Here is a 57,671-nt window from a genome sequence, read left to right as displayed (position 1 = left end):
AGAGATTCGCCGCCATGCGGAGTCTTTCGAGGAAACCCGCTTTATCCGGGAGCTGGAGCGGGTCGTTCAGGACGCCGCAGGCGACCATCACTAATCAAAAAGGAGGAAGCCGCAATGAAGCTGGTCCTGTTATCCGGCGGCTCGGGCAAACGCCTGTGGCCTTTATCCAACGACGCAAGGTCCAAGCAATTTTTGAAGGTGCTGCAAAATGATGAGGGCGGCATGGAGTCCATGGTCCAGCGGGTCTGGCGGCAAATGAGGCGTGCGGGGCTGGCCCGCCACGCTTCCATTGCCACGGGCAGAGGCCAGGTGGATATGATCCAGAGCCAAATCGGCCCGGAGGTGTCCGTCATTGTGGAGCCTGAGCGCCGGGATACCTTCCCGGCTATCGCCTTGGCGGCGGTGTATCTGTATTCCATTCAGGATGTGGCCCTAAATGAAGTGGTGGCCATCCTTCCGGTGGACCCCTATGTGGAGGATAGCTTTTTTGACAAAATCAAAGAGCTGGAGGGAGCTGTTGCGGCTACCGGCGCCGATCTGGCGTTGATGGGGGTGCAGCCTACCTACCCTTCGGAAAAATACGGCTATGTGGTCCCCGAGGCCGATTGCGCCGGTTCCTCCGAGGTGATGATGGTCAGCCGTTTCGCCGAAAAGCCCAGCCGCGAAAAGGCCGAAGCGCTGATCGCCGAGAAGGCGCTGTGGAACTGCGGCGTATTCGCCTTCAAGCTGAACTATATGATTAATTTGCTGGTAGAGCTTGGATTACCCATCCATTACGAGGAAATGCTGCGCCAGTACCACCGGCTGCCCAAAATCAGCTTCGACTACGCCGTAGTGGAAAAGGCGGAGCATATTGTGGTGCTTCCCTACGCAGGCGAGTGGAAGGACCTGGGCACTTGGAATACGCTGACGGAGGAAATCAAGGCTCCGCTTATCGGCAGCGGCACCATCTGCGGCGATTCGCAGAATGTGCACATGATCAATGAGCTGGATATTCCCATCGCGGTGCTGGGCGTGTCCAATCTGATCGTATCCGCCAGCCCCGACGGGATTCTGGTGGCGGACAAAAACGCCAGTCCCAAGGTGAAGGATCTGATCGGGCATTTGGAGCAGCGCCCCATGTACGAGGAGCGGCGGTGGGGCTCCTACCGGGTGTTGGATTTCAAGAAATTCCCCGAGGGCCGGGAGGTGCTGACCAAACGCATCTGCATCTCCGCCGGCAAAAACTTAAGCTACCAGACTCATGCCAAACGCAGCGAGGTATGGACGGTAATCGCCGGCAGCGGCCAATTTGTGCTGGAAGGCCGGATTGGCGCGCTGCAGGCGGGAGATGTGGTGAAGATTCCGGTGGGCGCCAAACACAGCATCCGGGCGTTGACGGAGCTGGAGATTATCGAGGTGCAAACCGGCAGCGAGCTGGTGGAGGATGATATCGAGCGTTTGACCATGTCCTGGGAAGAGATTGTGAGCCTATGCAAATAAAACATCCCTATTCCAACCCCTCCGGCCGCTCCTTGTCATCCGCCGAGAAGGAGCGGAAGTATCCGTTGAAATGGGCGATCTGCTACCGCGGCAAACCCTATATTTCCCTTTACGGCAAAAAGAAGGCCCATGACCTGCTGTACAAGCTCAACCAGACCATGCTTGGTCTGACGGTTGTTCCTTTGGAGCCGGGTGAAAGCAACAGCGGCGGCAAAACCCTGGGCGGTGTGATCCGCCAGGGCCGACAGTCGGTAAAACGTTACGAAAGGGTCGGACAAAAAGGTTAGACCTATGCTGGATGTTGCTCCTTTGATGTTACTTTTAATAAAGCCCTAGAATACCCATGAGGGTATTCTAGGGCTTTATTTGTTGCAACTATACCTCACTATATCTCGCACACTCATTGCCCCCTCGCTGTAACTTACTGCCTCATTGTAGCTCGTTGTAGCTCGCTGTATCCCCGCTGTAGCTCGCTATATTTCACTCTATCTCGCCGTATCTCACTGTATTTCACTGTATCTCACTGTATTTCACTGTATCTCGTTGTATCTAGCTGTAGCTCGCCTATCTCACCCTATCTCGTCTTATCTCACCGTATCTCACTCTAACTTGCTGTACCTCACTATGCCCCACTACAACTTACCGCGACTTACTATACTGAAAACCCTGCAACTTGCCACAACTTACTTTACTGCAACATACTGCAACCTCTACTGCGGAACTCAGCGACTCTTATTGCGGCAAAAACGCAGATTTGAATTTTTAGCGGAACTGAGAGCCCCTTACCAAGGCTTACGCGGTAAAAATGGGGGGGAGATGGGGCTGCGGCGGGAGATAAGCGCTCCTCAGTTCCGCTAAAACGGGAATCGGCGGCAAAAGCTGCTGTAAGAGTCGCTCAGTTCCGTTACGTTCTGTCCCTCCATAGTGCTCCTCTGAGGAGAGAGCAACGAGGTCGTCCAAAGCGTCGGGACAGGCAGAGTTTGCGGATGCAGAGATAGGCGGAACTACAGGCAAGTTTGTGAAGTGCGGAGATAGGCGGAACCATAGACTTCTTTGCGGGGGGCAGGGGTAGAGTGGAACTACGGATAAGGTTAGTGGCGGGGCTGCACACTTTTGTTCCGTTGTTTCACAGTTGGGAGCGGAGGCTGCTGTAGCGGAAGCAAGTTTCCGCTATACCCGCGGGAACCGGGCAAAAGAGAGCAATAGCGGAAAGCCACTTTCCGCTATTGCCCTGAGAACAGAGCCAAAAGGGGAATAGCGGCATCCCACTTTCCGCTATTCCCGCCAAAAGAGCCTCCCGGCAGCGGGTTGGCCCCCAATAGCGGAAAGTCCCCTTCCACTATAGGCCCGCTCCGCCGGCCCTCACCCCAATAGCGGACAATCTCTGTCCGCTATCCCGCGCGCCCCGCCCCTCCCCCAAATTGGCTCCCTCAATTTGGGACAAGCTTTTTTTATTTGAACCGGATATGTTACTATTAGGTCAAAATCCTATTCCGTCGTTCAAAAGAGGGGCTGCCTATGGCATCGATAAAAAGGCTCAAGCGGGCTTGGTCCGGCGTGCAAAGCATGAAGCTGAACCGGAAGTTTATGAGCAGCTATCTGCTGGTGTGCATTATTCCGCTGGTTATTGTAAGCGTTATAATCTATGATCAGGCGGCGGAGAGCCTGGAGGAGGCCGCCCAGGAATTCGCCGCTCTCTATACCTCCCAGATCGAATCCTCCATCAACGATTTCATGATGGATTACGACAGAGTGACCAAGTCCATTCTGATCGATGCGGATATTATCTCGCGGCTGGGTGATGACACGCTCTCCATGGGCGATATGATCGCCAACAAAAATACCATCAACCGGATTCTCATGCGGATTGCCGTTCTCAAGCCGGAGGTCAGCAGCCTGATGCTGGTTACCAAGGGAAACACCGTCTACCAATATGCCAATACCTCCAGCATCGTAAACGAAAGCGTTCTGCTCCGGCAGGATTGGTACAAGCACAGCCCCGACTCCCAGGACACCCTGTTTATTACCCCTTTGCACGATCGCTCCTATTACGAGGACAAAGGGGAGGGGGCGGTTCTGACCGTGGGCAGAGTGCTGCTGAATCCCAATGGCACCTACGCCGGAGTGCTGCTGATTGACCTGGACCCTACCCAGCTGCTGAAGCTCAACGAGCATTTTCTCGTGGCCCGGGATAAGTACGACATGCGGGTGATCATCAGCACCAAGGCGGGGGGAATCGTCTACCATTCCGATCTGACCAGCGGCAAAACCAACTGGAAGCAGCTCTACGAAAAAAACAGCGCCTCCGGCTCCGGCCAGGAGGACAAAGGGCTGATTGTGCTCACCGGCAGCACGGGCTCCGACAAGCTGCTGGTGCGGACGGAGATTCCCCGCGACAAGCTGCTGCTGGAAATCGCCAACATGAAGGTGTTCACCTTCATCATCATCGCGGTCAGTCTTCTGGTCATCATGATTATCTCCATTGCCATGAGCTCCTACATCACCCGCCCCATTCTGAATCTGCGCCGGAGCATGAAGCAGGCGGAGGCGGGGCAGTATCATCCCATCGAGCTGAAGATTCCCAACGATGAGATCGGCAGCCTGCTCCACAGCTACAACAAGATGATTGTCACCATCAAGACGCTCATTGAGGAGGTTTACCTGGCGGAAATCAAGCAGCGGCACGCCAAGTTTCTGTCCCTGCAGCACCAGATCAATCCCCATATGCTGTACAACACGCTGGAATCCATCCGGATGAAGGCGCTGGTGAAGGAGCAGGATGAGATTGCCGAGATGATCAAAATCCTCGCCCGTATGTTCCGCCTGTCCTTGGGGAAGGAAAATCATCTCTACACCGTCCGCCATGAGGTGGACTATACGGTCAACTACCTGAAGCTGCAGAATATCCGCTATGACAACCGGTTCAAGCTGCATGTCCGGATGAGCGAGGAGGTGCTGCAAAGCCGCATCCTCCCGCTGGTTTTCCAGCCCATCGTCGAAAACAGCATGAACCACGGCTTCCTGGATTACAACAGGGAGATGAATATCTGCCTGGAGGGAGCCATAACCCCGGAGAAGGACATTCTCTTCAAGATCACCGATGACGGGGAAGGAATGGACCCCCAAAAGGCGGAGCAGCTGAGCCGGAACCTGCTGGAGGCGGGAGCCGACAAGCTGAAGCTGGACGGCATCGCGGAGGCATCCGGGGGCAGCATCGGATTGAAGAATATCGCGGAGCGCATCAAGCTGCACTACGGCGACCGTTATTATGTGAAGGTGCATTCCGTACAAGGGCAGGGCACCGTTGTGGAATTTCTGATCCCGGCCGAGCGGGAAGAGGGGGAAGCGGAATGAAGCTGGTTATTGTAGACGACGAAAAAGGGATTATTGACGGTTTGTTGACCATTGTAAAACGGTATCTGCCCTTCTGCCGGGTGGTGGGCACCGCCCATAACGGCCTGGATGGCTTCCGGGTGGTTCAGGAGCTGAAGCCCGATATTGTCATCACCGACATTCGTATGCCCCAGTCGGATGGTCTGGATATGATCCGCAGGCTGACGGAAGCGGGCTGCGGGGCGAAATTTATTCTTCTGAGCGGCTATGCCGAATTTGAATATGCCCGCAAAGGAATGGAGCTGGGGGTTAAATTTTATATCAACAAGCCGGTGGAGGAGGAGGAGCTGCTGGAATGCGTGTCCAAGGTGGCGGCCGAGATCGAAGCCAAGAAGGTCCAGCAGCACCAATGGAAAGAGTTCCTGCTGCGGGATATGCTCGATACAGGGTATTCGCCGGAGGTTCACGCCTACCTGCAGCTGCCTGGGGCAGACCATTACTGCACCTGCGCCGTGCTGGAGCTGGGCAGCGGCAAGCCGAACGGGGAACAGGCGGAAGCGGTCTTGCAGGCTCTGGAGGCGTGGACGGAGGAGCTGCCCTACAGCCGCGCGGAGGCATTGCCGTATGAGAATGCCCAGTACGCCGTGCTTCTGGTGGACCGCCACAGGCCCGAAGAGACCGCGCTGGAGCGCGAACTCCGGCGCCTGCAGACCAACCTCCGGCAAGCCTGCTCCCTGCCGGCGGCTATTGGCGTCGGGCAGGCCTATCCCTCCCCGGACGGCATTACCGCCTCCTTCGGGGAGGCGCGGGAGGCGCTGCGCTATAAGGTGGTCAAGGGCCCCCATGCCCTGATCACCTACAAGGAAACCGGGCAGCTCAAGGGCACCATGAAGCTGGTTCCGGAGGAGGCGCTCACCCGTCTGGAGGCTTGCCTGGACGCTATGGACGCCCAGGGCTGCGCCGGGGTCATCGAGGGCATTTTCCAGGGGATTCAAGGGGAAGCGGGAATGAAGCTGGCGGATTTGCAGCATCAGATGCTGATTATTCTCCTGTCGTGCATGAGGCGGATGTCTCTGGAGCAGCTTCAGGTGGATGACTTGATGGGCCAATATATTTTGCCCCTGGAGGACTTCTCCCGCTTCACAAGCCTGGACGAGGCCCAAGCCTGGCTGATTGAGGCGGTCAGCCGGATGATCGAGCAGAGAAGGGCCAGAATCCAACCCAGGAAGAAGGATGTAATTGCCGAGATCAAGGAATATGTGGCCTCCCACTATGCCGGCAATGTCACCCTGGCGGATCTGTCCGCCCGTTTTTTCATCAACCCGTATTATCTTAGCCAGCTGTTTAAGGACAAAACCGGCGATACCTACCTAAGCTACCTGTTGGGCGTACGCATGGCCAAGGCCAAGGAGCTGCTTGGGCAAACCGATCTGAAGGTGTATGAAATCTGCCGGATGGTAGGGTATGCGGACACCAACCACTTCAGCAAGCTGTTTGAAAAAATGACGGGCTGCACCCCTACCGAGTACCGGAAGCAGCATCAAATCTGACATGAATAGTTTTCACACCCGCCATCCCAAGCTGTTCCGGGAGCGGGTGTTTTTGTCGAAAAGCTTAAAACTACCCTGGTGCAAACTTAAAAATGCCCCTTTGAGAGCAAAATGCAATTGGGGTATATTAAATATGAAAACGGATTCAACCAGCAACAGAAATAAAGTAAGGATAGGAGAGTAAAGCATGGAAAGCACATTAACCGTACAAAATAAGGAGACGGCGGGAAAGGGAAAGAGGCTCAATCCGGCAGCAAGGCTTTGGCATAACATGGTTCATTATTGGCCGCTCTATGTGATGGCGCTTCCCGGTGTTGTCTTTATGGTGATTTTCAAGTACATCCCGTTAAGCAATTCCTTGATTGCCTTTAAGGATTATTCCGTGTTCAAGGGTTTTATGGACAGTCCCTGGGTAGGTTTTAAGCATTTTAAGACCCTGCTGGAGTATCCGGATTTCCACAGAGTATTCTCCAATACCCTGATTCTGGGGTTTCTGAAGGTAGTCTTTGTCTTTCCGGTGCCGGTGATTCTCGCTTTGATGATTAACGAAGTGAGAAAGGCTTGGTTGAAAAAGGGAATCCAAACCGCGCTGTATATTCCGCACTTTCTCTCCTGGGTGATCGTGGCGGGCATCGCCTTCGACCTGTTTGCCGTCAGCGGCTTGTTCAATATCGTGATCGGCTGGTTTGGCTATGACCCGGTGCTGGTGATGCAGGAAAGCGGCTACTTCCGGCTCTTGTATGTGTTGACCGGCATATGGAGAGACGCAGGCTGGGGCACAGTGGTTTATATGGCGGCCATCAGCGCGATTGACCCTCAATTGTATGAGTCCGCCATGATTGACGGCGCTTCCAGATGGAAGCAGATCCGGTATGTCACCTTTCCGCTCCTGCTGCCCACCGTTGTGGTGCTGTTCCTGCTGGATATCGGGAACTTCATGGAACTGGGCTTCGACCATGTTTACAACCTGCTGACACCCATGACCTACAGCGTCGGCGATATTCTGGACACCTACGTGTTCCGCACAGGCATCCAGCAGGCCCAATACAGCTTTGCCACCGCAGTAGGCTTGTTCCAGTCGATCATTGGCTTCGCCTTGGTGTACATCTTTAACCGGTTGTCCAGAAAAGTGTCTGATGGGGGGCTTTGGTAAACCATGTTTATATCACGGAGAGAAAAAGCCTTCGAAGTCGTCATTATAATCATTCTGGCGCTGCTTTCCTTTATTGCTCTTATTCCGCTTTTGTCGGTTATTTCCGTCTCCTTCAGCTCCAGCCGGGCGGTGGACCTGAATCTGGTCAGCATCTGGCCCAGGGAGTTTACCCTGGATTCGTGGAGCTATCTGATTGGCCGGCCGGACCTGTGGCGCTCCTTCTTCCTGACCCTGTCCACAACCTTAATCGGAACCGTCACCGCCCTGCTGGTCACCGCCTTGCTGGCGTACCCATTATCCAAGCGGGAGTTCCTGCCTGCGGGAATTTTGATGATAGCTGTGGTGATAACCATGGTCTTCAAAGCGCCAATTGTTCCGTATTTCCTGACGGTCCGGAGCATCGGGCTTTACAATAACCCGCTGGTGCTGATTGTGCCTCACGTGCTCAGTCCCTTTAACCTGATTATTATGCGCACCTTCTTCAAGCAATTCCCCAAGGAGCTGGAGGAGGCGGCCCATATGGAGGGCTGCGGACATTTCCGCCTGTTGTTCCAATTTGTGCTGCCGCTGTCCAAGGCGGTGCTGGCCACATTGGCCCTGTTCTACGGAGTGCTGATCTGGAATCAGTTCCAGCATCCGCTGTTTTTCATCCAGAATCCGGAGTGGTTCCCGCTCCAACTGAAAATCCGGCAGTTCATCACCGATCCCAACGAAATGCCGTTTATCGAATCCATCATGGATATCAATTATAATGAAAGAACCTTGAAATCCGCCACTGTTGTATTTGCCATCGTGCCGATTATTCTGGTATATCCGTTCCTGCAAAAGTATTTTGTCAAGGGAGCCATGATCGGCTCTGTGAAAGGGTAATAGGATTTTCGTTTTAGAGATTCGGCTCCACACCGGGCCGACTTTAAAATAAATTTTATACACTGGGGGAATACTCGTATGTTATGGAAAAAAATCAGTGCCGTTGCTCTAACGGCCACACTGGCTGCCTCCGTTGCAGCCGGCTGCGGCAGTAAAGATGATGAGAAAGCGGCGGAGCCTCAGACAGCCAGTCCCGGCGCCGCCAGCGCCGCTCCGGAGGAAATTGTCGATCTGGAGGTCTGGTATACCAACCTGGGCTATAAGCCCATCGATAAAGGCAGCAAGCTGTATGAGTTTTACAAAGAAAAGCTGGGCGTTGGCATTATTCATCCGTATGTGGAATGGAACGGCGGCACCAATTATCTGAACCAACTGAATATGAAAATTGCGGCCAATGAAATGCCGGATATGTTTCTTCCCCAGCAAGGCATGGAGTCCAGCCTGGCAAAAAACGGCGCCATTGCCGATTTGACAGATTTGCTGCCCAAATATGCGCCCAATCTGTGGAACGCCATTCCCAAGGAAGTTTGGGATATTGTAAAGGCCAACGACCCTACCGGAAACGGCCGTATCTACTATGTTCCCGGAGTGCTGGATTATGGCAGAATGGGCGGTCTGATCCGCAAGGATTGGCTGGATAAGGTGGGCCTGCCCATGCCCAAGACCCAGGATGACTTTGTCAAGGTGCTGGAGGCGTTCCGGGACAAGGACCCCAACGGCAACGGGCAGAAGGACGAAATTCCCACCGGAGGCCGGGAGCAGGCGGCATGGATGGATCATTTGTTTGCCATGTATGGCGTTGCGATGATGGAAGGCAAGCCGGATTGGGATATCTATGACGGGAAGCTGACCTATTCCGCCGTTACCCCCAACATGAAAGCGGCTTTGGAATTCGCCGCCAAGCTGTATAAGGACGGCCTCCTGGACAAGGAAACCCTGTTGAACAACAAGGCCAAGTGGGACGGCAAGATTGACTCCGACAAGGTAGGCATTTATTACCACTGGGCAGAGGATGTAGGCACCCATATTGAGAAAATCTTCAAAAACACCGGCGTCAAGGGCGACTATTCCGTGTTGCCGATTCCGGAGGTGCCGGGCTACAAAGGCTTCTATACCATGAAGAAGATGGGGAACCCGATCTGGGTGGTCAAAAACAACAAGGATCAGAAAAAGCTGATGGCCACCATGAAGCTGCTGAACAATCTCTATGACAAGACCAAGTGGGAGGACCTGTTCTACGGCGCCGAGGGAATGCACCATGAGCTGAAGGACGGCAAGAAGGTATCCATCACGCCGGACAAGAGCACGCAGGAAAACAAGCTGTTTTCGCCGTTCAATGATCTGGATACGCTGGATTACAAGATGAATCTGCTCAAGACCGCTACCTCCGAGGAACGCGCCTGGGCCTTGGGCCAGAACCTCCGCAATATGCCGGAGAATCAGAAGTATGTGAAGACCATTGCCGGCGACGGCCTGCCCGCCAGCATCTATGACGGCTTTGCAGATATCAATAACCGCACTCTGTATGTGGAATATGCCACGAAGATTATTCTGGGCCAATTCCCCATCAGCAAGTTCGATGAGTTCGTAGAGAAGTGGAACAAGTCCGGCGGGGAAGAAGTAACCAAACGGGCGCGGGAATGGTACGCCAAGATAGGAAAATAAGCAGCTTCACCGCAAAGTGAATGTCAGGGGCAGTCCAAGCAGCTTTGGGCTGCCCCCCAATTTGGAAAGGAGCTTTTAATCATGTACGGTCAGTTTAACCAGAAAGGCTCGCAATATACCATTTTTACACCCAAAACACCGTCCCGGTGGTCCAATTATTTGTTCAACGATACCTACTATATGGAAGCTTCCCAGACCGGCCAAGGCAAAAGCATGGCCTTCCTGCCGAAGCACCGGGAATATAACCGGGAGGGGTATAAATATTTCTACATCCGCGACCGGGAAACCGGCGAGGTTTGGTGCCCGGCCTACCAGCCCTTAAAGAGCGAGCCTGACTCCTACACCTGTGTGCACGCCCTTGGCTGGACGGAAATCCGCTCCTCGAAGAACGGCATTGCGGCTTGTATCCGGGTGTTTGTGCCCCGGGAGGAAATGTGCGAAATCTGGAGCGTCTCCCTGACCAATGAGTCCGGGCGGCCCCGGAGCCTGTCCCTGTTCTCTGTTTTTGCCATGGAAAACGGCGGGGTGATGGGGAGCAAATGTGGCTTTGATGACCGGCATCAGATTCTGTCCAGCTTCTCGTTTCCCTATCATGTTTTTTATGAGGACAAGGAAAAATGCGAGGATCACTCCAACCGCATTTATTTGTTTTCCGACCGGCAGGCGGAATCCTTTGAATGCAGCGAACGGCGTTTTTTCGGCGGGGATGATGTGACGGATATGCCCCAGGCAGTATGCAAAGACGGGTGCTCCAATCTTATTGCGGAATCGGAAAATCCCATTGGCGCATTCCAGCATCTGTTCACCCTGGAGCCGGGGGCCAGTGACGGAGCCTCTATGGTGATGGGCTGCACCCGCACGGAGGAAGATATCATCCGGATCAAAGGAAAGCTGCTGGACCGGGGAATACCGGCATTGCTGCGGGAAGTGGAGGACTATTGGGAGGCGGTTTGCAATCGCTTCCATGTGGAGACGCCGGATGCCGATTTGAACCATTTCATGAACTATTGGCTGAAGAAGCAAATTGTCGTGCAGGCCCGCAACAACCGGATGACCAACTATTGTCCCATCCGCAATCAATTGCAGGATGCCCTGGGCTACGCCATGGTGGACCCGGAGGGCGCTCTTCGGCTGATGGAGTCGGTGCTTACCGGGCAGGAGAAAAGCGGATATATCAAACAATGGGTGATGACGGACGGCTCGGCGCCGCAGAAGCTTTGTTTGCTCACCCACAAGGATGGTCCCATCTGGGTAATTCTCTGCTTTACCGTGCTGATTCACCAGGCCGGCGAAGCTGCCATTCTGGACCGCCAGGTTGGATTTAAGGACAGCCCCGATACCGCCTCCATCTATGAGCATTTGCTGCTGGCTATCGATTATATGGCCGGGGACACGGGTGCTCACGGGCTTTGTCTCATGGGCCACGGGGATTGGAATGATCCCATCAACGGTCCCGGCAGATTGGGAAGAGGGGAGTCCGCCTGGAGCACCATGGCGCTGTTGTACTGCATCCGGTACTTGCTGCCCTTGTGCCGGTTGAGAGGAGACGAAGCAGTTGTTGCCAAGCTGGAAGCGGCAGCCTCGCGTCTGGATACGGCCATTAATGACACCTGCTGGGACGGCGCCTGGTATGTAGCAGGATTCGATGATGACGGCGTGGCTTTTGGAACAGACCGGGACGGGGAAGGCAAGCTGTTCCTGAACACCCAAAGCTGGGCGGTGATGAGCGGCTGCGCCCGTGGCGAACGGATGATGGCTTGTCTGGCGGCGATGGACCGTTTGGATACGGCCTGCGGCCCGCTGCTTCTGGAGCCTGCCTTTTCCGAATGGAATCCCAGATGGGGCCGGATCAGCATCAAGCTGGCGGGAACCACGGAGAATGGCTCCATCTACTGCCATGCCTCCATGTTCAAGGCCTTTGCCGATTGCCAGGCCGGACGGGGCGGCTATGCTTATGAGACCATCCGCAAGACGCTGCCCACCAATCCGGAGAATCCGCCGGAGCGGAATTTGCAGGTCCCGATTTTTGTGCCCAATTTTTATTTCGGCCTGAAGGATTCTCCCAACTTCGGCCAATCCAGCCTGCACAACACTACGGGAACGGTGGGCTGGATGCTCTGGACCACCCTGGAGTATCTGCTGGGTATCCGCTCCACAGTGGAGGGACTGGTTGTTGATCCGTGTATCCCCAAGGAATGGCCTGGCTTCTCTGTGGTGAAGGAGTTCCGGAAGGCCCGTTACCGGATTGAAGTAGAGAATCCGCAAGGAAGCTCAAGCGGCGTCGCCGCTATTACCGTCAATGGGGAGCCATGGAAGGAGCAGGTGCTGCCTTACGCGGAGGGAAGCCATTATGATGTCCGGGTTTTGCTCGGCGGCAAGCTTTCCTGATCTTATGAAGGAGGAATCGGAATGGGCAAAATGTCAGTAAGAATGCTGTCTTTATCTTTGGTTATAGCCCTTGTTGGGAATGTCTTCCTTGGTGTTGGCAGACCGTCAGTCGTTCAAGCAGCCTCTCAGGAATATACGGTTACGGCATCCAAGGATGGCTTCGTCAGGCGTACGGACCCGGCCAAACCGTCCCCGGATTACAGCAATATGCCTTATGGCGGGGAGTCTGCAAAAGGGAACTATTTGAACGTTAAGGCAACCGGTACAACCCCCAGGGAGGCGTATCTGCAGTTCGATTTGGACCGTTATCCCGAAACCATCACCTCCGCAGTTCTGTATCTGTACGGCAGAAATGATGAGACTGCCCCCAACACGGTAACCACCCAGGTATATGGGCTGGACTCGCCGGCTGCCGACAGCTGGGAGGAAAACACCTTAACATGGAACAATAAGCCGGGGCCCGGCGGCAACCTGCTGGGCACCATGACCTTTCCCGCCATGAACAGCGGGGCCGCCAACAAAGGAGCCCAGTGGATAAGCCTGGATGTGACCTCTTTTGTGCAGAGCCGGCTTGCCGGGGACAAGTTGGCCAGCTTTGCCCTGGCGGGCGGCGGCAATATGATTCGGGTGGAATCCCGGATTACCACCACCAACGATATGCCCGGCCACAGGGCCGCCCCCTATCTGGTCATTAACGGAACGCCCGCATTGAAATCCGTCGCTGTTGGTGCCGACAAAACCTCCATGGGTTTAGGGCAGACGGCTGCTCTTACTGTATCGGGACTGCTGGATACGGGAGAGGCGGCCGATTTGTCCGGAGCAACCGTTGTGTACAGCAGCGACAGCCCCTCCATTGTCATCGACAATCCGTCTTTGGGCCTTGTGCGGGCGGCAGCGGATGGAACGGCTGCAGTGACAGCGGCGGTGACGCTGGAGGGTGTCACCCGCTCCGCCGCCATTGTGCTGACTGCCGACGGCACGCCTCCGGCAGAGGTAACCCAGCTTGCCGGCGCGCTGGTGAACGGCGATTTTACCTTGACGTGGACCGATCCGGCGGACCCTGATTTCAGCGGGGTACAGATTTACCGGGGAGGCGAGCTGGCCGGTACGGCAGCCAAGGGAGTGGAAGCCTATCCTGTGCGGGGGCTGAATGACGGGGAAACCTACACCTTTACCGTGAGAACGGTGGATGAAGCGGGCAATGCCTCCCCCGGCGCCACCCACACCTTCGTCTACGTGGAGCCCAATGTGCTGGCGCAAGTGGCGGTAACAGCTTCCAGGGATACGGTGAAGCCGGGAGAAAGTCTGTCCTTTGCGGTCAGCGGAGTGATGAAGGACGGCTCGGCGGCTGAGCTTTCCCAGGCGTCGGTGGTATATCTCAGCAGCAGCGGAAGCCTTGTCTTCAGCGGCTCCAGCGCCGCAGTGGCGGAGGCCGTCTATGCAGGCTCCGCTCAGGTGAAGGCGGCGGTGACGCTGAACGGGGTGACCCGGGAATCGGCCCCGGTGCTGGTCCGCGTGTATCCGGCGGCCAAGGACGAATATGACGCACTGCGGATTAAATATGTGCAGAAGTTCACCGGTTATAACCCGGATGAGCCCTACAATCTTGCTGATCCGGACATTCAATATATTATCCGCACCCAGGACGCCGATGTGAAGAATCAATGGGATGCTCTGAACAAAACTGCCTATACCTGGCCGGATCTGACCTCGACCACCAAGTCGGTGGAGCTGAGCACAGCCTCCACCAGGCTGCGGGCCATGTCCAGAGCCTGGGCCACCTACGGCTCCGCCTATTACCAGGATGAGGCGCTTCTCCATGACATTCTGGCCGCCTGGAATCAATTTAATCTGCTCCGGTACAATGAGACCAAGAGCCAATACGACAACTGGTTCGACTGGCTGGTCACTGTTCCCAACAATATTAACGATTCCATGGCCGCACTGTATGAGGAGCTGCCCCACAGCGACTATCCGGACCTGGCGGTCAGGCTGAACCGCGCCATTGACAAATTCGTGCCCTCCATCTCCCGGACGGGAGCCAACCGGGTCTACATCAGCAAGGTGCTGATGCTCCGCGGAATTACCGGCAAGAACGGGGCCAAAATCCAAGAGGGCTCAAACGGACTGTCCGAGGTATTTCGGAACGTAACCTCCGGGGACGGCTTCTACGACGACGGCTCCTTTATCCAGCATGATTATTTTCCCTATGCAGGCGGTTACGGCAAGGCGCTTTTGCAGGATCTTTCCGAAACGCTGTGGCTGGTAAGCGGAAGCGCCTGGGACAATCAGGACCCGCAGAAGGGAAATCTGTATGAATGGTACTTCCAGGCCTTCGAGCCCAATTTGTACAAAGGCCAGCTCATCAATGCCGTGAACGGAAGAGAGATCGCCAGAGATTACACCTTCGGCGGCTTTGCCGTCATGAACGCTCTGCTGCTGCAGAGCGAAATGGAGAGCAATCCTTACCGGGAGCAGATGAAGAGCGCCATCAAATACCATATTGAGAATGCCAGCGCCAGCGCTTACCTGAGCACGGCCACCATCTGGAATCTGCAGAAGGCCAGGAAGCTGCTGGAGGATGCAGCGGTTGAGGCTTACCAGCCGCCGGAGGGCAATTTCCTCTTTTACAATCAGGATAATGTGGTGCAAAAGAACGGGGATTGGCTGTACAGCATCTCCATGCACTCCGACCGGATGGCCAACTATGAAACGGTCAACAACGAGAACCTGAAGGGCTGGTACGAGGCGGACGGCATGACCCAGCTGTACACCGACCCGCTGGACTATCTGTCCCTGTTCTGGATCACGGTGGACCCCCACCGTCTGCCTGGCATTACTGTGGACCGGGATGTGAACCGTCCTGTTGCCAATACCGCCAACCGCCCCTTCAAGGATATCAGCAAGTATCAAGGGGACGGGGAGCTGATGGCCAACAGCTGGACGGGAGGCGTGTCCCTGGACGGCCAATACGGCACGGCGGGCATGGACTTCAAGCAGCATCATTATGACGATATGGATGTGTCGGCCAAGAAATCCTGGTTTATGTTCGACGATGAGATTGTGGCCTTGGGAGCAGGCATCAACAGCACCTCCGGGCGGCCCATTGAGACGATTGTGGAGAACCGGACCCTGAACCCTCAAGGGGACAATGCGCTGACAGTGGACGGCGCAGCGGACTTGACTCCTGCCGGACAGGAGAAGGAGCTGGAGGGGACGGGCTGGATTCATCTGGACGGAACCGGCGGCTATGTGTTCCCCGGCGGCGCCGACGTGCAGATGCTGCGGGAGGAGCGGGCCGGCAAATCCAATGACATCAACGAGCGGTTCATTATTTCCGGCAACGACGAGTTCAACGGCGCCACCCGTGCATCCTACTGGGGCTGGATTCGGGAGGATGCCTCCCATACAGGGCTTGCGGACGGCAAGCTGCGGATTACCTCCCAGACCGGCACCCTGCGGGGGGCGGACAATTCAACGCTGAATCTGCTGCAGACAGCCGCGCCCAAGGAGGATTTCTACATCACCACCTCTGTGGATTTCGCTCCGGTGCAGCAAGGCCAGGAAGCGGGGCTTTTGATCCGCAAGGATGACGACAACTACGTCTCCCTGGCAAGGGGCGTTACCGCCCAAGGGCCGGGCGTCATTGCGGTGAATGAAACGGAAGGAACGGCGCAGGTGCTGGAATTTCCGCTGCCTGCGGCGGATGCCCGCTATTTGAAAATTGACAAAAGCGGCGACCGCTATGCGGTATATGCGGGAGCGGCGGAAGGCTCCTGGGGCGAGCCCCTGGCTGTATTCACCAATCCGATGGCCGGCACAGACCGGATCAATACCGGCTTGCGGATGGGACTGTTTGCCCAGAATGGTTCCGCTGCTGCGGCTCCCGAGCTTACGGCGGCCTTCGACTTCTTCCATTTGTGGCATACCCGCAATTATATGACCCTGTGGATGGAGCATGGGGTACAGCCGGAGAATGCCCAATACAGCTATATCCAGCTGCCGAAAAAGAATGCTGCGGAAGTGGCGGCCTACAGCTCGTCTCCGGATGTGATGATTCTGTCCAACACGCCGGAGGTGCAGGCAGCGGTTGATACGGAGTTGGGGATCACCGGCATGAATTTCTGGAAGAGCGGAATCCTGGGCCAGGTGAAGGCCAGCCATCCGTCTTCGCTGATGATGAGGGAGAACGGGGATGAATTGCGGCTGGCCGTATCCGACCCGACCCACAAGCAGGACACCGTCCGCTTCGAGATCAGGAAGACAGGCACGGACATCATCAGCAAGGATGACACCGTGAAGGTGCTCCAATTGGCCCCGACCATCATCATCGAGGTGGATACCACGGTGAAGCCGGGCCAAACCCACAGTGCAGCCTTCCGCTTCGATCCTTCTGCGGAGACCGCCGAATTTGCGGCTCCCCAATTGAAGACGGCGGAATACGCCTCGGCTTCGGTAACCGTTCCCCAAGGGGAATCCGCGACTGCCGTGCTGAAGGCCTGGATGGACGATGCCTCTGCCGTGGATATGGATGCGGCAACAGTGGTCTATTACAGCAGCAATGAAACGGTGGCGGCGGTTGATGCTGCGGGGGTCATTACAGGAGTGGCTCCGGGTACGGCGGCCATCTATGCCGATGTGACTCTTGGCGGGGTAACGCGGACTGCGGAGATACGGGTTCTGGTGCCTTCGGATACACCGTCTATTGTGAAGCTGAAGCCGGTGAAGGATACCTTTGTCCGCTCCGGGCTGTATCAAAGCGATTCCTACGGCTCGGATACGAAGCTGAATGTGAAGAACGCGGGCGGGGACGATTACCGTGAGGCCTACTTCGGATTTGACCTCAGCGGGGTCACCGGCGACATTGAATCCGTGAAGCTGTATGTAACCGGCAAGCTGGATGATACCGGCGGCACCTTTGTGGATACGGTGATCAGACCGGTTCTGGAGAGCTGGGAGGAGGGCTCGGTCAATTATATCGGCAAGCCGAAGCTGGGACGGCCTGTCAGTGAAGCGGGGCGGTTCACAAATACGGAAATTCCCGTGGGCTTCGATATTACGGATTATGCAAGAGAGCAGCTGAGGAATGGCACGGCGCTGAACCTGGCGCTGGTGCAGGATGTGCTGGTTGGCCGGAAGCTGTATGTCTATTCCAGGGAAAGCCAGCCCCAGCAGCAGCCTTATCTGGAGGTGGTGACCCACCCGGCATCCGGCGGAATCCATGATTCCGGGATACAGCCCTCCACCGCAAATTTCGACAAAAATCTTGAGGCCGAGGGATATCAGGACATCCCGGTGACCATGGCCTTTAACGGCAACAGGCTGGAGCGGATTTTGCAGGGAACGGCCGTTCTGACCCAGGGAACAGACTACACGGTGCAAGCGGATCGGGTCATCCTGAAAAAGGAGTATCTGGCCGGGCTTTCGGCCGGAACGGCGACGCTGACCTTCGAGTTTAGCGCCGGAGCCGCTGCTGCGCTAACGGTGGAGATTGTTGACAGCACATCCCATTCCGGCGAAGAGGGCGGCGAGCAGGGCAATGGCGGGGATGGAAGCAATGAGGGCGGCGATGAGAGCGGCGTTAACGGCGGGGACAGCCAGGTTATCCCCGGCGGCAATGAGCCTGCAGCCGGGAGCGAGAAGGGCGAGGGCGTTATCGTTCTGAAAGCGGCTGCCGCTTCGGATGCCTTGGCCGACGGAACCGGAATTGCCAAGCTTCAGATCAACGCTGAAGCGCTGAATCAAGCTCTGGCCCGTCTGAAGGATTACGCGGCGGGAAGCAAACCCGCCATCGTGATCCAATCGGAGGGGGACCAATTGCCGGACAGCGGCTGGAGGGTAGAGCTTCCGGCCGAATGGGTAAGCAAGGCCGCCGGTCTTGGCGCTCAAGCTTCCCTCTCCATCCGGCACGGCAAATACGGCATGGAGTTGCCGCTTCAGGCTCTTTCATTAAACGGCAAAGAGTTGAAGCTTGTGGTTACGGCGCTGCCTGTAACCGAGCAGGATAAACCGGCTTTGTACCGGACTGCCGCGGAAGAGGGGCTGGAGCTGCTGGGGATGCCTGTGGACTTTGCGGTCAGCCTGGAGGGAGACGGCGGAGCATCCCGGATTATACCTGACTTTGGGCATGGGTATGGGTATGCGGTGAAAACTGTTATTCTGGACGGTCCGGTAAACCCTGCGCAGACAACGGTGCTGCAGCTTCAACCGGGGACGAATGGGCTTAGGTTTGTACCGGCAACCTTTGCCGGGAAGGACGGGCAGACTGTGGCTGCTGTCCACGGCAACAGCAACGGGATCTACGCCGTTGCCGCGGGCAGCCGCTCCTTCTCCGATCTGGATGGGCATTGGGCGAGGAGGGATATTGAGCTGCTTGCCTCCAAACGGGTGGTTAACGGTATGGACGGCAGCGGCTTCCAGCCGGAGCGTAGCATCACACGCGCGGAATTTGTTGCTTTGCTGGTGAGGGGGCTGGGCCTGGCGGAGGAAGCGGGCGCTTCCGGCTTTGCGGATGTTAAGGAAGCGGACTGGTTCGCCGGCGCTGCCGCGGCAGCACTCCAAGCGGGCCTGATCGAGGGAGTGGAAGAGGGCCTGTTCCAGCCGGAGGCAACCCTTTCCCGGGAGCAAATGGCGGTGCTCATGATCAGAGCAGCCAAGCTTGCCGGCAGTCAAACGACGGAACAAACAGGGGCATCCCGGCAGTTTGCGGACCATGAGTCGATTTCCGGCTGGGCCGCCGCTTCTGTGGAGGAAGCCGTAGCGAGAGGCTTCATGACGGGAATGAGCGCCGATACCTTCCAGCCTGCGGCCCCTGCTACCCGGGCTCAAGCAACCGTCATCCTGAAGCGGATGCTCCAGAGCATGAATTTTATCGATTGATCCAATCGTAGCTACTTAGCTATCTATGACAGCCAGAGTCACTGAGTTCCGTATAGACTGCGCGTGATCCATATCCTACTAGGCCGTGTCTGAAAACCCGCTTGAGGGCATCTTTCATCGCCTTTTCGTCCCTTGCATCGTTACTTCCGCCTGACGTACCCCCGGTACGCCTTCACGAAAGTTCCTTGCCATGAACGAAAATTCGCCGAAATCTGCTCCCCTCGGAGTTATCAGACACGCCCTAATGCTACAATGCAAAAGTGCAGTTATTTTTAGCCGCGGACCCTCTTTTTCGCTCTGATAATGCAAAAGTGCATTTATTTTTGCTTGAAACCGCCCAAAAAGCTGAAAACCGCGTGATTTAACTGCACTTTTTGCATGATGACCCTCCGTTTCAGCGGCGGACCCATGAATGAAATGCACTTTTACATGATGGGTGTACCATATTCTTCCACCCACCCATCCATCTGTTCCCGAGGAGTTGTTGGCATCCAAACGGATACTCGTTTCCGCATAGCTGAGCAGTTACATCCAATCTGCCTCCATTAAAACAGGCCCATGTCCGGGTATGCCGGGCTGGGCCTGTTTTGTGCTGGTGGGCAAGCCGCGGCCCGGCCCGCTCCCGCGCGGGCTGCCTACGACAAATCCGCAAACTTGATGCAAACCGGCTTGGGCAGCGTCAGGCTGCGGCCGTTGGCGGACAGCCTGCCGGTTTCGCCGTCCCGGTTAAACACCACGATGTTGTTGCCGTCCCGGTTGGCGGCCAGCAGAAGCCGGTCATCCAGGGACAACGCAAAATTCCGGGGATGGCCACCCTGGGTGGGAATGTATTCCACCGGGGTCAGGGTTCCGTCCGCCAGGCTTACGGCAAACACGGCGATGCTGTCATGGCCCCGGTTGGAGCCGTACAGGAACCGCCCGTCCCCGGAAATGTGGATGTCGGCGGTGGCGCTTTCCCCGGTGAAATCCCCCGGCAGAGTGCTGACGGTTTGCACCGGCGTCAGAACGCCGCTTGTCCGGTCATAGCGGAATACGGTAATGGTGGAGCTTAGCTCATTGATGGAGTATCCCATAGCCAGCTTCGGATGGAAGGCAAAATGCCGCGGCCCCGAACCCGGCGGCAGCTCCACTGAGGCGGCCTCCGTCAGCGACGGCCCTTCGGGATCAATCCGGTAGCTGACAATCTTGTCCATCCCCAAGTCGCACACCACCGCAAACCGGTTGTCCGGGTCCACAAACACCGAATGGGCCCGGGCCTGGGTCTGGGCGGGAAGGATACTGGACCCGGTATGGGCGATTACCTGCGCGGAAGGGCCGATCCGCCCGTCCTCCAGCACGGCATTTACGCCCACCAGGCCGCCGTGATAGCTGGCTGTAAACAGACAGCGGCGGCTCTTGTCCAGCTGGATGTGGCAGATGGGGGAATCCACGGTGCGCTCCCGGTTCAGCCCGGTCAGCTTGCCCTTTTCCGGATCAATGGAAAAAGCGGCCGCCACTCCGCTGCGTCCCCCCGTTTGTCCCTCCGACAGCACATAGAGAATCCTTTTCTCCGGATCAACATCCAGAAAAGTGGGGTTTTTCAAACTTTGAATCCGGTCGGTAACTGTCAGCTCCCCATGCTCCGGGTGAAACAGGCATACATATACGCCATCCTCCTCCGCCTCCGCATAAGAGCCGATAAAAGCAAAAATCCGTTTGTTCGAGCTGTTCTCCAAATGAATCACCTCGCATATAATATCTCGCAACCATTATACATTCCCCGACAAGAACGGACAAAAAGATTTGACATGCTACGAAATGTTTCTTATTATGAAGAAAATAATGATCCGTAGTGTATCAAATCATATCACATTTTGTATCATGGTAGCTACATATCGGGAAAAAAGGGAGGGCTTCCTATGCACACGGAAGTATACTGCATTTGCTGCAAGCGGAAAGCGTCCGCCGAATTGGCGAAGCTGACCTTCAAAACGGGATTTTACCGCAACATTCCTTTGGGGATTTGCCAATCATGCGGTAAAATGGAATACAACGCATCATATACTTATGCGATGGTATGTATGCCGGCCCGGGCGTATTGAAGATTGGCCCTTCCCGGGTCCGTGACCAAGGGCGGATTTTTTCACGGGGAGGTGGTGCATTATGCTGGAATGGTTGATTCCGGGAGCGGCTGCCGCTCTGGCGGGCTACGGATTGCTGATTGTGCCCACCCAATGGCTGAAGCTGGAGCGAATCCGGCATTCCATCGGCCTGAACAAAAAAATTCTGCAGATCAGCGACATCCATGTGGAGAAGCTGCGGATCAGCCCCGGCAGGCTGGAACGGATGATCCGGGAGGAAGCGCCGGACTGGATTGCGCTGACAGGAGATTTTACCCGCAAAACCTGGTATCTTCCCCGGCTGGAGCCCTATCTGAAGGTTATATCCGCTTCGGGTTTGCCCGTTTATGCGGTTTTGGGCAACCATGACTACAAGATGAAAGGCGGCATGAACCGGCTTCTGGAGCTGCTCCGCCGCTATGGCATTACCCTGCTGCGCAATGAAGCCCTTCGTCTGCCCGATTGCACGCTGGTGGGCATTGACAATTTCGGCACCGGCCACAGCAAAATCGGCAAGGCCTTCCGCCAGACCCAACCAACCGACACCATCATCGTCCTCACCCACGATCCCAACGTGGTTCCCCATATCGGGAAGCGCTACGACTACCTCATGTCGGGACATTTGCACGGAAAGCAGCTGAACGTCCCCTTCTTCTTCCGCTTCAAGCCCAAGGGCGAGCTTCCGGCCAAGGGCATCTACAAAGGACTTCACCGCTCCCCCCAAGGCGCTTATTACATCTCCAAAGGGATCGGCCAGGCCGGGGTGAACGCCCGGTTTATGGTCCGCAGCGAGGTCACCGTCCATGAGCTGTAGAGACGCCCCGCCCCCGATGGGGGCAACCGGATGAAAATTGACAGAATGCTGGGCATGCTGATCTATTTGCTCAACCGGGACACCGTAAGCGCCCGGGAGCTGGCGGAACGCTTCGAGGTCTCCGTCCGCACGGTGCAGCGGGATATGGAGGGCCTGGGGATGGCGGGCATTCCCGTGGCCTCCGCGTTGGGGTCGGCCGGCGGGTACCGGATTATGGATACCTATAAGCTCAGCCGGCAGCTGTTCAGTACAGAGGACTATGTGCAGCTGATTATTGCGCTGCGCGGTCTCAGCTCTGCTTATGAAAGCAAAGAGGCAGGGGCAACTCTGGAAAAAATGCTGTCCATGGCTCCCGCCGCAACCGATTCGGAACCGCGGCTGCAGCTTGACCTGAGCGTATTGCGGGAGGGCTTTGAGGCTGTCGACCGCCTGGCAGCCTTGGATGCGGCCATCCGCAGCGGAAAGGCCGTCCATTTTGACTATACGGATGCGCAGCTGTCCACCACCCGGCGTCTGGTGGAGCCGGTGCAGCTCACCTACAAGTGGCATGCCTGGTATCTGCTGGGCTATTGCTGCGGCAAGCAGGCCTACAGGCTGTTCCGGCTGTCCCGCATCCGCAGTCTTGACACCGCCGGACAATCTGTCGGGCGGGATCATAGGCAGGCAGAGGCGCAATGGGCTGAAGCGGAAAAAGAGCGTCCATACGTGCGAATCAAGCTGGCGTTTGCGCCGGAGCTGCGAATTTGGATTGAAGAGGCGTTTCCTTACGCCTGCATCGGCGGGTCCAGGGAAGAAAACAGGCTGGTGGCCGAGCTTACCCTTCCGGAAAAGGAGCGGGGCTGGCTGGGAGTGCTGCTGGAGCTGGGCAGCCAGGTGACCGTCCTGGAGCCGGAAGCTGTAAGGCAGGAGCTTTTGCGCCGTGCCAAAGATATTCTGAACCTGTACGATTCTCTGAAATAGCGACATACTGTTGTCCGGATTCCCCTCCTATAATAGGCTCATCCCTAAGAAAAAGGAGCGGGGCAACATGGCGAACAATGTGAAAGGCATTGCAAGAAGCGATGTGAATGAGGAATTTGCCTTTTCGGGCATGGTTGAGGCAGGCGGTTTTGTATACTTAAGCTTTTGTGTCGGCAATGTGGGAGGTACCGTCGAACAGCAGGTGGAAGGTGCGCTGAATGATATGAGCGACAGGCTTGGGCTAGTAAATCTGACACTGCAGGATGTGGTCAAAATCGATGTGCTCCTGCGGGATGTCTGGGATATTCCCGTGATGGAGGCGGTGTTCAAGCGCAGATTCCAGGGTGTGTACCCGGCGCGGAAAACCATTTCCACAGAGTTTGCCCATCATGGGGGGCCAACCGGCCTGAAGGTGCAGATTGACGCTATCGCCTATGCAGGAATAAAAGCATAGCGGCTCCGCCCTGTCATACAAGCATTGCCCCAATCGCGGCAGTGCTTGTTTTGCTGTTTTTTGCAAAAGGTTTTGCCAAGCCGGAAAATCGGAGTAAAATGGAATCAATTCCTGCTTGAACGAAGCTATTCCAGCATGAGGTTGAAAGGGTGACAATCCCCTCGTGAAAATTACAGCTATGAGCTTTAACCTGCGGGTCCGCCGCTTATTGGATTTCCATCGGTCCTGGGTGTTTCGCAGAGAGAGCGCCGCCCTGGCGGTGGCCGCCCAGAAGCCTTGTCTGGTGGGCTTTCAGGAGCTGACCGGGCGGATGCTGGCGGAGCTGGCCCCGCTTTTGCCGGAGTACGGCCATGTGGGATCGGGCCGGAACAAGGACGGCAGCGGCGAGCACAACGCCATCTTCTATCACCGGAAGCGGCTTGCTCCCCTGGAGTGGGGCCAGATATGGCTGTCCGAGGCGCCCCAGGTTCCCGGCAGCATCGGCTGGGATGCGCGGTTTCCCCGGATCTGCACCTGGACCAGACTGAAGCTCCTGAAGGAGCCGGCGGTTTCCATCCTGATGTACAACACCCATCTGGACCATATCGGGCGGACGGCCAAACGCCAAGGCGCCCTGCTGGTCTGGCGGACCATCCGGGCGCATCAGGAGAGCTTCGGGCCGACGCCGGTGCTGTTGGCCGGAGACTTCAATGCCGGGCCGGAGCATCCGGTCATCCGTTTCCTCTCGGGAGAGGAGGAGCTGGAGGGGGAGCGCAGCCCCTTGGCCAATGCCTTCGCCGACCCCCAGCATGCGGGCAAAACCCATCATGGCTTCCTGGGCGGGAAACTGGGCAAACCCATCGATTATTTGTTCGGCGGCTTTGGGCTCCTGCCCCTGCACGGAGATGTGATCCGCTCCAGGTACAACGGCCGTTATCCGTCCGACCATTATCCCGTCAGCGCCGTTTTCCGGCTGCAGCGCTTTAAGCCGAGGACAATACAAATACCTTGACATTGCGCTTGACGCCAAAGGTGCGGGCTTCGCTTACATCATTCATGAACACGTCAATTTTCGAGCCTTTGATGGCGGACCCGGTATCCTCCGCCTTGCGGATGCCCACGCCTTCGATATAAACGGTGGAGCCAAGGGGAATAACCTTGGGATCGACGGCCACCGTCCGCCCTTCCTCCGCCCGGACACCGCTGAAGGTAATGCCGTATTCGGGATGGGACGGGGTTTTGCCGGTAGACTCTACCCCGGCGGTATAAGCAGTGAGAGTAGTGGAGAGAACCCGTTCAATAACCGGCTCCTTGCCCTCCAGCAGCGGCACGGGCACCTCCGGAATTTTGAGCTTTTGCCCAATCTGGATAAAGTTGGGATTGGCCAGCTCATTGTAGGCTTGCAGCGTAGCAACTGTAGTGCCGAAGCCGGCGGCAATTTTGGAGAGGGTATCCCCTGAGCTGACAACATAGACCAGACTTTCGGCTACCGGTGCGGGAGCTGCCGACGCAGCGGCAGTGGTCCAGGCCGGCGCGGGAATATCTGCCGCCGCGGCGGCTGTCGGAGCAATGTGGACATCCCATTCATCGTCGCTGAGCAAATAGCGGGCAGAGGCGCTTCCGCAGGGGGAGACAAGGCTCAGGAGAAGCACCAGCAAAAGAGCATTGCGCATGTGGCGTATCATCGCATTCATCATCCTCCATTAATAGGTTTCCGGCAGGTCGCCGCCGGTATGATCGAATCTATGAATCTGGCAAAGGGAAGCTGTATGATTACTAGCATGGCCGGATTTTGCGCTTCTATACCTTGTCTAGCAAAAAAAGATAGAGCCGCCCGGACAAGCAGCCATTAATAGGCTGAATGTCCGGACGGCTCTATTTGGTTTGCAAACATGTAATGCGGCATGGCCTAAAGGGAGGTGCCCTCCAGGAACAGCTCCACAATGGCTTCGGCCCACTCCCGTACGGAAGGGTATTCCTCCATCAGCACGGTGCGGTTGCCCAGCATCAGCAGAGAGGAGAAGGAATAGGCCAGGAAGGTGGGGGAAAGGGGCTTCAGCTCCCCGCGGCCGCAGGCGTCCCGGAAGGCTTCGGCCATAATCAGATGGATTCGCTCCTCCGCCTGGCGGATGTCCTCCACCTGGTCCCGGGAAAGCCGGGACTCCGCTTCCTTCAGCATCGTCATCAAATCCGGCCGGGTTTCGCTCAGATGGCCTTCCGCAATCCGGACCAGGCGCTCCTTCAGCGTTCCCGGTCCGGCCAGCAATTGGCCGGTTATATCCGCTGCATGACCCAGCAGGTGAACCACCGCTTGGGTAAACAGTACGGATTTATTGGAATAATAGTAATAGATAGTAGCTTTCGTAACCTGGCAGTCCGTGGCGATCTGCTCCAGAGAAATCTGCTCATAGCCCTTCTCCATGAACAAACGGGCTGCCGCCTCCAGCAGCTGCTCCTCAATTCCGGCTTGGGGCTCCGGATTTTTCGGAGGGCGTCCGGGGGGGCGTCTTCTTTTTGGCTCCAAACCCTTCACTTCCCCTTGAATAATTAACCCTTCGGTATATATAATGGGATTGCTGTATTTATTGTAAAGAAAAGCCGTTTTGAATGCTATCATCCGCTATTGACAAAGGAGCGTTTGCCATGTCCAAAAAGCAGCTTTGGGAGCAATACGGCCGCGCGGTGGCCGGCCCCCGCACCAAATGGATAACGATTCTGGTCTGGGTCCTGCTGGCAGGCGGATTAAGCATGCTGCTGCCTTCGGCCAAGAGCCAGGAAAACAACGCTGCCGCCAATCTTCCGGCGGACTCGCCCTCCGTTGTCGGCGAGGCGCTGGCCGCCCGCGAGTTCCCGGGGGACGCCGGAGTTCCCGCGCTGCTGGTATGGCACCGGTCCGGCGGGATGCAGGAGGCGGATCTGGCAGGAATCCAGAATATCACCCGCACCCTGGAAAAGGAGCCCCTGACCCATCAGCTTCTGGTGCCGCCCTTGCATAATATGCCTGCACAGTCGCTGCGCGGACAGCTTTCCCAAGACCAAAGCACATTGGTATTCCCGTTGATGTTCAAGAAAGGCTCGGACACAGACGGCCTCAAAACCGATCTGGAAACGCTGAAGGAAAAGACGGCTGCCCTGTTGGGCTCCGATCCTTTTGCCGCCAAAACGGATGGGGCGGAGCTGAGCGCCCGGGTATCCGGTCCTGTGGGCATCCAGGTGGATGCGGTGGGACTTTTCAAAAGCGCGGATGTGTCCTTGCTGATCGGTACGGTTCTCTTGGTATTGGTCATTCTGCTTCTGATTTACCGCTCGCCGATTCTGGCGCTGATTCCCATTGTGGGAGTGGGCTTTGCCTATGCGGCGGTGAACCCGCTTATCGGCTGGATTGCTTCCATGGGCTGGATTGAGGTGGATTCCCAGGCCATGTCCATTATGACCGTGCTCCTGTTCGGCGCCGGAACGGATTATTGCCTGTTTCTCATTGCCCGCTTCCGGCAGATGTTGAAGCAGGAGAAGGATAAGACCAAAGCGCTGCTCCGCGCCATTAGCGGCTCCTCCGGAGCCATCGCCATGAGCGGGTTTACAGTGGTGCTTTCCCTTTTGGCGCTGCTTCTGGCTAAATTCGGGGCCTATCACCGCTTTGCCGTGCCCTTCAGCCTGTCCATTCTTGTTATGGGCATCGCCAGCCTCACCCTGGTGCCCGCCCTCTTGGCGGTGCTTGGCCGGACCTCCTTTTATCCCTTTGTTCCGCGGACCCGGGAAATGCTGGAGGAGCGGGCTGTCCGCACCGGCAAAGCGCTGGCTCCTCCGCGTCCCGCCCATCCCTACAGCAGCATCTTCAGCGGCTGGATTGTCAGGAAGCCGTGGACGGTGGCCCTGACGGCGGCAATTCTGCTGGGGCTGCTGGCCTCCTTCGCCCCCCGGATCAGCTATACCTTCGATACCCTGTCCTCGTTTCCGGAGGATATGGAATCCCGCCAGGGCTTTGCGGTGATTGCCGAGCAATTCAGTCCCGGCGAGCTTGCTCCCGTCAAGGTGATGCTGGATACGGACGGCAAGCAGGTGGACGGCGCAGCCGCACTCAAGGCGCTGCCCTTCGTCAGCAAGGTATCCGAACCGGTCAAGGGCAAAACCGCTGCCACGCTGGTTGCTTATGAAGTGGAGCTGAAGATGAACCCGTATTCGGCGGAAGCCATGGATACGATTCCCCAGCTGCGCAGGGCTGCCGAAAAGGCGCTGGATGCGTCGGGGGTGGCGGATGGTTCAGGCAAGGTATGGATCTCGGGGCAAACCGCAGCCCAGTATGACACCAAAGAAACCGGCGACAGGGATGCGGCAGTCATTATACCGGTGGTCATTGCGCTGATTGCCCTGCTCTTGCTCGTTTATCTGCGGTCCATTGTTGCGGCGGCCTATTTGATCGCCACTGTGCTCCTGTCTTATTTCTCCGCACTGGGACTGGGCTGGCTTGTGATTCACTACATCCTGGGGGCGGATGCCATCCAAGGCTTCATTCCGCTCTACGCCTTCGTCTTCCTGGTGGCGCTGGGTGAAGACTACAACATTTTCATGATCTCCGGCATCTGGCAAAAAAGCCGCTCCATGCCCCTGTCCCGGGCCATCCGGGAGGGTGTGATGGAAAGCGGATCGGTAATCACCTCAGCAGGCCTGATTCTGGCCGGAACCTTTGCTGTATTGGGCACTCTGCCCATTCAGATTCTGGTCCATTTTGGGATCATAACGGCCATCGGCGTGCTGCTGGATACCTTTGTGGTGCGCCCGTTCCTGGTGCCCGCCTTGACCCGGCTTCTCGGCAAATGGTCCTTCTGGCCGGGCCGGTACACGCCGGTTCCGGAGGAGGAACCGGCGGTGCAGACCGGGCGGTAGTTGCGGGCCGGCACAGTTTTCCCTATATCCCGGCCTCCTGAAGAAACTCCCCGACGATGCGGTCGTATTCGTCGGGGTTTTTCATATACGCCTCGGCATGGTCCGCTTCCGGAGCCAGATACAGCCGCTTCGGCCCCTGCTTCAGCCGGAACAGCTCCTCCGTCATCCGCTTCTCGATGTAGCGGTCCTCCTGGCCGTGGATGAACAGCACCGGCGTCGACTGCAGGGGCAGGTGACGCAGGGATTCCGCCATGTCCAGCCGCGCCCCGGTCCGCAGCCGGCAGATCAGGGCCACCAGAGGAATGGTGGGAAACGCGGGAAAGCGGGGATACTCCACCCTCAGCCGGTAGATCAGCTGCCCGACAATATCGGAGTAGGGGCAGTCGGCGATGCAGAACCGCACCCGGTCATCCGAGGCTGCGTGCTGCAGCACCGTGGCGGCGCCCATGGACTCCCCGTGGGTGCCGACGACAGCGCCCGGCCCCATGCGCCGGAACACCCAATCCGTCCAAGCCCGCAGATCCTCCTTTTCATAGAAGCCGTAGGTAGTGGAGGAACCGCCGCTTTTGCCGTGTCTGCGCTGGTCGTATGCCAGCACATGAAACCCCCGTTTGCGGAACAGCTCCACATATTTGATGGAGGAGATTCTGGAGCGGGTCACGCCGTGGGCAAGAATAACGGTTTTATTGCTGTCCCCGCCGCAGGGAATGAACCAGCCGGAGAGGGCATACCCATAGGGAGAGGCGATGGTCACGTCCTCCTTGGGAAGCGCCTCCAGATACGCCGGTTCCAGCACTCCGCTGTCCGTCTCGAAACGGGTGATCCGCTCCTCGTCCCAAACCTTGATCCGAACCACCTTGCTGGAAAAATGCCACAAGGCCGCGCCAAACGCCGCCGCTGCTGCCAGAAGCAGCAGGGCAATCCATATCCACCACATCGGAAAACACCCCGAAACCCGCAAATTTTCCGGCCAAATGCCGCAATATCTTTATGATAGGTGCGGAAGGAGCCAAAAGCAACGGGTTGAAGTTATTCCGAAAGGGTGCTTTTGCGGCGCGAATTGGAGTATAATGGGTAGGATCACGCACGCGGAGAGGAAGGATTTGCAGTGGCAAACACGCACGTGTATACCCGGCGCGAAGAGATCGCCAATGCGATTATTCACGGCATCGGCGCTTGCTTAAGCATCGCGGCCCTGGTTCTCTTGGTCGTATTCGCCAGTCGGGACGGAAGCGCCTGGCATGTGGTGAGCTTCACCATTTACGGCGTCACCATGCTAATTTTATATACCTGCTCGACTCTGGTTCACAGCTTTCCCGAGGGCAAGGTCAAGGATCTGTTCGAGATTTTCGACCATTCCTCCATCTACTTGTTTATTGCCGGCACCTATACGCCGTTGTTGTTCAATGTCATCCGCGGGCCGCTGGGCTGGACGCTGTTCGGCATTGTGTGGGGCATCGCCCTGGCGGGGATTGCCTTTAAGGCCTTTTTCACCAAACGGTTTCTGTTTACTTCCACGATTTTCTATATCGCCATGGGCTGGATCATCGTCTTCGCCTGGAATACGCTGACCCATAACCTGGCGCAAGGCGGGGTCATTCTCCTTGTGGCCGGGGGGCTGCTCTATACCCTGGGGACCATCTTCTACGTATGGCGCAGCTTTCCTTACCACCATGCCGTCTGGCACTTGTTTGTGCTGGGCGGAAGCATCTGCCACTTCTTTACCATCATTGTGTACGTGCTGCCGTAAGGCCGCTTTACTCTCATCCCTCTATCCAAAAGGAGCTGCAATCCCATGGCATTTATGGACTGTCATTTTTTCTCGGATTCATTGGGCGTCTCCGCCTCCATGTATGTAATCGTGCCCCAGGTGGCCAAAAAGCAAATCGGCATGGAGGCGGCGGACCGGGGCGGCAAACATCCCACCCTGTATCTTCTGCACGGCTTGTCCGACGACCACACCATCTGGCTGCGCCGCACCTCCATTGAGCGGTATGCCTCCGCGCTGGGACTGGCGGTGGTGATGCCGGCCGTGAACCGGAGCTTCTACACCGACATGCCCAACGGGCATAAATATTGGCAGTTCGTCAGCGAGGAGCTGCCGGCCCTGGCCCGCTCCTTCTTCCCTCTGTCGGACCGGCGGGAGGATAACTTTGTCGCCGGTTTGTCCATGGGCGGCTACGGAGCCATGAAGCTGGCGCTGACCCATCCGGACCGCTTCGCCGCGGCGGCCAGTCTTTCGGGAGCCTTGGATGTGAAATGGGCTTTGAAGTCCCATCCGGGCAATGAATTCCAATGGCTTCTGGGACAATACGGGAATATTGACGGCACTCCGGCGGACCTGTTCCATCTGGCGTCGCAGCTGGCCGCCAACCGCCAGGAGCAGCCCAAGCTGTACCAATTCTGCGGCACCGAGGACTTTCTGTACGACTGCAACCTCCGGTTCCGGGACCATGTGCAGGGCAAGGGGCTGGAGCTCACCTATGCGGAAGGGCCGGGAGGCCATAGCTGGGATATCTGGGATGCCCGCATCCAGGATGTGCTGAAATGGCTTCCGCTTGCGGAGCAGCGCCTATGATCAAATGGGACGGACACACCCATACCCGCTACTGCAAACACGGCAGCCCTGAACCTCAGGAGAGGTACATTCAGGAGGCGGTGAGGCAGGAGTTCCAGCGGTACTCCATAACGGAGCATCCGCCGCTGCCCAAGGGGTGGGTAGATAATCCGGCGCTGATGGAGGAGCTGGCCATGCCGCTTGCCGAGCTTCCGGCCTACTTCCGCTATGTGCGGAAGATGAAGCAGCGCTATTCCGGGATTATCGACATTCCTGCGGGCTTGGAGGTGGATTACCTGCATGGCGCCACCGCTTATTCGGAGGCCATGCTGGAGCCGTGGGCGGACATTCTGGAGGATATTGTGGTGTCGGTTCATTATTTGCCCGGCAAGGGCGGCATGCGCTGCATCGACTTCACGGCGGAGGATTTCCGCGAGGGGCTGCTTGGGTATTACGGCTCCATGGAGGCAGTGGCGGAGGAATATTACAATCATGTGGAGCAGGCTATAGAATGGGCCAAAGAGGCGGGGCTGCCCGGGAGAGTGCGCATCGGACACATCAATCTCATCGAGAAGTTCAGCTCTGCCCTTCCGCCCCTTGCGGATGAGCTCATCCGGGGCAGGCTGGAGAGGCTGCTGCCGCTTCTGGTCAAGACGGGCTTCGGCCTGGATGTGAATACCGCCGGGCTGCGGGTGCCCACCTGCGGAAAGCCGTATGTGCCCGGGTGGTTCCTGAAGCAATGCCGGGAGGCGGGCGTTGCCCTTGTGTACGGCTCCGACTCCCATAAGCCGGAGCATGTGGGCTTTGGCTGGGATTGGTTTCTCCAGGCCATGAAGAAATGAGCGGGGCAATCCGCTGACTGTCGGCTAACGTAAAAAAAGAGGCTCTCCGGCTGTTAAGCCGGGGGGCCTCTTGCGCGCCACGTTTAAAATTCCAGCGGGATATCCGCCTCAACGGCGTATTCAAAATCCTCAATGTCAAAAATCTGCACCGGAACGGCCGCCTGAATCACCTTATCCACAAACTCCAACTGATCCGTAAGAATAGGCAGCTTTTCCCTTAAGGAGAGCAGAATCAGATCCGTTTCGATGGGGTCGAAGGTTTCTCCGTATTCGGCGTTCTCCAGGGCATATACCACAGTAACGGAAACCCGCTCGTTCACAAGGAGAGTGGGGCTCTTTTTCCAGGGGGAGGCCAGGGCCCGTTCGATTTTCTTCTTGTTCAGCGGCTCCTCGAAGAAGTCGATCAGCCCCTTGATATAGGCGCGCACGTAGGTGTCGTCCTCTTCCATGGACATGATGGGCTCCGGACTTTCCAGAAGATCATACAGCTCCATCAGGCTGGAGTAGGGCATAACATATTCAACCGGCTGGGCCGGGACCAGAAGCTGGCCGTATATCGCTAGCATCACCGCTTCCGCCACAAAACGCCTTTCCATACGAAATCCTCCGCCAATCGCTCTTCCGCAGTATTCTGTCATGTTCTCATTATAGCAGGCTTCCGGGTGGATGAGAACGAACACTCTTGTCCATTTCTGCCGATGCTTATGGTACAATAAAGGACAACAGGGTTTTACATGTGGAGGCGGTTATGGAATCTATCCGGGAAAACATACAGTACCAGCATCCATTTTTGGCGGTGAAAATTTTTGACGCCGTCCGTTCCTGCCAGCCGGACCAGAAGGTGACCCGCTGGCATTACCATAAGGAGATCGAGCTGATTCTGATGCTTAAGGGGCGCTTCGGATTTTATCTGAACGAAACCCCTGTTGTGCTGCAGTCCGGAGACCTGATTCTCATCGGGTCCAACGAGCTGCATACGGACTATCCCTGCGACAATGCCTCTTTCCTGGTTTTTCAGTTTGATATCCAGGAGCATCTGGAGCACAGCGGTTTGCCCTATTACCGTTATTTTGCCGACTCGTCCGTCCCCTTAAGCAGGCTGAACTATATCTTCCGGGAGAATCCTGAAGCGCGCAGGATTGTTTCCGGCTGCATCCAAACCATTAACGACGAGTTCCAGTCCAAGCAGGAAGGCTACGAAATTGCCATCAGCATCCAGATCAAGCGGATTATCCTGACGCTCCTGAGAGCGGATACACGCAAGGTGATTCCTTCCCGGGAAAATTCCGACATTCTCCGGCTGCGTCCGGTTCTGGATTACATCGACACCCATCTGGGGGACAAGCTGCAGGTGGAGGAGGCCTGCAAGCTGGCCAATATGAGCTACCATTATTTTGTGAAATATTTCAAAAAAACTATGGGCATCTCGTTTGTGGATTATATTACCCTCAAGAAAATCAGAAGGGCTGAGCGGCTTTTGCTCACCAAGGACTTGAGCATTTCCCAAATCGGGGAAGAGGTAGGGATGTCCAATATGGCCCATTTCTACAAAATGTTCCGCAAGTTCAAGGAATGCTCCCCCAATGAATTCCGCAAGAAGATGCTGTATGATATGGCCGGAAAGCCTGAAGACCATGTCCCTGCGGAAACAAAGATGCCACAAAATTTCCAAGATTTTTCAGTGTGTCAATAGGTACCGGGGCATGATGAATTTGGCATAAACCGTCCTGTTGCTCTATATTCGACAAGGACCCCCTCAATTTATAATGGGAATACGAAGGGCATCGAATGATCCGGTTTTCCGATTTTTTTGGCTGGAGGAGCGCTTCTTTTCGATGCTTTCGACATTATACCAATGGAGGGTTCCACAGATGAAACGCATCCTGCCGCTGCTCCTTGTCATCACTTTCCTGGTTATGCTCCTCCCCCTCACCGCCGCCGCCGAAGACGGAGTCCTTACCAAGGGCAAGATCGTCGCAGGCGTCAGCTTCCGGGCCAAACCTTCGACCTCAGGCTCCCTGATCCGGATGCTGAAGAAAAACGAACCGGTTACGGTCCTGGAGGAGCTAAACCCCTATTGGTATCGGATTGAAGATCAGAACGGCCAGCAAGGCTACATATCCGCCAGCGACAAATATATGGAGATCGAGAGCAATGCAGAGGTTATCTACGGGGTGAATATGCGAAAAGCCCCAAACACATCAGGCGATGTCATCCGGATGCTGGCCAAGGGCGAAGAGCTGCTGGTTCTGGAGAAGGCGAACGACAGCTGGTATAAAGTGCGGGATGCCGCAGGCGTTGAAGGGTATGCCAGCACCAACTCCAAATACATAAAGCTGAATACCGACGTATACAAAATGCAGCTGTCCCAGGCCGACCTGATTGAGGCCTTCATTGCCGAGGGCATGAAGTATATGGGCACTCCTTATGAATTTGGCTCTACCCGTTATGATACAACTACCTTTGACTGCTCCGATTTTGTTCTCCAAGCCTTCTGGAATGTGACAGCCACTGCCATCCCCGCCGACTCCCGGGGGCAGGCCGCTTATGTTCAGGACCTGGGCAAGGTGGAGATGGATTGGAAAAATCTCAAGCGCGGCGATCTGATGTTCTTCATGTCCTACGCCGGCTCCAAAGCCTCGGATTATGCCAATGTGAACCGGAAGACTCAGGAAGTGACCCATGTGGCCATCTATCTGGGCAACGGCCAGATGCTGCATACCTATTCGCCGGAATCCGGCGGTGTCCGGGTGGACAGCATCAGCGGCAAAACCTGGGAGTACCGCTATCTGTATGGCGGAAGCTTTATCCGGTAATATTGTAAAAATTTACTTGACGCCCGTTGTGCCTGTCTGATAAGATAGCCTCAACATGAATAAACGGATTATTGGTTTTGCGAAGGACGCAAACCTGGGAAGCTCTCCCTGGTTTGCGTCCTTTTTTTCGTCCGTCAGAAAGGAGAGAAAGGGTTGACGAGAAGAAGGAATTTGGGCTACAGCCTGGCGGCGGCCTTGCTGGCCCTGTTGCTGGTGTACGGCGTTTATCTGATTTTGATCCGGCAGGTGGAGCTGCAGCAAACGGTGCGGATTGTGGCCCCCAAGGATTTTATCCCGGCAGGAACCCGGCTTGAGGCGGAGATGCTGGAGCTGGTTGCCGTTGTGAAAAGCGGAGTGCGCTCCGGCACGTTGGAGACCATGGAGGCCGCTGTTGGCAAATGGACGCTGGTTCCCCTGGGAACCCATGAGCCTGTTTTGGATTGGAAAATTGACCGGTTCTCCCTGCTGCCCGCTCCAGGACAGGCAACCTTCCCCATACCTAAGGAGTATGTGTTGTCCATTCCGGGGGGAATCCGGGCGGGGGATCAGGTGGCAATTTATGCATCCGGCAAAAGCGGCACTGTCCGCCTGCTGGAGGAGGCGGTGACGGTAGCCTCCGTCAAGTCCTCCGCCAATACGGAGGTGGATGATCCCAAGGCGCCGAGCATTATCGCCAAGGTGAACGGCGACAAGGAGAAGCTGTATCTCTCCCGCAGAGACGCCAACGGCAGGGCGGAACAGCTGAACCTCAATTTGAGCGAGGACCAGTGGCGGCTGATTGACGAGGCCTGCGGCGCGAAGCAGAACAAGCTGGTGATTGCCTTCTTGTCCGCGTCCAAGCCTGAGGAGGAAGGAGGGAACATCCCTTGAGCGGATATGGCAAACTGATTGTGTTTACCGGGTCTACGCCCAATATTGGGACGACGGTGCTGTCCTTTGGAACGGCGGCTCTGCTGGCCCGGCTCTCCGGCGAACCGGCAGGGTATCTATGCCTGAATTTGAAAAGCTCGAAGCTGCATCATTATTTGGGGCTGGAGCCCTGTCCCCCGGGTTTGGACCAGATTCGGGCAGAGCTGCGCTCCGGCAGCCTGACTCCCGGCTTCCTGAAATCCCGCATGGAACAGGTAAAAGGGGCTCCGGGAGTGCATGTGCTGTTTGGCTCCCTCCAGCGGGAGCAGGCGGAGTTTTTTCAGCCGGAGGATATCGGCCACCTTCTGGATACCGCCAGACAATGTTTCCCCCGCTGTGTAGTGGAGGTGAATGCCTATTGGGACAACGCCGCCACTCTTGCAGCTTTGATGCAGGCGGATGAGCGGGTTCTGGTCACTTCCCTTGAGCTGGGACATTTCCAGGAGGATGTCAACCGGGGATTGAAGCAGATGGCGCCGCTGTTCGGAATCGATCCGAGGCAGTTCCGGCTGGCTGTGGCCCAGCAGCAGCGCAGCGACAGCCTGACCCCGCAGGATGCGGCGAAGGAAACCGGCATGGGTCTGGCAGCTGTGGTGAAGGCGGACCCGGAGCTTAGACGGCTGCTGGGACAGGGAAGACTGGCGGAATATATCAACGGCAACGAGGGTTTTACCCAGGCGCTGTTGCCGCTGTGCAGGGAGCTGGGAGTGGCGGCGGCGGGGCTGGCTTCCAGGGAAGGGTTTTGGACCTTGTTGGGACGGCAATGCCGGCTTCTGCTGGGAGGACGGCAGGCCCGCCGGAATCAATGAATAAGGAGGTTTTGAGGCTCTTATGGATCAACGGTTTTCAGTCCTGTCCTATGCGGACAAAAGGCGTCAGCTGGAGGAGGAGAAAAGCCGCAGAAGCGGCGGCGGTTCCGCCGGACAGGCAGGGGAGGACGAATGGTTCCGGCTGCTGATGGACGAAGTCCGCAAGGAGCTGGCCGCCCCCAGGGGCAGGACGGAGGAGGAGCGGCGAATTTACACGGATACGCTGAACCGGGCGGTTATCGGCTACGAGCCTGCCCGCCGGGCGATTATGGGGATGATTGTGGATATTCTGGCCAAAAAACGGGTTCACCGTCTGCCGCCTCCCTCCACCCGGTATACCAGCCTTGCGGAAGCGGCTTTTGCCGAGGTGATTGGCTGGAATGTGCTGGATACGGTGCTTCGCCAAAAGGCCGGGCTGGAGGAGATTCAGGTGATCGGCGAGCAGGTCTTTGAGGTGCGGCAGGGGGTGCCGGTTCCGTCGCCGGTACGGCTTCAATCCGCCAAGGAACTGGAGCGCCTGCAGCAGAATCTGGTGCTGTTTAACGGAGATTCCCTCCATGTCCGCAAAAAATGGGCCGAGGTCACTCTGCTGGACGGGGCGCGGGTCACCATGACGGGAATGGGCTTTACCTCGTCTCCCACCCTGACCATCCGCTTTTATTCGCAGACGCTGTTTGATCTGGAGGAATTGTCCCGGCCTGCTGCCGGTACCCTGTCGCCGGCCATGGCGGAGCTGCTGCGGATGCTGATTCGGGCCTCCTTCAACCTGATCATAACCGGCTCCACCAATTCGGGGAAAACCACCCTTATTAAAGCGCTGATCCGGGAAATGCCGGATCACGAGCGGCTGGTGACCATCGAATCCCGGTATGAGCTGCGGATTAAGCGGGATTTTCCGCAAAAGAACTGTGTGGAGTACGAGGTTGATGAGGATGACTCCCGGCATGACGGCGCTCAGGCGTTTAAGCTGGCGCTCCGCCAATCCCCCAAGCGGATTATTCATGCGGAAATCCGGGACCAGGACGCCGCCCTGTATGTGCGGGCCTGCACCCGCGGGCATGAAGGCAGCATGACCACTGTTCATGCCAGTGCGCTGGAGGATGCGCCCGACGCCATTGCCGATATGTGCCTCATGGAGAACAGGGGAATGGAGCCGGCCCGGCTGGTCCGCCGGATTGCCCAATATGTCACCCAGATCGGCATTGAAATGGCGCTGGTAAACGGGAAGCGCCGGATTACCCGCATTGGCGAGTTTGCCTTTGCCGACGGCGCCGTTACGGTCTGCGATTGGGTCCGGTATGATCCCGCCGCCGACTGCTGGCAGTATCCCCTTGAGCTGTCCCTCCAGTCCAGGGAGCGGATGAAGCGGGCGGACCCGGCGGGATATGACAGACTGGAGCGTTTCCGGGAGAAGGGAGGGGTGGAGCGGTGCTTCTGACTATATTGCAGGGTTCGCTTTCGCTGTTATTGTTTATGCTGCTGTTCATTACGCTGCAGCGTCTGGGGCTGGCTCTGGGAAGCCGTCATGCCGCCCGCTCGCGGCTGTCTGCGGGCAAACGGAAGCCTGTCCGAAGCCGGATTATCTTTCCCAGCCTTCCTCTCCGGCGGCATCTGCAGGACATGATCGAGGTAACCCGCTTTTTCACCACGGTGAGCGCTTTTGCCACCTGCTGTATGCTTTTTTTGCTGGCGGGGATGATTCTGGGGGTGTTCTTCTTTCAAAGTCTGAAGGGGGTGGCGGTGCTGGGGGCGGTATGCGGGATTGCGCCCTATGTGGTGCTCCGGATGAAGCTGCTCTCCCGGCAGCTCCGCACCAGGCTGCAGTTTTTGCCGGCGGCGGAGGTGTTTTACCAGCAGCTTCTGCTGACGGAGCATCCCAACATCCGCAATGTGCTGCAGGCCGTTATTGCCGAGGACCGGCTGGCGTATCCCGTCAAACCCAGCTTCCAGCAGCTTCAGCGGAATCTCTCTGCCGGCAAGGAGCCGGAGGATGCGCTGCGGATTTTCGAGCTGGAGCATGGCCATATCTGGGCCCGTTATTTTGCCAACCTGATGCGGCTGGCTTTGCAGGAGGGGGTGAATATGGCCTCCGGACTTAAGGAGCTGATCGATGATATGCGGCGGGCCCAGCTTTTTGACCAAAAGGCCCGGAACCGTCTGCTGGAAATCCGCTTGGCCAGTTTTTCGCCGGCATTCTTTCTGGCGCTGTTTATGGGCGTAAACCTGAAGCTGAACTATGGAAATTCCGTCCGCTTCTACTTTTACAGCCCCGAGGGCAAGAACATGCTGCTTAATGCCGTTGTGCTGATATGCGGCTCGCTGCTGTTGGGGATTTATTTGTCCATCAGGCGGGTGTGAGAAATGCTTACGATGTAGGCTTTCCTTCGGAAAGCCCGGCTTATGCTTACGATGTAGCTTTCCTTCGGAAAGTCCCAGCTTATGCTTACGATGTGGGCTTTCCCCTGGAAAGCCCTTAGGAGGGAAACATGGAGAGAATGGTGCTGTATGGCGTGTTGGCGGGGATGCTGGCGCTGTTGGCAGGCGCCTGCTATGCTGCTGTGTTTTATTTGCTGAGAGGGGCGGCCCGTCCTATCCGGATTGTCCGCTTCCACGCCCGACCGGCCGGCTTGGCCCAGGCTGCCCCTCCCGGCTGGCTTATGCTGCTGATGGGAATGAGGCCGGGACGGGATGGCAGCGAGGAGGATGCGGAGCGGAGGCAGCTGTTGGCAGGCGCAGGCTTGAGGCTGCATCCGGAGTGGTACCGGCTGGGAAGAAGGGCGGCGCTGGCCGCCACTTCTCTGCTTCTGCTGGCGGTCTGGCTGTTCCGGAACAGCCTGACTCCGCTGTGGACCGTTTCTCCGTATGCGGTTATGGCCGTATTGGCCGGTGCGCTCTGCTGCCTTTGGATGGACCGCTTTTTTCTGGAGCATTTGCGCAAGGGGCGGGCCAATCGCATCGCGGAGGAAATTTATGCCGTGTCCCGGCAGCTGCTGTATTTTACTGCTTCGCCTCTTCCCCTCCACGGGAAGCTGATGCGCTGCATGGATTATACCCGGCTGATCAGGCAGGATTGGCAGCTTTTGCTGAATGAATGGTATCAGGATGCGGAGGCGGCTATTGGGAGCTTCCGCGCAAGATTGGGGACGGAGGAAGGGTACGGCTTTGCCGAAACGCTGAATTATTTGAGGCTGTATGACAACGAAGCGTATTACCAATTGCTCAGGCGGCGGGTGGACGATTGCAAGGAGCGGCTGGAGCTCCTGCGGGACAGCCGCAAGGAATCCGCATCCTATGCGCTGTTTGTTATCGCGGCGCTTCCCGTTATGTACACCTTTCAAATTTTCATATACCCCTGGGTGCAGGAAGGGCAGCGTTTGTTTCAGGGCTTAAATTAAACCAATTAAAGGTAAAGAATGGAGAGGATTTTTCATGCGCAATATTCTGATGACTGTTATGTTGCTTATCGTTGTGGTTGTTATGTTCACCACTGTCATTACAGCGCCTTCCACCGGCACCAAGGCGGTAATTGAAAGCAAGGGTTCGTCCATCAACTCACAGATCACATCCCTGATTTCGCCGTGACGGGGATGGGAGGGGAGAATCACGTGCCGGGAATGGGGAGGGTGTAATCATATGAAGGAACTTCTTGTTGTGCTGCTGCTGACGGCAGTGATTGTGCTGATCTACCAGGCGGTTATTGGAGGACCCGATGGTATGGAGAGCGGGGTAAGGAATGGAGGGGGCAGGGTTCATACGGTTATTGAGCGGCTGAACCCCTGACGAGATGAAGCAAATACTGGTGTTTTTGCTGTTTTCGCTGATGCTGGTCTGGCTGATGTTCTCTCCTGTATACCGCCATATTCTTATCCTCCGGCAAGCCATGCTGCAGAAGGAAACGGATTACCTCCTGGAAGTGGGGGCCAGCGGCGCCTTTGGGTATATTGACGAAAGTATGCTGGAGGCCTCCCGGGAGCGGCTGGTTCAAGTAGGCTTCAACCGTAGCCAACTGGCCTACGCGGTAACAGCCCGGTCCGGTCTGGATGCAATGGACCCGGACCGCCCTCTCCCCCGGGGGGACGGCCTCCGGCTGGTGATTACCTATCCCTACGGCAATCTGTTCGGCGTGGACCGGCTGTTGGGGATCAGCTCCCCGGGAAGCTCCGACCGGATGGGGGCCGCCGGGATGAAAATGAGCGAATATGTGCCATGAACAAGCTGCTGCTGTTTATTTTGCTGATTGCGTTTTGCATGTCGCTGTTTGCGCTGCAGGCGGATGAAGAATTGGCTATGCACCAGTATTTTGATCTGAAGCATGGCGTAAACCGCGCGGCCCATGCAGGGGCTCAAGTTTTGGACAGGGAGCTGCTGCCGGAGGGAAAGGTAGATCTGGATGAGGTGCAGGCCAGGGAGACGGCCCTTCTATATTTGAGGGAGAATCTTCGCTTGGATGAGCAGTTGGTTCCTTTGCCCAGCGCCTTTCTGCAGGGGCAGGTATCGGTGCTGGTGCTGGATGTGATTGGCGCGGAGCATTCCTTTCCCTACCGCTATGAGCAGCCGGCCTATGAATATTCCGTCACCCTGAACCGGCCCGGCGTAGTGGTCATCATTGGCGTCCAGTACCCGCGGATGTACAATCTGCTGAAGCCAGTCAGTTGGACCGTTAAGGGCAGCGCCGAGCTGGTGCTGTAAGGAAGAACAATAAGAGGCTTGTTGAAAATTGTGAACTGGCTTATTCTAAATATACCGAGTTTTGAATCGTGCCGCGGAGAATTACATAGATGAAGGGAGAGCAGAGGGATGGGAGATGAAATACGTCAACTGCTAAGTGCCGTTATTAAGAATCAGGAAATTGCTAATGCGGAAATGCAGGGCCGCTTTGACCGGATTGATGGGGAATTCCGCAATGTATATAAGCGCTTGGGAGATATCCAATCCGAATTGACGGAGTTCAAGGCGGAGATGACGGAATTCAAAGTGGAGATGACAGAGTTCAAAGCAGAGATGACGGAGTTCAAGTCGGAAATTAAGACGGAGATGGCGGAATTTAAGTCGGAAATGAGAAGTTTTCAAGATGACACCCGGACATTCCAACAGGATGTAAGGAATAGCTTCCTGCATTTGGATCAACGGCTGGAGGTCTCCGAAATGGACAAGATTCAAAGCAAACGGAGGCTTTCGGGGATTGAGCAGGATTTGGACAGGACCATTCTCCGGCTGGACAAGCTGGAGGATATTGTGCACCAGAGCCACGGAATGGAATAAAGGCGGCCCGCCACCGGTTATGCCGGGGACGGGCTGCTTTTCTGTTGCGGAGGGATAAGCGGAGAAGGTGGTTGGATACAGTTTTCTGTTGCGAGGGTATAAGCGGAGAACGGTGGATGAGCACAGCTTTCTGTTGTGGGAGTATAAGCGGGAATGGTGGATGAGCACAGCTTTCTGTTGTGGGAGTATAAGCGGGAATGGTGGATGAGCAGCAGCGTGTGTTTTGGCAGGGGAGCCTTCTGTTGCGGAACTCAGCGACTCTTATGGCGGCCAAAACGGGAATTTGGATTTTTAACGGAACTAATAGGCTCTTGTGCGGCGAAAATGAAGGAGAAATGCGGTTACAGCGGCTACGGCGAGGTATAAGGGCTTCTCCGTTCCGTTAAAATGCGAATAGGCTCAAAAAGCTGCTTTAAGAGTCGCTGAGTTCCGTTGGCGCTTTTCCCCAGCAAGCATAGGAGGGGACCGCGCGGTGGCGGTTGAATGTGACCTCATATTATTTGCGCGGGAAATGAACGATCGGCGGTTGGCAGTCGTATTATAGTTGAATTTGCAGGAGCCAAAGAAAGCGGGTGATGTTTTGCAGGACAGCGAGGAAAGCAGGCTCATTGAGCAGGCGCAAGGCGGAGACAAACAAGCGCTTCAGCTCCTGCTGCAGACCCACTACACCTTCCTGGTCAAATATCTGGTGAAAATTACCCTGCAGCCTTATCTGGCGGAGGACCTGGCCCAGGAAACCATGCTCCGCTGCATGGAAAAAATCCGGCTGTACCACGATAAATCCCGTTTTTCCACCTGGATGATGACCATTGCTTCCCGGTTGTTCATTGATTATACCCGCAAACAAAAAAGGGAGCGCCTGCTGCTTGAACAGGAGCAATCCATGCGTAAGCTGAAATGGCAGGGACATCAGGGGGGAGAAACGTGCATGGAAATATGGGAGGCGCTTGCCGCATTGGATGAAGAGCGCCGCGTGTCTGTTATTCTCAAGCATTATTACGGATATGCCTATGAGGAAATCGGAGAAATTCTGGGCATTCCCGCAGGTACGGTGAAATCACGGGTCCATAACGGATTAAAAGCCTTGAGGAAGGAGTTGGAGGCATGAAGAAGGACGAGCAAAAGAACGGTGTTGCGCAAAAAGGGGAGGCATTATCGGATATTGCTGCTGCTAGGGAGCATGTTTCTCCGGAGGATCAAAAGCTGGTAGAGCTGCTGCGTTCCAGTCTGGATGCGCTGGACCGGGTGGTTCCGAGTGCAGAGCCGGACCCCGCGGTCTTCGCTGCGCAGTTGGAGCAACAGCACAGCACCATGCGGAAGCGGTTCGTCAGGGACCTGCTGCTTTTTCTGGCAGTCGCCTGCTCACTCCTTGGCGTCATGGGATTGATGCTGTTCAGCGTGCCCTCGCTGTTCATGGCTTTTTACGGGGCAGGCTTTTTATTGCCATTGTTCTTGGTTCTTAAAGAACGGGAAAGGGTGAGCAGAGGATGACAGGGACACAGGTATGGATGGTGATTCTTGCATTGCTTATAGTAATTGCCCAAAGCTTGTTTCTATTTATTGATGCGAGAAAAAGAGGCCGCTTCCCTTGGTTATGGGGCCTTTGGGGGCTTATTCACGCGCCTCTCCCCTTGATCGTTTATTTTTTGACCGTGCGCAGAACAGGGCGCCGCACCTGAGTTTTTGCTTCCGCTTAAAGCGCTGTCCCAACCGGGAGGCGCTTTTTTGCCGCGTGAATATCTCAATTGGACACAACCGGATTTTTCTAGTAACATAAGAATCAAATTCATAGGCTATTAAACTGCGCGCGGTTTGTCCGGGCCATGCAAAGGAGGAGTCGGTATGCTGCAATTGGGACAAAAGGTGTTTATTGTCGCCGACAGCTTTGAGCAAAACCTGCCTATTGGAGAGCACGGATATATCATTGCGTATGATCGGAATGCGGATAATGTATTCGAATATGTGGTTCGCGTGCCCAAAGTCAACAAGCATTTTTTTGTAACGGGCAGTGATATAGAGACCGAGGAACTGCTGCTTTCCCAGGAGGCGGAATGGAATCTGCGGGAGGCGCTGATCGATTTTGCATTGGCTACTCGCAATGAAGCTTTATTCCACAGGCTGATGAATGGCGAATCGGAGGAAAACCCGTCCCAGGATGGCAACAAGGATGTTGTCAGCAGAGAGGATTTTATCCGCCAGGTGGGGTTGAAGGCCTGGATTTAAGCGATGTTTGTTCGGCTAGGCCGTTCCCGGATCAGGGGCGGCTTTTTGGCTTCTTTTGGAGAGGCACGGGCGGAAGTTTTGGAAATCGGCAATTGAGTTCAATTTTCCGGTAGGCTATAATGGAATGAAGTATTTTGGAGAAAAATGGGGTGCAGTGATGAGCATAACTGTTAAAGATGTGGAGCATGTCGCCGCTTTGGCCAGATTGGAGCTGACTGAGGAGGAGAAGGACATGTATGCCGGCCAATTAAACGCCATCCTTCGATATGCAGAGCAGCTCAATGCCCTGGATACGGAGGGTGTGGAGCCCACCAGCCATGCGGTGCCTCTGTTTAATGTGATGCGGGAGGATACGGTGAAGCCGTCCATTCCTGTAGAGGTGGCCATGCTGAATGCGCCGGAGGAAGAGGACGGCCAGTTCAAGGTGCCGGCGGTTCTGGAATAATTAGCTTACGATGCAGGCTTTCTTTACGGAAAGCTCTGGTGAATGCTTACGACGCAAGCTTTCCTTACGGAAAGCTCTGGTTAATGCTTACGATGCCAGTTTTCGCTCACGCGAAAACTCTAGGAGGGTTACACGTGTCATTGTTTGATTTGCGATTGCAGGATGTGCACGACAAGCTGACGGGCGGCGAGCTGTCCGTGGCCGATCTGGTAGACGCTTCTTACCGGCGGATTGCCGAGGTGGAGCCGCAGGTGTCCGCATTCCTTCATCTTTATGAGGAGGATGCCAAAGCCCAGGCGGCCGCCCTGGACAAGCAGCTGAAGGATGGCGGAGAGCGGGGCTTGCTGTTTGGCCTGCCCGCAGGCATTAAGGATAATATGACAGCGGTGGGTACATTGACCACCTGCGCCAGCAAATTTCTGGCCAACTATCAGTCCATCTATGATGCGACTGCCGTGTCCAAGCTGAAGAGCGCCCAGGCTGTGCTGATCGGCAAAACCAACATGGACGAATTCGCCATGGGCGGCTCCAACGAAAACTCCGGGTTCCACCCCACCTACAACCCCTGGAATACAGCTTATGTGCCGGGCGGCTCCAGCGGCGGTTCAGCAGCGGCGGTGGCGGCGGGCGAGGTATATTTTTCCCTGGGTTCGGACACCGGCGGCTCTATCCGGCAGCCCGCTTCCTATTGCGGCATTGTGGGAATGAAGCCTACCTACGGTCTGGTATCCCGTTATGGTCTGGTGGCCTTTGCTTCCTCTCTGGATCAAATCGGTCCTTTGACCAAAAATGTGGAGGACGCCGCTTATGTGCTTCAGGCGATTGCCGGGCATGATGGGCAGGACTCCACCTCCTTGAATGTGGAGATTCCCGATTATGTTTCCGCATTGACCGGAGATGTGAAGGGGCTGCGCATTGCCGTGCCCAAGGAATATCTGGGGGCGGGCGTAGACCCGGCCGTGAAGGAATCGGTGCTGGCCGCTCTTAAGGTTTATGAAAGCCTGGGCGCCGTGTGGGAAGAGGTATCCCTGCCGCATACCGAGTATGCCGTGGCCACCTACTATCTTCTGGCTTCCTCGGAGGCCTCCTCCAACCTGGCCCGCTATGACGGCGTACGGTACGGCGTCCGTGCCGAGAATGCCGAGAACCTGCTGGATCTGTACAAAAAATCCCGCAGCCAAGGCTTCGGCGCCGAAGTAAAGCGGCGGATTATGCTGGGCACCTATGCCCTAAGCTCGGGTTATTATGACGCCTTCTATTTAAAGGCGCAGAAGGTCCGGACCCTGATCCGCCAGGATTTTGAGAAGGTTTTTCAAAACTATGATGTGATCATGGGACCTACGGCGCCTACAACCGCCTTCCCCATCGGCGCGCAAGTGAATGATCCGCTGACCATGTACCTGAACGATATTCTCACCATTCCGGTGAACCTGGCAGGCATTCCCGCCATCAGCATTCCCTGCGGCCAAAGCGGCGGTTTGCCGGTGGGGCTGCAAATTATCGGCAAGGCGCTGGATGAAGCAACCGTGCTGCGCGCCGCCCATGCCTTCGAGCAGAATACCGCTTATCATACCCTGCGTCCTTCCCTGGCCGCGGACATCAAGGAGGCGACCGTATGACCACCACATCCGCAACCCGGTATGAAACCGTCATTGGCCTTGAGGTCCATGTGGAGCTGCATACCGCAACCAAAATATTCTGCGGCTGTGCCACCTCCTTCGGTGCTGCGCCCAACACCCGCACCTGCCCCGTTTGCCTGGGGCATCCCGGCGTGCTGCCGGTGCTGAACCGGCAGGCGGTGGAATACGCCATGAAGGCGGCGATGGCGTTGAACTGCCAGATCGCCGACATCAGCAAGTTCGACCGGAAAAATTATTTTTATCCCGACCTGCCCAAGGCTTACCAGATTTCCCAATATGACAAGCCCATTGGTGAACACGGCTATATCGATATTGAAGTAAACGGCGTGCAAAAGCGCATCGGCATTACCCGGGTCCACCTGGAGGAGGACGCCTGCAAGCTGAACCATGTGGACGGCGGCTACGCCTCTCTTGTGGACATCAACCGGGGCGGCACCCCCCTGATCGAAATCGTCTCCGAGCCGGACCTGCGCTCTCCTGAAGAGGCCAGAGCCTACCTGGAGAAAATCCGTACCATTATGCAATACTGCGAAGTGTCCGACGTGAAGATGGAGGAAGGCTCCTTGCGCTGTGACGCCAATGTGAGCCTGCGCCCCTACGGCCAGGAGCAGTTCGGCACCAAGGCGGAGCTGAAAAACATGAATTCCTTCCGCGGCGTGCAGAAGGGGCTGGAGTATGAGGAAATCCGCCAGGCGGAGGTGCTCCGTTCCGGGGGCAAGATCGTTCAGGAAACCCGCCGGTACGACGATGCTCAAGGCAAAACCTTCTCCATGCGCAGCAAAGAGGAGGCCCATGATTACCGGTACTTCCCCGATCCGGACTTGGTGACTCTGCATATTGACGGTGCGTGGAAGGAGAGAGTCCGCGGCAGCATTCCCGAGCTTCCCGATTCCCGGAAAGCCCGTTATACGGCGGAGCTGGGGCTGTCCGGCTATGATGCCGAGGTGATTACCGCCTCCAAGAGTCTGGCCGACCTTTTTGAGGAAAGCCTCCAATACACCACGGATGCCAAATCAGCCGCCAACTGGATTATGGGCGATCTGCTGGGTTATCTCAATGCCAACGGGCTGGACCCCGCCCAGGCCAAGGTTACCGGCAAGGGCCTCGGCAGCATGATCTCTCTGATCGAGAAGGGAACCATCAGCGGCAAAATCGCCAAAACGGTCTTCAAGGGGATGCTGGAAACCGGCAAGGACCCGGAGAAGATTGTAGAGGAGCAGGGACTGGTCCAAATCAGCGACGAAGGCGCCATTAAAGCCATCGTGGAGCAGGTTGTGGCCGCCCATCCCCAATCCGTGGCGGATTTCAAGGCCGGCAAGGAGAAGGCCATCGGCTTCCTGGTGGGCCAGGTAATGAAGGCCTCCAAGGGCAAGGCCAATCCGGCTTTGGCCAACAAGCTTATTCTTGAGGTGTTAAGCAACAGCTGATTGGAGTGAAACGCATGGTCCGGCTTATCGATTTGGACAATACCCAAGAGATGCTGGAGCTCCTTGCCCTTCAGATGGCTGCATACCAAATAGAGGCGGAATGGGTCGGCTTGGCCGACGTTCCGCCTCTTTTGCAATCCCCGCAGTCTGTCCGGGATTCGGGAGAAATCTATTATGGCTGCTTTATGGAGGATAGGCTGGCCGGAGCGGTTTCGCTGAAGCGGGAGCAGCCCTCTCTGCTGGCTGCTCCGCCGGGACCCGTCAAGCTGCACATCTGCCGCCTGATGGTCCAGCCCGGCTTGCTCCGCCGGGGTATCGCATCGGAGCTGCTGCGCCGCGTGCTGCAGCTGGCCGCCGCCGAGGGGCTGGATGTGACCGTGCTGGCCGTGTCCATCAATGAGCCGGCCATGTCCCTGTACGGCCGCTTCGGCTTCCGGACCATCCGGCAGCATCCCGCCATCGCCGGGCTTACCCTGAACGAGATGGTCGCCCGGCCCGGCGGCGATCAGGCGGCGCTTGCAGACGGGGACAAAAACCTATAACGCGACGGTGTATTCCTCGAAGGACACCGGGCTTCCGTTAATGGTCCGCAGAACCGCCGAGCCGTCTGCAGCGATGTTCAGGCGAAGCTCTGCGCCGTCGGCCAGGGTTTTGCCGGCGAAGGCGATGGCGCCGCCCTCATTGCTGAACAGCCCCGCTTGCCCTTGCCCGCTTGCCGCGGCGGCAACACCATTCAAGCTGCCCAATCCCAGGGCAGAAGCTGTCTCAACGGTGAACGCCTCCACGGCCACACCGTTGGCTCCCCCCTCGGACCTGATCTCCAGGCAGCCCCGCTCCTCATTTTCCACACATGTATAGGGATTCATAAGATGAACCACCAGATAAACGGTACCTGCCAAACCGGTTATCTGCCTGTCTCCAAACTGCCAATCCCCCTTGGGCAGCACACCGATCACAAGTCCCGCAGCCTCGGGGTCCTCAGGCGGAGCAAACAGGGCAACCGCCGCATTCCTGTGCAGCAGCACCTGGCAAAGCCCGCCCTCATGCCGGTAGTCGCCTTCCGAGAATCCGTTCCCCGGCCGGAAGAAATAGGCCTTATTGACGCTGCCGTCCCGGTTGGCGGGAAGGGTTACATCCCAGCGGTGCTGCTCGTTGTCGAACTCCGTTGCCCGCTCCCAGACGCCGCCTACGGCAAAATCGGGGGTCATATACGTATAGCTGTGCAGGCAGCCTTCGGCCAGCTGTTGCGGATGGATGGGAATCAAGCGACGGACCTCCCGCGCATCGGTTCTGTCCGCTGCGGAGGCAGTGATTTCTCCGGTTGGAGGCGAAACCTCCAGGATTCCCGCAGCCTCCAGACGGGCAATGGAATCGGGCAAGGGGAAACCGCCGTATTCCACGTAATCCAAGAGGGTATTGCGGTCCGCCGGAATATCATGGCCCAGACCCCGGGAATGAGGGGCGGCCCATGCTCCCTTTAGGTAGGTGAGAGAGCGCACTTTCCACAGGTAGTCCAGCATATCATGCAGAAGCTGAAGCGTTTCGGCATCCTTCACAAGCGCCCGCGCGCAGGAGAAGGCTTGCACCCAATGCCAGAACCAGGGCATGGCGCCGTATTCCCGCATGCCGTTGGCGCGGATGGTGTCCAAGAGCAGCCGCAGATTGTCCCGGCCTTCCGCCGCCAGCGCCTTATCCTGGAACAGCTCTCCCCAAATCACCTGCTGGGAGACGTATTTGGACTCGTGATGGTTAAAATATTCTACAGGCTTCCGGTAATAATTCCCCATATAGGCATGCCGCATGGCTTCCTCAAATGCATTCTGCAGCTTTTCGCCCATTCTGCCGCCGTGGCGGTGGTGATACCAGGCAATCAGCGAACCCAGCAGCTCAACGGGCAAGGTATGGGGAGCTGCGCCCGAAGGATCATTTCCCAGGTTCAGCGGCCAATGCCCGTACATGGGATGTTCGGGAGCGTTTACTTGCAGGCCAAGCACCAAGAGCAGCATTTCTTCACCCAGGCGGGCGCCCTCGTTTTTGGAAAAGGATACTTCTACTTCCGGATCAGTGCTTGCGGCATACAGATGCATGGCATAATACAGATTGTCCCGCATATCCCGGTGGAACCAGAAGCCGCTGTCCAGCCTGGGCAGCCTAAAAGCCGTTTCGGCCGCAAGGACCAGCACTTCTTTGCGGCGGTCGGTCTGATTGGTCACGATCCACACTCCATTCATGGAAATTTGCTTCATTGAAACCTTTAAACTAGAGTTTAGGCTACTTTTCCCCTTGGAGCAACTAAAAATTTCCCGATCTGTTTTTTATTCCGCGGGCCGCTTGCTATAATATAACTTTAAAACGAAATGCCAATCACATCTACGAACAGGAGCTGAAGCGCCATGAGTCCATGGCATCTGGACCCGATTTATATGGCCGGACGGTTAATGCTTGCCCTTGTACTGGGCGGGCTCATCGGATTTGAACGGGAGCGAAACAGCAGCGCCGCCGGATTTCGCACTCATATTCTGGTATGCCTGGGGTCGGCCCTGATTATGCTTCTGTCCGCCCACGGCTTTCCCGAATTCGCCAAGCAGCCCGGAGTCAACATGGACCCGGCAAGACTGGCCGCCCAGGTGATCAGCGGGATCGGTTTCTTGGGGGCGGGTACTATCCTGCGCAACGGGCTTTCCATTACCGGCCTGACGACGGCCGCTTCCCTGTGGGTGGTAGCCGCCATTGGTTTGGCTGCCGGGGCGGGGTTCTATTTTCCGGCGATACTCAGCACGATCATGGTGCTGCTTAGCTTATGGATGCTGAATGCGGTAGAAAAGCGGTTTTTCAGCTCCAAACGTGTATATCTGCTGAAAATCCATGCTACCCGCACCAACGGTGTTCTCAATGAAATTTCCTCTTTGTTGGAAAAGCAGGGGGTTGTTATTATCCGGCTTTCTACGGAGGAGGATGACCGCAACGAGAATGAGGTGGACTTACAGATTAGTATGTCCGTCAAGCTGCCCAAGGGCATGAAGGCGCTGCTGCTGGCGGACAGCATCCGGGAGCTGAAGTTTATTTCCGGCGTCTATGTTGAATACGCGGCATAAAAATGTCCCCCAGAAACCCACCGAACACAAAAAATATTTTTCATTAGAAGATGAAGGGAAAGCCGGAAAGCCGGCGTCTAATATAAAAGGACTTATAAGTCAGGCGAGGACGGGAAGGTGAGGACATGGAGCAGCTGACGGATGAACAGTTAATCGGGCAGGTCCGTCAGGGCAACATGGACGCCTTCGCGGCACTGGTGGACCGCCACAAAAACGGCGTCTTCCAATTCATCCGCTGCCGGGTGGAGGTCCGGGAAACCGCCGAGGATTTGGCCCAGGAGGTATTTCTCAAGCTGTACCGTCACTTGTCGGACTTCCGGGGGGAAGCCAGGTTCAGCACCTGGCTTTACGGCCTAACCCTGAACACCGTGCGCGACCATCTCCGCATGAAAAAGAGGCGTCCCGTCACAACGGTGCTGGATACGCTGAAGGGATGGTTCACCGATTCCCGGGAGGAGCCCGAAGCGGAAGCCATGCGGTCGGAGGAACGCCGCACCGTCAACGGCATCCTGGCAGGTTTGCCGCTGAAATACCGGGAGGTGCTTTATCTTTGCCACTACAGGCAAATGGCCCTTTCGGAAATCGCCCTGCTTCTGCAGATACCGGTGAAAACCGCGGAAACCCGCCTGTACAGAGGCAAGCAGCTTCTCAAAGAACAATGGCTGGAGGTGGATCAGCGTGAGGACAGCGCATCCCAACGACGGGCGTCTCGAACAGTACCGGAAGCAAAAGCTGACTCCTGAGGAGGAGCGGAGCTTAACCGCGCATGTGCAGACTTGCAGCTTCTGTGCCACCCGTTTGCAGGTCATGGAGCGGCTGGAGTCGGTTCTCGACAGCGCTGCCGCGGATTCCCTGCCCGGAGATTTCAACACACGGCTGCTGGCCCGGCTCGCGGCAGAGCGGCAGAGCCCTGAACCGGTCAAGCCCGTTCAGCCGAAGCAAAGGTTTGTGCTGCGTCCGGAGATCGTCAACGTGATGGTGGCGGCAGCCGCCACCTATCTGTTTGTAGCCAGCGGCGCATTGAAGCTGGTGGTTGCGCTGGATCAAGCGTCGCTGGAATCCCAGGTGTTCAGCAGATTGGGCGCCGCCGTCAAGGTTGTTGGGCAATGGTTCGGCAGTTTCAACTGATTAGCGCATAAACATTTAGAGGAGGATAAAACAATGGATTTTCCAGAGCAAAGCGGTCCTGCCTTCACCGGCGGCCGCACTTATTTCGACGAGGGCATCCCGATGGGAAAGCAAGCGCAAGAGCCCTTCGGCTACCCGGGTGCGGGGTATCCGGGCATGGACCCTTTTCTGAGCCTGCCGCTTAAGCGGAAATTCCTGGCGGGGCTGTTTTCCTTCTTTGTCCCGGGAACGGGCCATTTTTACCTGGGGCTCATGCAAAAAGGCCTGCTGATTATGCTGATGTTTATCTTCAATATTGCCGCCATGGTATTTGCCACCGAAGCCAACAGCTTCAGCGGCAATACATATTTGCCCCTGGTAGTGGTTCTGGGCTGCCTCATTCCGGTGACGTACTTCTACAGCCTGTTTGACGCACTTCAGTCCACAGACCAGGTCAACGGCTACCGCAGGGCAGTCCGCGCAGGACATATTCCGCCGGCTCCGGCAGGGACGGATGCATTGGGCAAGCAAATCCATGCAGGGGTGTTCGGCATCGGGTTTATGGGTATCGGCGTGGTGCTGTTTCTGGTTTCCGCCAAACCCGCCTGGCTGGAGGACCTGTTCAAGATTATGGGCTCTTACGTAGGCGCTGTGCTGCTGATCGGTGTGGGCCTGCTGCTGTTTTTAAACGAATCCAAAAAAAGATAGAACTCTGCCCTAAGGGCTTTCCGGAGGAAAGCCAGCATCGGAAGCACCCGCTAATAGGACGGGATAACGGCAAGGGTTGGAAGGGGATGGAATCATGCTGAAGGTGGGACGGTATACGGCGGCGCTGCTGCTCTTGTCTGTGGGCCTGCTTCTGCTGCTGGATCAAATCCAGGACACCAGCCATATGGCGTTGCTTTTGGACTGGTGGCCTATGCTTTTGATCACGCTTGGCGTGGAGTATTTGGTGTTCAATTTTATCCATCGCAAAAAAGAAGCCGCCTTCCGGCTGGATTGGGGCGGGCTGATTCTATCCGTGCTGATTTCGGCGGTGGTGGTGGGGATTACCCAGGCGGACCGCTTGCCCAAGGATTGGCTGGGGAATTTGAATTTCAATATCGGCACGCTGAATATGTCCTTCTCCTCGGAGAGCGGATACAGCTTCACCAAACCCGAGCTCTCCATTCCGCTTCCGGCGGGAGTGGAGCGGATAGAGTTGGAGAATCCCAATGGAAGCGTGGAAATCCGCGGCGGAAATGTGAAGGATATTATCATCCAGGCCGTGGTATGGGTGGATAAAGTGGACGAATCGGAAGCCGCGCAGATCGCCGAAGAATCTACCATCGACTATAGCGGCGGCAGCACCTTTAAAATTTTAACCAATGCCAAGGAGTACACCGGAGGATTCCCCAACAAACGAAAGCCGCGGGTCAATCTCCAGGTGACTGTGCCGGAAGCAGTGAAGGCGGATTACCAGTTGAAGCTGTTAAACGGCAAGGCCATCGCGGAGCATGTGCCTGTAGCCGGAAAGCTTGGCATCAAAACCACCAACGGGACGATTACGGTGACGGGCATAGCGGGCAGCATCGCGGCGGATACCACCAACGGGGCTGTGGAGGTTTCGGATATTGAGGGGGACGCCTCGGTGGAGACCACCAACGGGGTAGTTACGGTGACGGCCGTGGGCGGGAAGCTGGAGGTGGACACCACCAATGGTGCGGTAAAGGTGGAGCGGGTTCAGGGCGATGCGGATATCGAGACGCTGAACGGCAAAATTACGGTTGTAGATGCGGCCGCCGGCATTAAGGCCAATGCCACCAATGGAACTATTTCCATTCAGACGGACAGTGTAGGGGGAGACTACACCCTCAAAAACACAACCAGTTCCATCGAACTTCACATTCCCGTTGCCGCTGACGCTCAAATTAAGGGTTCCACCTCTTACGGCTCCATCAGCACGAATTTGCCTTTAACTATTGAAGGCAAAAAAATCTCCGGGACTCTGGGCACAGGCCGGCATCAAATCAAAATTGACACCAATAATAAAATTTACGTTAACAGTTTAGACTAATTTGCCTGTCCAATAGCTTTACAGATTGGTGAACGTCGTTGACAATCACTTTTCGCCACCCGTACAATGAGTTTAACATAGTAATGACTCTTGACAAATACTCGTTAGGTGGTGAAAGTATGAATTACCGTTTTGAACAGGCCCTGGACAAATTAAAGACAACCGGGGTACGGATGACCCCCCAACGGCATGCTATCCTTTCCTTTTTGTTGGATTCTACCGCTCATCCAACTGCAGATGATATTTACAAGGCTCTTGAAGAGCGTTTTCCCAGCATGAGTGTCGCAACCGTATACAATAACCTGAAGGTGTTTATTGAAGCAGGTCTGGTAATGGAGCTTACGTATGGCGACGATTCCAGCCGTTTTGACGCCAATATGGATCATCACTACCATGCCCAATGCGAGAATTGCGGCAAAATGGTTGACTTTATGTATCCGCCCCTCTCCGCAGTGGAGGAAATGGCCGCGGCTTCTACGGGATTTGTTGTGCACGGGCACCGTTTTGAAGTCCATGGTCTGTGCAAGGAATGCGCTAATCCTACCAAACACTGATTTTGTATGACTCCTTTTTGTCGGATCGTGTAGTATAATAGACATGCCGCTGTTTTTTCAGCAAGCGGGGCATGTCTTTTTTGTTAGCAAAAATGCTGCGTACTGCGCATTTTCATTCGGGGGCTCCCCCAAAAGTACCCGGATTCCGCTTCAAAGCATCCCGTCACTTTTGGGGGGTGTTTAGCCAATATTGCGAAAGGATGTGACCGAAACGTTTTGAGATCTGCCAGAAGACTGTCCGCCAGAGGAGTGTTCCGGACCTTTGCGCTGCTGTTGTTTGCCGCCGCGCTGGCTGGCTCCGCCGCTTATTATTGGCATGTGTATTGGCCCAGCAGCCAGCATAGAGACTATACCTTCAACAAGCCGGGCAATCCCGTATTCTATAAAGGGGAGGAGCTCGATCTCTCCGCCAAAGGCAGCGGGGAAGGGCTGAAGCTTCCCTTCGAGCTGATTAAGACGCTGATTGATCCCGCCATTCATTATGAAGCGGAAGGTCAGTCGGTTATTGTCACCACCGCCAATAAGGTCATCCGGCTGAAAACCAGCCAGTTGACCGGCACCATCAATGAAAAGCCCTTTACCCTCCAATTTCCTGTGGAGAAGGAGGGGGAAACCGTATATGTGCCCATGGAGCCTTTAAAGGAGCTGTACCCGATTGAGTTAAGGCAGTCGTCCGATACCGGCGCTGTCATTGTGCATAAGACGGGAGACGCCATTGCCTGGGCCTCCGCCAAGCAGAATGCGGATAAACCCGGCGAAACCCGGGCATTGCGCGCTGAACCGACGGTAAAGGCGGATATTTACGCCGATTTGCCCCAGGGCGAGCGGGTGATGATCTGGAAGGATGCGGGAGACTGGTTCTTCGTCCAGTTGGAAAACGGCTATACCGGCTACATGCGCAAGCAGGATGTGACTCTGGAGCAGCCGGAGGTGCTGCCGGAGAAGGCCTTGCCTGAAGCGCCGTATGTTCCTTGGAAGCCCGTGGGCGGCAAAATCAACCTGACCTGGCAGCAGGTCTATAACAAAACCCCCGATCCCACCAAATACGGACCCATGCCGGGGCTTAATGTGATCAGCCCGCAATGGTTCATGCTGGCCGACGGCAACGGAACCATCAAGCAAACCGCGGACAGCTCCTTCATGCAGTGGGCGCGGGGGCAGAACCTGCAGGTATGGGCGCTGTTCAGCAACGGCTTCGATCCCAAGCGGACAACCGAGGCCCTGTCCACCTACGACAAGCGGATGAACATGATCCGGCAGATTGTATCCTTCGTCCAGCTTTACAAGCTGCAGGGCATCAATGTGGATTTTGAAAATGTCTACCTGAAGGATAAAGCCGCATTTGTCCAGTTTATCCGCGAGCTTACCCCTTTCCTGCATGAGCAGGGAGCGGTGGTATCGGTGGATGTGACCGTAAAGGATGGCTCGGAGACCTATTCCCTGTTTCTGGACCGGCGGGCCTTGGGCCAGACTGTGGACTATATGATGGTCATGACCTATGACGAACACTGGGGATCAAGCCCCGTGGCAGGCTCTGTGGCCTCTCTGCCGTGGGTGGAGAAGGGGATTGTGCAGATTATGAAGGAGGATGATGTTCCTGCCTCCAAGCTTCTGCTGGGCGTTCCTTTTTATACCCGGATCTGGACGGAAAAAACCAAGGACGGCAAAACCACCGTTACCTCCAAGGCTGTGGGCATGGAGTCCATCGACAAGCTGCTGGCGGAGAAGAAGCTGAAGCCGATTCTGGACGCGGCATCCGGTCAGAATTACGTGGAGTACAAGGAAGACAGCAATACCACCGTGAAAATCTGGATTGAGGACGAAGTGTCCATAAAGAAGCGGATTGAGCTGGTGAAAACCTATGATTTGGCCGGTGTGGCCTCCTGGAGCCGCAGTCAGGAGAAGGAGAGCATCTGGCCGCTGATTAAAAGCACGCTGGAACAACGGCCTTAAACTAATATTATCCCCTATTCTTCAGGAGCGGGTTGGAAGCTTGATTTCCGGCCTGCTTTTTTGTTTTTGCAACCGGCATAATGAATTATTTTTACGAACATGTGATCTTAAGAAGGAAAAGGGAATCCCCGCGTAGAATACAGGAGATGTAAAAATGTGCGGTTTGCCGTCGGCGGTTCTGCCGGTGGCATAACGGACGGATTGCATGAATGGGGGATACTTTAAATGAACGCCCAGATTCTTACTCAAAAAGAGCAATTGGTTGCCGGTCTTGCGCAATTGCGCGGCCTGCTGGGAATTGTGGCTTTATGGAATGCCAGCGGCTTTTCCGTGCTGACTGAGGGCAATGATGTGCTCTTGATTGTTATATTGGAGGATGAAAGCCCTGCTTCATCCACTCATCACTATATTCAGGACGGAATCCGCATCCAGGAACGCCGGCTGTCCAAAGGCCATATTGAGAACCTGCTGGCCCTGCGCAATGACCGGGCGATTACGCGGCTGATTATAGAAGGTGACATCTGGGTAGACCGGGACGACTATTTGGCGGGCATCCGCGCCTCTTTCTTGAAGTACCCGGCCCTGTTGAAGCAACAGAAGCTTCTGAATGAGTTTTCCTTGTTTCTGAAGCGCTCCCTGCAATGCAAGGAGTTCATCTTTGCCGGCGAGATTCTGGATGCCTACGGCAGTCTGCTGCGGGCGATCCACCATTGGGGAAGAATTGCCCTCATTGAAGAGGATATTCTTCCGGAGATCACCATGTGGCACCAGATCCGCAGCCGCAATCCCGAAGTGTACAAGCTGTACGAAGAATTAACGGCAAGCACGGAAACCCTGAAGCAGCGGGTGGAGCTGGTTCTGTTGGCCTGCGAATTTTCCGTCATGTCCAAAATGGGGGACTGCTGCGCCCTTCTGATCCGGATTCTGGAGGAGGCGGAGGAGCCGATAAGCGTTCAGAAGCTGCTGTCCCATCCTTTCCTGAAGGGAATGCCTACGGCGAATATTCCCCTTATGTTGAATAAGCTGGCGCGCAAGTCGGTGATTAGGGAAGTGGCTGTGCCGGCGGAGGAAGAGCTGTTTTCCCTGGAAATCCATTATCGGGTTTCTACGGATTCAAATTAAAAATGGACGCGCCTCTTGACTTATTATGTCTATATGTGTTAAATTAGTTTTCGCCGCTGAGGACAAGCTACATAGCGGAAGGGCAAGAAAGCAAGGCAAGCATGAGATTTGAAAAATAATGCTTGCAAAGATGTAAGGCAATGTGGTATATTAAAAAAGTCGCCTCTTGAAGAAGAGAACGACAAGGAAACAAACGAGCTCCTTGAAAACTGAACAACGAGCAGCAAAACAAACAAGCCAAACGTTTGAACAATTGAGCAATCAGCTCTAACATAATGGTCTTTCGGGACCACTTTTATGGAGAGTTTGATCCTGGCTCAGGACGAACGCTGGCGGCGTGCCTA

Annotated in this window: 51 protein-coding genes (1 of these 51 running past the window's edge); 45 read left to right on the top strand and 6 right to left on the bottom strand. The window is 56.2% G+C overall.

Annotated features, from left to right (window positions below):
• The 10 genes from DQG13_RS22855 to DQG13_RS22810 form a co-directional block, all read left to right on the top strand.
• Positions 1-94, top strand: partial view of a glycosyltransferase family 4 protein gene (locus DQG13_RS22855; protein WP_113022485.1) — the 3' portion only. It extends 2,204 nt beyond the left edge of the window; only the last 94 of its 2,298 coding nucleotides appear in the window; its start codon lies off the left edge, out of view; its stop codon occupies positions 92-94.
• Positions 95-114: 20 nt separating this feature from the next.
• Positions 115-1,482 (top strand): sugar phosphate nucleotidyltransferase, encoded by a 1,368-nt coding sequence (locus DQG13_RS22850; protein ID WP_113022484.1) that lies wholly within the window; start codon positions 115-117, stop codon positions 1,480-1,482.
• Complete coding sequence (locus DQG13_RS22845) at positions 1,473-1,769, top strand: hypothetical protein (protein ID WP_113022483.1); 297 nt, start codon at positions 1,473-1,475, stop codon at positions 1,767-1,769. The genes DQG13_RS22850 and DQG13_RS22845 overlap by 10 nt, the downstream gene beginning before the upstream one ends.
• 1,231 nt (positions 1,770-3,000) lie before the next feature.
• Positions 3,001-4,836: a cache domain-containing sensor histidine kinase gene (locus tag DQG13_RS22840; protein WP_258525819.1), complete on the top strand. Its 1,836-nt coding sequence runs from the start codon at positions 3,001-3,003 to the stop codon at positions 4,834-4,836.
• Positions 4,833-6,365: a helix-turn-helix domain-containing protein gene (locus tag DQG13_RS22835; RefSeq protein WP_113022482.1), complete on the top strand. Its 1,533-nt coding sequence runs from the start codon at positions 4,833-4,835 to the stop codon at positions 6,363-6,365. The genes DQG13_RS22840 and DQG13_RS22835 overlap by 4 nt, the downstream gene beginning before the upstream one ends.
• Positions 6,366-6,636: 271 nt before the next feature.
• On the top strand, positions 6,637-7,518 hold the full coding sequence (locus DQG13_RS22830) for an ABC transporter permease (RefSeq protein WP_113022507.1): 882 nt from the start codon (positions 6,637-6,639) through the stop codon (positions 7,516-7,518).
• 3 nt (positions 7,519-7,521) lie between these two features.
• Positions 7,522-8,388 (top strand): carbohydrate ABC transporter permease, encoded by an 867-nt coding sequence (locus DQG13_RS22825; protein ID WP_113022481.1) that lies wholly within the window; start codon positions 7,522-7,524, stop codon positions 8,386-8,388.
• Between the two features lie 78 nt (positions 8,389-8,466).
• Positions 8,467-10,053 (top strand): type 2 periplasmic-binding domain-containing protein, encoded by a 1,587-nt coding sequence (locus DQG13_RS22820; RefSeq protein WP_113022480.1) that lies wholly within the window; start codon positions 8,467-8,469, stop codon positions 10,051-10,053.
• An 81-nt stretch (positions 10,054-10,134) separates the two neighbouring features.
• On the top strand, positions 10,135-12,441 hold the full coding sequence (locus DQG13_RS22815; RefSeq protein WP_113022479.1) for a GH36-type glycosyl hydrolase domain-containing protein: 2,307 nt from the start codon (positions 10,135-10,137) through the stop codon (positions 12,439-12,441).
• Between the two features lie 21 nt (positions 12,442-12,462).
• Entirely contained in the window at positions 12,463-19,320 is a 6,858-nt protein-coding gene (locus DQG13_RS22810) for a polysaccharide lyase family 8 super-sandwich domain-containing protein (RefSeq protein ID WP_113022478.1), read from the top strand.
• A 635-nt stretch (positions 19,321-19,955) separates the two neighbouring features.
• Here the strand turns inward: DQG13_RS22810 and DQG13_RS22805 are convergent.
• On the bottom strand, positions 19,956-21,065 hold the full coding sequence (locus tag DQG13_RS22805) for a lactonase family protein (protein ID WP_258525817.1): 1,110 nt from the start codon (positions 21,063-21,065) through the stop codon (positions 19,956-19,958).
• Positions 21,066-21,462: 397 nt separating this feature from the next.
• On the opposite strand from DQG13_RS22805, the gene DQG13_RS22795 reads away from it, so the two are divergent.
• The 4 genes from DQG13_RS22795 to DQG13_RS22780 all read left to right on the top strand — a co-directional run bounded on the left by DQG13_RS22795 (position 21,463) and on the right by DQG13_RS22780 (position 24,638).
• A complete protein-coding gene (locus DQG13_RS22795) occupies positions 21,463-22,233 on the top strand; it encodes a metallophosphoesterase (RefSeq protein ID WP_113022477.1) in 771 nt (256 codons plus the stop codon).
• Positions 22,234-22,263: 30 nt separating this feature from the next.
• Positions 22,264-23,193 (top strand): helix-turn-helix transcriptional regulator, encoded by a 930-nt coding sequence (locus tag DQG13_RS22790; RefSeq protein ID WP_113022476.1) that lies wholly within the window; start codon positions 22,264-22,266, stop codon positions 23,191-23,193.
• A gap of 67 nt (positions 23,194-23,260) precedes the next feature.
• Positions 23,261-23,647 (top strand): RidA family protein, encoded by a 387-nt coding sequence (locus tag DQG13_RS22785; protein WP_113022475.1) that lies wholly within the window; start codon positions 23,261-23,263, stop codon positions 23,645-23,647.
• A 163-nt stretch (positions 23,648-23,810) separates the two neighbouring features.
• Entirely contained in the window at positions 23,811-24,638 is an 828-nt protein-coding gene (locus DQG13_RS22780; protein WP_113022474.1) for an endonuclease/exonuclease/phosphatase family protein, read from the top strand.
• Here the strand turns inward: DQG13_RS22780 and DQG13_RS22775 are convergent.
• Together DQG13_RS22775 and DQG13_RS22770 are read right to left on the bottom strand one after the other, a co-directional pair.
• Positions 24,610-25,311: a 3D domain-containing protein gene (locus DQG13_RS22775; protein ID WP_258525816.1), complete on the bottom strand. Its 702-nt coding sequence runs from the start codon at positions 25,309-25,311 to the stop codon at positions 24,610-24,612. The genes DQG13_RS22780 and DQG13_RS22775 overlap by 29 nt on opposite strands.
• A 224-nt stretch (positions 25,312-25,535) precedes the next feature.
• Positions 25,536-26,150 carry a TetR/AcrR family transcriptional regulator gene (locus DQG13_RS22770; protein ID WP_181592933.1) on the bottom strand — a complete coding sequence of 205 codons (615 nt, stop codon included), beginning with the start codon at positions 26,148-26,150 and terminating at the stop codon, positions 25,536-25,538.
• A gap of 119 nt (positions 26,151-26,269) precedes the next feature.
• Here DQG13_RS22770 and DQG13_RS22765 point away from each other — a divergent pair, with 119 nt between their 5' ends.
• Entirely contained in the window at positions 26,270-28,510 is a 2,241-nt protein-coding gene (locus DQG13_RS22765) for an MMPL family transporter (protein WP_113022471.1), read from the top strand.
• A gap of 22 nt (positions 28,511-28,532) precedes the next feature.
• Here DQG13_RS22765 and DQG13_RS22760 read toward each other — a convergent pair whose 3' ends face one another.
• On the bottom strand, positions 28,533-29,447 hold the full coding sequence (locus DQG13_RS22760) for an alpha/beta hydrolase (RefSeq protein WP_113022470.1): 915 nt from the start codon (positions 29,445-29,447) through the stop codon (positions 28,533-28,535).
• A gap of 171 nt (positions 29,448-29,618) precedes the next feature.
• Between DQG13_RS22760 and trhA the strand changes: the two genes are divergently transcribed.
• The 3 genes from trhA to hisJ are packed head-to-tail and all read left to right on the top strand — an operon-like array spanning position 29,619 to position 31,909.
• Positions 29,619-30,260 carry a PAQR family membrane homeostasis protein TrhA gene (gene trhA, locus DQG13_RS22755; protein WP_113022469.1) on the top strand — a complete coding sequence of 214 codons (642 nt, stop codon included), beginning with the start codon at positions 29,619-29,621 and terminating at the stop codon, positions 30,258-30,260.
• Between the two features lie 45 nt (positions 30,261-30,305).
• Positions 30,306-31,088 (top strand): alpha/beta hydrolase, encoded by a 783-nt coding sequence (locus DQG13_RS22750; RefSeq protein WP_113022468.1) that lies wholly within the window; start codon positions 30,306-30,308, stop codon positions 31,086-31,088.
• Positions 31,085-31,909: a histidinol-phosphatase HisJ gene (hisJ, locus tag DQG13_RS22745; protein WP_113022467.1), complete on the top strand. Its 825-nt coding sequence runs from the start codon at positions 31,085-31,087 to the stop codon at positions 31,907-31,909. Before DQG13_RS22750 ends, hisJ begins: the two co-directional genes overlap by 4 nt.
• A gap of 83 nt (positions 31,910-31,992) precedes the next feature.
• On the opposite strand, the gene DQG13_RS22740 is transcribed toward hisJ, so the two are convergent.
• Positions 31,993-32,505: an ADP-heptose synthase gene (locus DQG13_RS22740; protein ID WP_113022466.1), complete on the bottom strand. Its 513-nt coding sequence runs from the start codon at positions 32,503-32,505 to the stop codon at positions 31,993-31,995.
• A 152-nt stretch (positions 32,506-32,657) separates the two neighbouring features.
• On the opposite strand from DQG13_RS22740, the gene DQG13_RS22735 reads away from it, so the two are divergent.
• The 19 genes from DQG13_RS22735 to DQG13_RS22645 all read left to right on the top strand — a co-directional run bounded on the left by DQG13_RS22735 (position 32,658) and on the right by DQG13_RS22645 (position 47,982).
• Entirely contained in the window at positions 32,658-33,602 is a 945-nt protein-coding gene (locus tag DQG13_RS22735; RefSeq protein ID WP_113022465.1) for a helix-turn-helix domain-containing protein, read from the top strand.
• A gap of 178 nt (positions 33,603-33,780) precedes the next feature.
• Positions 33,781-34,725, top strand: a complete 945-nt coding sequence (locus tag DQG13_RS22730) for a C40 family peptidase (protein ID WP_181592932.1) — start codon at positions 33,781-33,783, stop codon at positions 34,723-34,725.
• A gap of 153 nt (positions 34,726-34,878) precedes the next feature.
• Positions 34,879-35,595, top strand: coding sequence for an SAF domain-containing protein (locus tag DQG13_RS22725; RefSeq protein ID WP_113022463.1), 717 nt, complete (start codon positions 34,879-34,881; stop codon positions 35,593-35,595).
• Complete coding sequence (locus DQG13_RS22720; protein ID WP_113022462.1) at positions 35,592-36,443, top strand: CpaE/TadZ family protein; 852 nt, start codon at positions 35,592-35,594, stop codon at positions 36,441-36,443. Before DQG13_RS22725 ends, DQG13_RS22720 begins: the two co-directional genes overlap by 4 nt.
• 22 nt (positions 36,444-36,465) lie before the next feature.
• On the top strand, positions 36,466-37,881 hold the full coding sequence (locus DQG13_RS22715) for a CpaF/VirB11 family protein (RefSeq protein WP_113022461.1): 1,416 nt from the start codon (positions 36,466-36,468) through the stop codon (positions 37,879-37,881).
• Positions 37,872-38,801 carry a type II secretion system F family protein gene (locus DQG13_RS22710; protein ID WP_113022460.1) on the top strand — a complete coding sequence of 310 codons (930 nt, stop codon included), beginning with the start codon at positions 37,872-37,874 and terminating at the stop codon, positions 38,799-38,801. The genes DQG13_RS22715 and DQG13_RS22710 overlap by 10 nt, the downstream gene beginning before the upstream one ends.
• 128 nt (positions 38,802-38,929) lie before the next feature.
• The gene (locus tag DQG13_RS22705) at positions 38,930-39,838 is read left to right on the top strand and encodes a hypothetical protein (protein WP_113022459.1); all 909 of its coding nucleotides are present in this window, start codon (positions 38,930-38,932) and stop codon (positions 39,836-39,838) included.
• A 34-nt stretch (positions 39,839-39,872) separates the two neighbouring features.
• Positions 39,873-40,025, top strand: coding sequence for a hypothetical protein (locus DQG13_RS30965; protein ID WP_181592931.1), 153 nt, complete (start codon positions 39,873-39,875; stop codon positions 40,023-40,025).
• Positions 40,026-40,076: 51 nt separating this feature from the next.
• A complete protein-coding gene (locus DQG13_RS30960) occupies positions 40,077-40,223 on the top strand; it encodes a hypothetical protein (protein ID WP_181592930.1) in 147 nt (48 codons plus the stop codon).
• 4 nt (positions 40,224-40,227) lie between these two features.
• On the top strand, positions 40,228-40,653 hold the full coding sequence (locus DQG13_RS22700) for a hypothetical protein (RefSeq protein ID WP_113022458.1): 426 nt from the start codon (positions 40,228-40,230) through the stop codon (positions 40,651-40,653).
• On the top strand, positions 40,650-41,132 hold the full coding sequence (locus DQG13_RS22695; protein ID WP_113022457.1) for a hypothetical protein: 483 nt from the start codon (positions 40,650-40,652) through the stop codon (positions 41,130-41,132). Before DQG13_RS22700 ends, DQG13_RS22695 begins: the two co-directional genes overlap by 4 nt.
• Before the next feature lie 108 nt (positions 41,133-41,240).
• Positions 41,241-41,705, top strand: coding sequence for a hypothetical protein (locus DQG13_RS22690; protein WP_113022456.1), 465 nt, complete (start codon positions 41,241-41,243; stop codon positions 41,703-41,705).
• 580 nt (positions 41,706-42,285) lie between these two features.
• Positions 42,286-42,813, top strand: a complete 528-nt coding sequence (gene sigY, locus DQG13_RS22680; protein ID WP_113022505.1) for an RNA polymerase sigma factor SigY — start codon at positions 42,286-42,288, stop codon at positions 42,811-42,813.
• Positions 42,810-43,196, top strand: a complete 387-nt coding sequence (locus DQG13_RS22675) for a YxlC family protein (RefSeq protein WP_113022454.1) — start codon at positions 42,810-42,812, stop codon at positions 43,194-43,196. Before sigY ends, DQG13_RS22675 begins: the two co-directional genes overlap by 4 nt.
• Positions 43,197-43,547: 351 nt before the next feature.
• The gene (locus DQG13_RS22665; RefSeq protein WP_113022452.1) at positions 43,548-43,928 is read left to right on the top strand and encodes an ATPase; all 381 of its coding nucleotides are present in this window, start codon (positions 43,548-43,550) and stop codon (positions 43,926-43,928) included.
• Between the two features lie 157 nt (positions 43,929-44,085).
• Positions 44,086-44,373: an Asp-tRNA(Asn)/Glu-tRNA(Gln) amidotransferase subunit GatC gene (gene gatC / locus DQG13_RS22660; protein ID WP_113022504.1), complete on the top strand. Its 288-nt coding sequence runs from the start codon at positions 44,086-44,088 to the stop codon at positions 44,371-44,373.
• 134 nt (positions 44,374-44,507) lie between these two features.
• Complete coding sequence (gatA, locus tag DQG13_RS22655) at positions 44,508-45,992, top strand: Asp-tRNA(Asn)/Glu-tRNA(Gln) amidotransferase subunit GatA (protein WP_113022451.1); 1,485 nt, start codon at positions 44,508-44,510, stop codon at positions 45,990-45,992.
• Positions 45,989-47,440, top strand: a complete 1,452-nt coding sequence (gene gatB, locus DQG13_RS22650; RefSeq protein ID WP_113022450.1) for an Asp-tRNA(Asn)/Glu-tRNA(Gln) amidotransferase subunit GatB — start codon at positions 45,989-45,991, stop codon at positions 47,438-47,440. The genes gatA and gatB overlap by 4 nt, the downstream gene beginning before the upstream one ends.
• A gap of 14 nt (positions 47,441-47,454) precedes the next feature.
• Complete coding sequence (locus DQG13_RS22645; RefSeq protein WP_113022449.1) at positions 47,455-47,982, top strand: GNAT family N-acetyltransferase; 528 nt, start codon at positions 47,455-47,457, stop codon at positions 47,980-47,982.
• On the opposite strand, the gene DQG13_RS22640 is transcribed toward DQG13_RS22645, so the two are convergent.
• Positions 47,977-49,653, bottom strand: a complete 1,677-nt coding sequence (locus DQG13_RS22640; protein ID WP_146767186.1) for a hypothetical protein — start codon at positions 49,651-49,653, stop codon at positions 47,977-47,979. The genes DQG13_RS22645 and DQG13_RS22640 overlap by 6 nt on opposite strands.
• Before the next feature lie 180 nt (positions 49,654-49,833).
• Between DQG13_RS22640 and DQG13_RS22635 the strand changes: the two genes are divergently transcribed.
• From DQG13_RS22635 to DQG13_RS22600, 8 genes are all read left to right on the top strand, one after another.
• Complete coding sequence (locus DQG13_RS22635; protein ID WP_113022447.1) at positions 49,834-50,535, top strand: MgtC/SapB family protein; 702 nt, start codon at positions 49,834-49,836, stop codon at positions 50,533-50,535.
• Positions 50,536-50,660: 125 nt separating this feature from the next.
• Entirely contained in the window at positions 50,661-51,278 is a 618-nt protein-coding gene (locus DQG13_RS22630) for an RNA polymerase sigma factor (protein ID WP_113022446.1), read from the top strand.
• On the top strand, positions 51,214-51,663 hold the full coding sequence (locus tag DQG13_RS22625; protein WP_146767185.1) for an anti-sigma factor family protein: 450 nt from the start codon (positions 51,214-51,216) through the stop codon (positions 51,661-51,663). The genes DQG13_RS22630 and DQG13_RS22625 overlap by 65 nt, the downstream gene beginning before the upstream one ends.
• Before the next feature lie 33 nt (positions 51,664-51,696).
• The gene (locus DQG13_RS22620) at positions 51,697-52,350 is read left to right on the top strand and encodes a hypothetical protein (protein WP_113022444.1); all 654 of its coding nucleotides are present in this window, start codon (positions 51,697-51,699) and stop codon (positions 52,348-52,350) included.
• A gap of 94 nt (positions 52,351-52,444) precedes the next feature.
• Positions 52,445-53,698 (top strand): DUF4097 family beta strand repeat-containing protein, encoded by a 1,254-nt coding sequence (locus DQG13_RS22615; RefSeq protein ID WP_113022443.1) that lies wholly within the window; start codon positions 52,445-52,447, stop codon positions 53,696-53,698.
• 119 nt (positions 53,699-53,817) lie between these two features.
• Entirely contained in the window at positions 53,818-54,252 is a 435-nt protein-coding gene (locus DQG13_RS22610) for a Fur family transcriptional regulator (protein WP_113022442.1), read from the top strand.
• A 216-nt stretch (positions 54,253-54,468) separates the two neighbouring features.
• Positions 54,469-56,205: a glycosyl hydrolase family 18 protein gene (locus tag DQG13_RS22605; RefSeq protein WP_258525815.1), complete on the top strand. Its 1,737-nt coding sequence runs from the start codon at positions 54,469-54,471 to the stop codon at positions 56,203-56,205.
• Between the two features lie 225 nt (positions 56,206-56,430).
• Positions 56,431-57,327 (top strand): nucleotidyltransferase-like protein, encoded by an 897-nt coding sequence (locus DQG13_RS22600; RefSeq protein ID WP_113022441.1) that lies wholly within the window; start codon positions 56,431-56,433, stop codon positions 57,325-57,327.
• The last annotated feature ends 344 nt before the right edge of the window (positions 57,328-57,671 follow it).

The organism is Paenibacillus sp. YN15 (genome assembly GCF_003285005.1).
In the GTDB taxonomy this organism is placed as follows: domain Bacteria; phylum Bacillota; class Bacilli; order Paenibacillales; family NBRC-103111; genus Paenibacillus_AR.
This window is presented reverse-complemented; position numbering and strand designations above follow the sequence as displayed.

What these genes read in the sequence shown, in the direction of transcription:
- DQG13_RS22735 (WP_113022465.1), top strand. Translation starts at nt 32,658, where the DNA reads ATGGAATCTATCCGGGAAAACATACAGTACCAGCATCCATTTTTGGCG.
- DQG13_RS22760 (WP_113022470.1), bottom strand. Translation starts at nt 29,447, where the DNA reads ATGTGGTGGATATGGATTGCCCTGCTGCTTCTGGCAGCAGCGGCGGCG.
- DQG13_RS22835 (WP_113022482.1), top strand. Translation starts at nt 4,833, where the DNA reads ATGAAGCTGGTTATTGTAGACGACGAAAAAGGGATTATTGACGGTTTG.
- DQG13_RS22740 (WP_113022466.1), bottom strand. Translation starts at nt 32,505, where the DNA reads ATGGAAAGGCGTTTTGTGGCGGAAGCGGTGATGCTAGCGATATACGGC.
- gatC (WP_113022504.1), top strand. Translation starts at nt 44,086, where the DNA reads ATGAGCATAACTGTTAAAGATGTGGAGCATGTCGCCGCTTTGGCCAGA.
- DQG13_RS22620 (WP_113022444.1), top strand. Translation starts at nt 51,697, where the DNA reads ATGGATTTTCCAGAGCAAAGCGGTCCTGCCTTCACCGGCGGCCGCACT.
- DQG13_RS22665 (WP_113022452.1), top strand. Translation starts at nt 43,548, where the DNA reads ATGCTGCAATTGGGACAAAAGGTGTTTATTGTCGCCGACAGCTTTGAG.
- hisJ (WP_113022467.1), top strand. Translation starts at nt 31,085, where the DNA reads ATGATCAAATGGGACGGACACACCCATACCCGCTACTGCAAACACGGC.
- DQG13_RS22840 (WP_258525819.1), top strand. Translation starts at nt 3,001, where the DNA reads ATGGCATCGATAAAAAGGCTCAAGCGGGCTTGGTCCGGCGTGCAAAGC.
- DQG13_RS22810 (WP_113022478.1), top strand. Translation starts at nt 12,463, where the DNA reads ATGGGCAAAATGTCAGTAAGAATGCTGTCTTTATCTTTGGTTATAGCC.
- DQG13_RS22830 (WP_113022507.1), top strand. Translation starts at nt 6,637, where the DNA reads ATGGTTCATTATTGGCCGCTCTATGTGATGGCGCTTCCCGGTGTTGTC.
- DQG13_RS22775 (WP_258525816.1), bottom strand. Translation starts at nt 25,311, where the DNA reads ATGATACGCCACATGCGCAATGCTCTTTTGCTGGTGCTTCTCCTGAGC.
- DQG13_RS30965 (WP_181592931.1), top strand. Translation starts at nt 39,873, where the DNA reads ATGCGCAATATTCTGATGACTGTTATGTTGCTTATCGTTGTGGTTGTT.
- DQG13_RS22820 (WP_113022480.1), top strand. Translation starts at nt 8,467, where the DNA reads ATGTTATGGAAAAAAATCAGTGCCGTTGCTCTAACGGCCACACTGGCT.
- gatB (WP_113022450.1), top strand. Translation starts at nt 45,989, where the DNA reads ATGACCACCACATCCGCAACCCGGTATGAAACCGTCATTGGCCTTGAG.
- DQG13_RS22635 (WP_113022447.1), top strand. Translation starts at nt 49,834, where the DNA reads ATGAGTCCATGGCATCTGGACCCGATTTATATGGCCGGACGGTTAATG.
- DQG13_RS22610 (WP_113022442.1), top strand. Translation starts at nt 53,818, where the DNA reads ATGAATTACCGTTTTGAACAGGCCCTGGACAAATTAAAGACAACCGGG.
- DQG13_RS22765 (WP_113022471.1), top strand. Translation starts at nt 26,270, where the DNA reads ATGTCCAAAAAGCAGCTTTGGGAGCAATACGGCCGCGCGGTGGCCGGC.
- DQG13_RS22615 (WP_113022443.1), top strand. Translation starts at nt 52,445, where the DNA reads ATGCTGAAGGTGGGACGGTATACGGCGGCGCTGCTGCTCTTGTCTGTG.
- DQG13_RS22675 (WP_113022454.1), top strand. Translation starts at nt 42,810, where the DNA reads ATGAAGAAGGACGAGCAAAAGAACGGTGTTGCGCAAAAAGGGGAGGCA.
- DQG13_RS22700 (WP_113022458.1), top strand. Translation starts at nt 40,228, where the DNA reads ATGAAGCAAATACTGGTGTTTTTGCTGTTTTCGCTGATGCTGGTCTGG.
- DQG13_RS22600 (WP_113022441.1), top strand. Translation starts at nt 56,431, where the DNA reads ATGAACGCCCAGATTCTTACTCAAAAAGAGCAATTGGTTGCCGGTCTT.
- DQG13_RS22795 (WP_113022477.1), top strand. Translation starts at nt 21,463, where the DNA reads ATGCTGGAATGGTTGATTCCGGGAGCGGCTGCCGCTCTGGCGGGCTAC.
- DQG13_RS22790 (WP_113022476.1), top strand. Translation starts at nt 22,264, where the DNA reads ATGAAAATTGACAGAATGCTGGGCATGCTGATCTATTTGCTCAACCGG.
- DQG13_RS22750 (WP_113022468.1), top strand. Translation starts at nt 30,306, where the DNA reads ATGGCATTTATGGACTGTCATTTTTTCTCGGATTCATTGGGCGTCTCC.
- DQG13_RS30960 (WP_181592930.1), top strand. Translation starts at nt 40,077, where the DNA reads ATGAAGGAACTTCTTGTTGTGCTGCTGCTGACGGCAGTGATTGTGCTG.
- DQG13_RS22845 (WP_113022483.1), top strand. Translation starts at nt 1,473, where the DNA reads ATGCAAATAAAACATCCCTATTCCAACCCCTCCGGCCGCTCCTTGTCA.
- DQG13_RS22730 (WP_181592932.1), top strand. Translation starts at nt 33,781, where the DNA reads ATGAAACGCATCCTGCCGCTGCTCCTTGTCATCACTTTCCTGGTTATG.
- DQG13_RS22630 (WP_113022446.1), top strand. Translation starts at nt 50,661, where the DNA reads ATGGAGCAGCTGACGGATGAACAGTTAATCGGGCAGGTCCGTCAGGGC.
- DQG13_RS22815 (WP_113022479.1), top strand. Translation starts at nt 10,135, where the DNA reads ATGTACGGTCAGTTTAACCAGAAAGGCTCGCAATATACCATTTTTACA.
- DQG13_RS22825 (WP_113022481.1), top strand. Translation starts at nt 7,522, where the DNA reads ATGTTTATATCACGGAGAGAAAAAGCCTTCGAAGTCGTCATTATAATC.
- DQG13_RS22645 (WP_113022449.1), top strand. Translation starts at nt 47,455, where the DNA reads ATGGTCCGGCTTATCGATTTGGACAATACCCAAGAGATGCTGGAGCTC.
- DQG13_RS22690 (WP_113022456.1), top strand. Translation starts at nt 41,241, where the DNA reads ATGGGAGATGAAATACGTCAACTGCTAAGTGCCGTTATTAAGAATCAG.
- DQG13_RS22695 (WP_113022457.1), top strand. Translation starts at nt 40,650, where the DNA reads ATGAACAAGCTGCTGCTGTTTATTTTGCTGATTGCGTTTTGCATGTCG.
- DQG13_RS22785 (WP_113022475.1), top strand. Translation starts at nt 23,261, where the DNA reads ATGGCGAACAATGTGAAAGGCATTGCAAGAAGCGATGTGAATGAGGAA.
- DQG13_RS22850 (WP_113022484.1), top strand. Translation starts at nt 115, where the DNA reads ATGAAGCTGGTCCTGTTATCCGGCGGCTCGGGCAAACGCCTGTGGCCT.
- DQG13_RS22715 (WP_113022461.1), top strand. Translation starts at nt 36,466, where the DNA reads ATGGATCAACGGTTTTCAGTCCTGTCCTATGCGGACAAAAGGCGTCAG.
- DQG13_RS22705 (WP_113022459.1), top strand. Translation starts at nt 38,930, where the DNA reads ATGGAGAGAATGGTGCTGTATGGCGTGTTGGCGGGGATGCTGGCGCTG.